This window comes from Herbaspirillum sp. GW103 (assembly GCF_000261365.1).
In the GTDB taxonomy this organism is placed as follows: domain Bacteria; phylum Pseudomonadota; class Gammaproteobacteria; order Burkholderiales; family Burkholderiaceae_D; genus Herbaspirillum.
Map to the genome: position 1 here is coordinate 226,503 of NZ_AJVC01000001.1, position 57,671 is coordinate 284,173.

The window sequence follows — 57,671 nt, forward strand, 5'->3', positions numbered from 1 at the left end:
TCTGCTGGGCAAGAGCGGCGGGCGGGGCAAGGCCGAGCGCATCGATTTCCTCTCCGATGACGAGGCCAAGGTCACCCAGGGTACCTACAGTACCTGCGAGGCCCCCGATCCCGACTGGTATCTGCGCGCCAGCACCATGGACCTCGACAGCGGCCGTGACGTCGGCACCATGCACGGCGGACTGCTGTATTTCAAGGATGTCCCCATCCTGGGTTCGCCCTGGATGTCGTTCCCGCTCTCGGGCGAGCGCAAGTCGGGCGTGCTGCCGCCGACCATCGGCATGACCACCAACGGTGGCGCCGAGATCGCGGTACCGTACTACTTCAACCTGGCGCCCAACTACGATCTGACGCTGGTGCCCAAGCTCATTGCGCGGCGGGGCCTGCAACTGGGCGCCGAGACCCGTTACATGGGCGAAACCTACAGCGGTTCGACCAACGTGGAAGGCATCCAGGACCGCGTCATCGGCACGGGCCGTTATTCGCTGTCCTCGATCCACAACCAGACCCTGGCACCCGGCCTGCAACTGGCCTGGAACCTGAACAAGGCCTCCGACAACGACTATCCCTCGGACTTCTCGCATTCGATCACCGGCAGTACGCAGCGCCTGCTGGCGCGCAACGTCAGCCTCAGCTACAGCAGCACCTACTGGAGCGTGACCGGGCTGGTGTCCAAGTACCAGTTGCTGCAGGACGTCGACGCACCGATCACCAAGCCCTACGATCGCGTGCCGCAGATCACCTTCAACGGCAACCGCTACGATATCGGCGGCTTCGACTTCAGCACCACCGCTGACTTCACCCGCTTCGCCAGTGGCGACCTGGTGGGCGGTGACCGTGCCTACGTCACGCAGACGGTGTCCTATCCCATCATCCGGCCGGGTTACTTCATCACCCCCAAGGTGATCCTGGATGCCACCAGCTACAACCTCACCAACGTCACGGCGGGCCAGCCGACCAGTTTCAGCCGGACCTTGCCGACCCTGTCGCTGGACTCGGGCATGATCTTCGAGCGTGAATCCAACCTGCTCGGTCGCAGCATGACCCAGACGCTGGAGCCGCGCCTGTTCTACGTGCGCACGCCTTATCGCGACCAGTCGCAGTTCCCGGTGTTCGATTCCGGCCTGTCCGATTTCAACTTCGCGCAGATCTTCACCGAGAACCGCTTCGTCGGCCACGACCGCATCAGCGACGCCAACCAGCTCACGGCCGCCGTGACCTCGCGCCTGATCGAGGAAAATGGCCTGGAACGCCTGCGCGCAGCCGTGGGACAACGCTATTACTTTGTCGACCCCAAGGTCGATATCACCGGGACCACCACTACCACGCTGGGCAGCAAGTCCGACCTGCTGCTGTCGCTGGGCGGCCAGATCACGCGCGAGTTCTCCACCGACAACACGGTGCAGTACAGCGAGACGCTGCGCCAGATGGTGCGTTCGACCTTCGGCATCCGCTGGCAGCCGGCGCCCAAGCGCGTGCTGAACCTGCAATACCGGCTGGACCGCACCTACATCAACCCCTACACGGGCGTGCTCGATCCGCTCAAGCAGGTCGATGTGTCCGGACAGTGGCCGATCACCCAGCGTATCTATGCCGTGGGTCGCCTGAACTATTCGATCCCCGACCGCACCGTGGCAGAAGGTCTGGCAGGCTTCGAATACAAGGCCGATTGCTGGGTCTTCCGGGTGGTGGCGCAACGCATCCCGACCTCGTCCACCAAGGCGTCGACGGGCTTCTTCATCCAGCTTGAACTGAACGGCTTCTCCAAGATCGGTTCCAACCCGATGGAGGCCATCAAGAGCAGCGTGCCCGGTTACCAGAACGTGAACCTGCCGGACACCATGACCGGCAACAACTTCTAACCTTTTCCGAACCAACGATTAGTCCATGCGTAATATGCGTACACCACTCCTCGCAACAACCAAAACAGTGACCGTGCTGCTGTGCATGCTGGGCGTGATCAGCAATGCGCATGCGCAGTTCGCCACCACCATCATCCCGGTGACGCCGACCGAAACCACCGGCAGCGCACCGGCAGCACCGGCCAAGAGCGCGCCCAAGGCTGCCGCCAGCAAGCCGGCCACCCCGGTGGCCGCGCCCGCTGCCCCGGCGCCGGCGGCGACCCGGGCACGTGTGGAACCGCGTCCGGTGGATTCCATCCTGGTGGTGGTCAACAACGAAGTCATCACCCGCCAGGAAGTCGCCGAGCGCCTGGCCAGCGTGGAAAAGCGCATGGCTGCGCAGAACGTGCAATTGCCGCCGCGAGCGCAGCTGGTGCGCCAGCTGGTCGAACGCATGATCGTCGAACGCGCCCAGGCGCAGATGGCCAAGGAAAGCGGCATCGTGGTCGACGACGCCATGCTGGACCGCGCCATGCAGCGCATCGCCGAGCAGAACAAGTTGTCCATGCCGGAATTCCGCACCCGCCTGGAAGCCGAGGGCATGAACTACGCCAGCTTCCGTGAAGAGATCCGCCGTGAAATCCTGAGCCAGCGCCTGCGCGAGCGTGAGGTGGACAACAAGGTGGTGGTCACCGAATCCGAGATCGACAACTACCTCGCCGCCGAAGCCAATGCCGGCGGTCAACGCCAGGAACTGGACATCGCCCAGATCCTGATCCGTGTGCCAGAGAACGCCACCCCCGAGCAGTTGTCCGCCCGCCGCGAACGCGCCGAAGACGTGCTGCGCCAGTTGAAGACCGGCGCCGACTTCGCCAAGACCGCGGCCGCCTATTCCGATGCGTCCGATGCCCTTTCCGGTGGTGACCTTGGCTGGCGTCCGGCCGACCGCCTGCCGCAGCTTTTCCTGGATGGCGTGTCCAAGTTGCAGGATGGCCAGGTCAGCGGCCTGCTCAAGAGCGGTAACGGTTTCCACATCCTCAAGCTGGTCGGCCGTCGCGCTGCCGGCGCCACCCAGGCTGCCGCCCCGGCAGTGCAGAAGACCCATGTGCGTCATATCCTCATCAAGGTCAACCAGGTGGTGACGGCTGCCGAAGCCAAGCGCAAGCTGACCGAACTGAAGGAACGTCTGGACCACGGTTCGGCCACCTTCGAAGAACTGGCCAAGCTGTATTCCAACGACCTGTCCGCCTCCAAGGGGGGCGACCTCGGCTGGATCTACCCGGGCGATACCGTCCCCGAGTTCGAGCGCGCCATGGACAAGTTGAAGCCGGGTGAAGTCAGCGAGCCCATCGAAACGCCGTTCGGCTATCACCTGATCCAGGTGGTCGAGCGCAAGACCGACGATGCCTCCAAGGAACGTGCCCGCCAGGCTGCCCGCCAGGCCATCCGCGAGCGCAAGATCGAGGAAGCCACCGAGGACTGGATGCGCCAGATCCGTGACCGCGCCTACGTCGAATATCGCAACGACGACTGATCGTCCATCCGGCAGGGGAGGCCGCAGGTTTCCCCATTGCGCGCAAGAGGCCGGCCATGTCGCCGGCCCTTGCTTTTTGAAGCCCGTTTTTGCCCTCACAGGCCATGAGTGACATCACCATGAACCGCCCCATCCTCGCGCTGACCTGCGGCGAACCGGCCGGCATCGGCCCGGAAATTTCCCTGCGTGCCGCCTGGGAACTGCGCCACCAAGCGCGCTGCATCCTGCTGGGCGATGCCGCCCTGCTGGCGCAGACGGCTTACGAGATCGATCCGCAGATGCGCGTGGCGGCACTCTCCATCCAGGCCTGGCGCAACGGCGGCCTGCCGCATTTCCCGATCGACTGCCTCACCGTCATCGATTGTCCGGTGGCCGAACCGGTGCGTGCCGGCGTGCTGGATGCGCGCAATGGCCGCGCCGTGTTGCAGACTCTGGACCTGGCGGTGCAGGGCGCACTGGATGGCGCCTTTGCCGCCATCGTGACCGCGCCCTTGCAGAAAAGCACCATCAATGATGCCGGTGTGGCCTTCACCGGTCATACCGAATATCTGGCCGAGGTCACCGGAACGCCGCAGGTGGTGATGATGCTGGCCGGTGGCGAGAACCCGCACCTGCGCGTGGCGCTGGCGACCACGCATCTGGCCTTGAAGGATGTCCCCGCCGCGATCACCGCGTCGAGCCTGGCGCGCACGCTGGATATCCTGCAAGCCGACCTGCGCGGCAAGTTCGGTATCGTCCATCCGCGCATCCTGGTCACCGGCCTGAACCCCCACGCCGGTGAAAACGGCTATCTGGGGCGCGAAGAGATCGAGGTCATCACGCCGGCTCTGGAAGCCGCCCGGGCGCGCGGCATCGACGCACGCGGCCCCTTTCCGGCCGATACCCTGTTCCAGCCCAAGTACCTGGAAGAGGCCGACTGCGTCCTGGCCATGTATCACGACCAGGGCCTGCCGGTCCTGAAGTTCGCCAGCTTCGGCCATGGCATCAACATCACCCTCGGGCTGCCCCTGATCCGCACGTCGGTCGACCATGGCACGGCCCTGGATCTGGCCGCCGCCGGCCTTGGCCACGCCGACCATGGCAGCCTGTGCGTAGCCATCCGCGCCGCTGCCGACATGGCACGCCGCCGCTGTACCGCCTGAGATCGCACGAACTTACTGGAATCCCCATGAAACACATCCCGCGCAAACGCTTCGGCCAGAACTTCCTCACCGACGACGTGGTGCTGCACGACATCATCGGCGCCATCGCACCCGCTGCCGACGACGCCATGGTCGAGATCGGTCCGGGCCTGGCCGCGATGACCGCGCTGCTGCTGGAACAATTGCGCCACCTGCACGTGGTCGAGCTGGACCGCGACCTGGTCGGGCGCCTCAAGAAGCGTTTCAGCGCCGAGCGCCTGACCGTGCATTCGGCCGATGCCCTCAAGTTCGACTTTGCCAGCATCCCGGTGCCGCAAGGCCGCAAGCTGCGCGTGGTCGGCAACCTGCCCTACAACATCTCCAGCCCCTTGCTGTTCCACCTGGCCGAGATCGCGCCGAAGGTGCAGGACCAGCACTTCATGCTGCAGAAGGAAGTGGTCGAGCGCATGGTCGCCGAGCCGGGCGGCAAGGCCTATGGCCGCCTGTCGGTGATGCTGCAGTGGCGCTATCACATGGAACTGCTGTTCGTGGTCCCGCCGACCGCCTTCGACCCGCCCCCGCAGGTCGATTCGGCCATCGTGCGCATGATTCCGCTGGCGCAGCCCATGGATTGCCCACAGGCGTTGCTGGAACAGGTGGTCACCAAGGCCTTCTCGCAGCGCCGCAAGGTGATCCGCAACTGCGTGGCGGGCCTCTTCACCGAGGACGAATTGCGTCAGGCGGGCGTCGATCCGCAAGCGCGTCCGGAAGCCGTGCCGGTCGAGCAATTCGTGGCCCTGGCCAACTTGCTGGCGGTGCGCCAGGCCTGACGGCGCGCCGCTGTTGCACTTTATTACAGGCGCGCCGCCACCCGTAAGAACTGTAACGAAGTTTCATATCCCGTGGTTTAAAGCTGAACCTGTCTTATATTGGAATCGTGCCGCGACAGATCGCGGACTACTTTGACAGGAGCCAATCATGGCCAGCAAAAAAATCGCATCGGTATTGATCGCCACCACTCTTCTGGCTTCGGCCGCCGTCGTCAGCACGCCTGCGATGGCGCATGACCGGGGCGGCAACGGCGTGGCGATTGCTGCCGGCATCATCGGCGCGGTCGCCATCGGATCGCTCATCGCCAATTCCGCTCCGGCGCCGGTCTACCAGGCGCCGCCGCAACCGGTCTATTACCAGGCCCCGCAGCCGGTGTACTACCAGCCGCCGCAACAGGTGGTCTATGAGCAGCCGCGCTACTACGCGCCGCCGCCGCGTCCGGTGCGTTACGTGGAGCGCACCGAGGTGCGTACCTACCGCTACGATGACCGACCGGATTACTATTCCTACTACGGCCGCTGAGGGGCGTGGAGGACGGCGGTCCTGGCGGCAGGACATCCCGGCGCAAGCCATCTTGAGGAAAACGGGCAACCCTTGCAGGTTGCCCGTTTTGCTTTGTCGGTGTCCGGGAGCGCAATCCAGCAAGCAAGACGTCAGTAAAACGCGACATAATGACGAAGCGGTCGTCACTTTGTCAGCATAATGCCGAGTGAAGTCTCGTCAGAATGACGCCGCCGCGCACATTGCCACCCAGCAAGGAGACGTATCCTCGATGATGGCCCCCATCGCCGCCGATGACATCAGGACTGCCCTTGACGCTGGCCATCTCTGGCCGGCGCTGCAGCCCTTGGTGCATTTGCGTACCGGGCGCATTGCGGGCTTCGAGATGCTGGCGCGCTGGAGCTGCCCGCAGCGCGGGGTGGTGGCGCCGATCGATTTCATCGACGTCGCCGAACGCGGCGGGGTGCTGGATGGGCTGCTGCTCAAACTGCTCGATACCGTGGCCGCCAGCCTGCGCCACTGGCCGCCCGAGCTGCGGCTGGCGATCAATCTGTCGCCCGGCCAGTTCCTCGACACCAGCCTGCTGGAGCGCCTGGCGGCAGTCATGTCTGCGCACGGGCTGTCGCTGTCGCGCCTGCAGCTGGAGATCACCGAGACCGTGCTGGTACAGGATCACGAACGCACCCTGCAGACCATTCTGGCCGCGCGCCAGGCCGGTGCCAGCCTGTCGCTGGATGATTTCGGCACCGGTTATTCCAGCCTGACCCGGCTGCAGTCCTACCCCTTTGACGAAATCAAGATCGACGCCAGTTTCGTGCGCACCATGGACCAGGATCCGGACAACTTCCGCATCGTGCTGGCAGTGGCCGGGCTGGGGCAGAGCCTGAAGATGCACGTGGTCGCGGAAGGCATCGAGACCGAGCATCACGCCCATCTTTTGAAGCGCATGGGCTGTGAATTCGGTCAGGGTTACCATCTGGGCCGACCGCTGCCGCTGACCGACGCGGCTCGCCTGATCGACGAGCGCGGCGTGTGGCAGCGTCACAGTGCGGGCATCGACACCTCACCCTTCCAGCGCTGGCACCAGCTCGATTCGCTCTATCGCAGCGCCCCGGTGGGGCTGTGCTTCCTCGATCCCTTGCTGCGCGTGGTCAGCGCCAATGCCATGATGATCGACCTGCTCGGTGGCAACGCCGGCAGCGAGCTGGAGGGCTGCCCCGTGATCGACCTGCTGGACCGCAGCGAACACCGCCCGTTGCTGCAGAGGGTGGCCGAGGTGGTCGATGGCGTCTTGCCTGCCCCCATCGAATTCTTCAATTCACGTACCGGTCGCACCTCGTTGCTGGCCTTCCAGGTAGTGCGCAGCGACCTGGGTGAACTGTTGGGCATCTCGGGATCGGCCGTGGATATCACCGCCCGGGTGTCTGCCGAACGGACGGTGCGTGACAGTGAAGAACATTTCCATCGGGCCATCGACCTGAGTCCCAATATCCCCTGGGCCGCCGATGCACAGGGCGTGATCGACTACATCGGGCCGACCTTCGAATGGCTCCCCGAGCTGACCACGGCGCAGCGCCACCAGCAGTGGCTGGCGCGCATGCCGGAGGAAGACCGTGTACGGGTACGTCAGGAATGGCTGGCCAACCTGCCCAGCGGGCGACCCTTCCGTACCGAGTTCCGTGTGCTCTGGCCCGATGGCCAGTGGCGCTGGATGCGCAGCCGCGCCTCACCCCACAGCGATAGCGAGGGACGCATCCAGCGCTGGTATGGACTGATCGTCGACATCAGTACGGAGCGCCGCCTGCAATACCGCATCAGCGCCCTGGAAGAGCAGATCCGGCGCCTGCGCGGCAGCGACCGGGACTGAGTCCGGGGAGCGGACTCGGCGGGAGCTCGCCAAATCAGGGATAATAGCGGCTTGCTTCACGTTAGCCATGAAAAGGAGTCGCCAAGTGAGAATGCTGCATACGATGCTGCGCGTCGGAAATCTGGATCGTTCCATCGAGTTCTATACCCAGGTGCTGGGCATGAAACTGCTGCGCAAGCATGACTATCCCGAGGGCAAGTTCACGCTGGCCTTCGTCGGTTACGGCGAAGAACGCGATCACACCGTGCTCGAACTGACCCACAACTGGGATACCGAATCGTATGATCTGGGCACCGGCTACGGTCACATCGCCATCGAGGTCGATGATGCCTATGCCGCCTGTGACGCAGTCAAGGCCAAGGGCGGGACGGTGACCCGCGAAGCCGGTCCGATGAAACACGGCAAGACCGTGATCGCCTTCGTCGCCGATCCGGATGGTTACAAGATCGAGTTCATCCAGAAGAAGGAACAGTACAGTGCCGCCGATTGAGGCGCCTTGCTGTCAGCCTGCCAGCCCGCTCATGCGGGCTTTTTTCATGGCATGGACGCGCCGCGGGATTGATGCGACACGTGTCCGGTCCATCGTGGATGCCCGTGCATCCGTGCATCAACAGAACAACAACAGGAACGCCAATTGAGCCTCTACCAACTCTCCAAAAGTCATCTGCGCCGCCTGTGGGTCGAATACGGCATCCTCTGGAGCGGCGCCATCATCGTTGGCCTGGTCGCGGTGCTGTATGCCCAGGCCATCGAAATCGGTTTCGGTGTCTTCCGCAGCATCGAGCACAAATCCCCCTGGCTGCCGCTGCTGCTCACGCCGGCAGTCTGCGCCGCCTGCGTCTGGCTCACGCGCCGCTACTTCGAGGGCTCCGAAGGCAGCGGCATTCCGCAGGCCATCGCCACCCTGCATGGCGACACCGCCGAACGCGGCAGCGTGCTGCTGTCCCTGCGCGTGATGGTCGGCAAGATCGTGCTGTCGATCGTGGCCATCGCCGGTGGCATGACCATCGGTCGTGAAGGTCCGACGGTGCAGATCGGCGCGGCCATCATGTACAACCTGCGCCGACTGTATCCGGCCGGATACGAGCACATGGAGCGCCGTCTGATCCTGGCCGGTGCCGCTGCCGGCCTGGCGGCCGCCTTCAACACGCCGCTGGCGGGTATCGTGTTCGCCATCGAGGAACTCTCGCGCAGCTTCGAGCAGAAGGCCAGTGGCGTGGTCATCACCACCATCATCTTCGCCGGCCTGGTGGCCCTGTCACTCAATGGCAACTATACCTATTTCGGCTCCATTTCCTTCCCTGGAGAAACCAGCGGCCGCCTGATCCTGGCCGTGATCGTCACGGCGGTGCTCATGGGCGTGGCCGGTGGATTGTTCTGCTGGTGCATTCTCAATCCGACGCGCTGGATTCCCGCCACGATCGTGACCCTGCGTGCCGAACGTCCCGTCGCCTTCGCTGCGCTGTGCGGTTTCATCGTCGCGGTCATCGGTGTGGCGGCCGGCGGCGCCACTTTCGGCAGCGGCTACGAGCAGGCGCATGGCTTGCTCAATGATGGCCAGGAACTGTCGGTGTTCTATCCCTTCCTCAAGTTCGCCTCCATGGTCGGTTCCTACCTGCCGGGCCTGCCGGGCGGCATCTTCGCGCCCTCGCTGTCCATCGGTGCCGGCTTTGGCAACCTGCTGCACCTGCTCTTCGGCGGCACCTCGCTGCCGATGCTGGTGGCGCTGGCCATGGTGGGTTACCTGGCGGCCGTGACGCAATCGCCCATCACCGCCTTCGTGATCGTGATGGAAATGGTTGACGGCCATGCGCTGGTGATTTCGCTCATGGCCACGGCGCTCATTGCCTCGGCCGTGTCCAAGCTGTTCGCGCCGCCTCTCTACGAAACCCTCGCGGAACGCTACATCAAGCACTGACCCCGGCGTTGCTTCACAGGCTGCGTCAATTTGACGCAGCCGCCAATACCCGCTCTCCACGCACCTGCCCGCCCCCTTCGTCATATTGTCGTGCTGCACGCGACAATATGTCGCAGTCCCTCGTCGTTTTGCTCGCCCATAATCGCGCGCTCTACCTGCCCGCGCAGACGGGCAGTTCGATAACGACAACCTGGGGATTTCCATGCAGCTTACTCCTTGCGCCTGCGCCATCGCGCTGGCCTTCAGCGCTTGCGGCCACGTCCTGGCCGAAACCACTTCAGAATCCGACAGTGCATCCTTGCCCACCGTGACCGTGCGCGGCGACAAGCCTGCCGTGACGACGCCGCTCAAGGCCGACAGCAATGCGCTGCTCGCCGATGAAGCGGCCTATTCCAGTGCGGCGGCCGGTGGTGTCTCGGCACTGCCGGTCTTGAACGGCTTTGCCGCCGACCGCCTCAAGATCCGCCTGGATGGCATGGAGGTCACGGCCGCCTGCGGCAACCAGATGAACGCCCCCATGTCCTATATGCCGCCGGCGCAGGTCGGGATGGTGCGGGTGATGGCCGGTCTCACACCGGTCAGTGTGGGCGGCGACAGTATCGGCGGCACCATCGAACTGGCGTCCCCGGCCCCGCAGTTCGCCGCGCAAGCCGGTGAACTCTTGACCAAGGGCGGCTTCTCGGTGGCTGCACGCAGCGTCAACTCGGAAGTATCGGCCTCGGTCGATGCCACGGTGGCCAGCGACCGTCTCTCGGTCCATTACGTGGCCAGCCAGTCGCGTGCCGAGAGCTACGTCAACGGCCGCGGCGACAAGGTGCTGGGCAGCCAGTTCCAGAGCAACAACCACGCAGTGACGGTGGCCGCGCGCGGCGACGGGCAGCAGCTGGTGTTCAAGGCCGGGCAGCAATACATCCCCTACCAGGGCTTCCCCAATCAGTACATGGACATGACCGGCAACCGCTCCACCTTCGCCAACCTGGGCTATGAGCGCCGCTTCGACTGGGGCAAGCTGATGGGCCGTCTCTACTGGCAGCGTACCGAGCACGAGATGGGCTTCTTCAGTGCCGAGCGCACCGGCACCATGCCCATGCAGACGCGAGGTCGCGACCTGGGCTACAGCTTGCGGGCCGACATCGACCTGGCGCCTGATGGCAGCAGCGTGCTGCGCCTGGGCAACGAGTACCACAGCTTCCATCTGGATGACGACTGGCCCGCCGTGCCGGGTTCGATGATGATGGGCCCGCGCACCTATGTGAACATCAACGACGGAAAACGCGATCGTTACGCTCTTTTCGCCGAATGGGAGGGCAAGTTGAGTGAACGTTGGCGCACAATCGTGGGACTGCGCGATGAGCTGGTCAGGACCGACGCCGGCAACGTGCAGTCCTACGGCACCAACATGATGAACATGGCTGATCTGACGGCCGCCAACGCCTTCAACGCACGCGGCCATGCGAAGACCGACAACAACATCGACCTCACCGCGCTGGCGCGCTTCACGCCCGATGACGGGCAGACCTGGGAATTCGGATACGCTCGCAAGACGCGCTCCCCCAATCTGTACGAGCGTTATACCTGGGGACGAGGCACCATGGCCATGACCATGACCAACTGGTTCGGTGATGGCAACGGTTACGTCGGCAACATCGACCTCAAGCCCGAAGTGGCGCATACGCTCTCGGCCACCGCCGACTGGCATGCGGCAGACAAGCAGGGCAGCGAGCCGCGCTGGTTCTTCAAGCTGACACCGTATTTCAGCTATGTGGAGAACTACATCGATGCCGATGTCATCGGCACCTTCAAGCCTTACAGCGTCAGCACGGCCTCCGGCGCACTGCTGCAATTTGCCAACCACGATGCGCGCCTGTTTGGCATCAATGCGTCGTGGAAGTGGCCACTGTGGCGCTCGGCCGGTCTGGGGGACATCGCCTTCACCGGCAAGGCCGGCCTCACGCGTGGCAAGCGTGTCGATGGCGGCAACCTGTATCACATGATGCCCTTGAACGTACTGGCCGCGCTGGAACAGCAGCAGGGGCCCTGGACCCATCGTGCCGAAGTCAGTTACGTCGCCCGCAAGACGCTGGTGGACAGCAATCGTCTGGAACCGGTCACGGCCAGCTACACGGTGTTCAATCTGCGCAGCAGCTATCAGTTCAATGCGGCCATCAGCGTGAGCGCAGGCATCAGCAACCTGTTCAACCGCAACTATGCGGATGCGTTGGGCGGGGTTTATCTGTCGGGATTGGCCAAGTCCAGAAGCGGTAGCCTGCAAGCTTTGCCGGGCTACGGGCGCTCGCTGGATGTGGGCGTCAACGTGCGGTTCTGAGCCGCAATGGCCGGGACCGGGCCGGTCAGAAGATCGGCAGGGTCTCCGGTGCGCTGTCGCGCAGGGCTTTCTTGGCCGATTCGAATTCGGGGAAGATCGATTGCACCGTCGCCCAGAAACGCGGGCTGTGGTTCATCTCGCGCAGGTGTGCCAGTTCGTGGGCGATCACGTAATCGATCAGTGGCAGGGCGAAGTGTATGAGCCGCCAGTTCAGGCGGATGCGCGCGTCCGAGGTGCAGGAACCCCATTGCGTCGTGGCCGAGGACAGCGCATAGGAGCGATAGCGTACACCCAGTTTTTCTGCATAGATCATCAGGCGCTTGCCGAACAGCTCTTCAGCCCGCGCCTGCATCCACCCTTGCACGCGATCCTTCAGCTGCTGCTCACCGGCATCGGCCGGCAGGCTGATGTTGAGTTCGCGCGTGAGCTCGTCGAGCAACACCGCCTGGCGCTGGCCGGTACGGATGCGCAGCGTGATGTCGGCACCCAGGTAGGGCAGGGTGGCGCCATCGCGCCACTGCATCTGCGGTTGCAGGCGGCGCGCCGAACGCTCGCGGCGCTCGTTGAGTTTGCTCAGTATCCAGCGCTGCTTTTCGCGGATGGCGTTGTCGATCTCGGCTAACGTGACCCACTTGGGCGCGGTCACGCGCAGGCCTTCGTCACTGACCAGGAAACCGATGGTACGGCGCTTGGAGCGCAACAGCGCAAAATCGATGGTGTGTTCGCCCAGCTGGATGCGGCGCTTGCCATCGGCCGGACGGGCCGTGGTCGGTGGGGACAGCAGCGGGCCGGGGGGCGCAGGCGGTTCGGCAATGAGCGGTGGTGGCAGCGGTGCCGCGTGGACCACTGGATGCGGTGTCACGATGAGCGGAGGTTGCACCGTCGGCGATGGCAGCGCCGGACCCGGATCAACTGGCGCGGCGGCCGGAGCAGCGGCGGGCGCGCCAAACAAATCCAGTTGCAGCGAGAGCTGGTCGGGATTGGTCTTGGGTTTGCGGAGCAGTATCAAGGCAGTCGCGGCGTCCTGTGTTGCTGTTGGCTAAGGAGTTGGCCGCGCGGCATTACTGCGATGCAGTCGAGGCGGCCGGCCGGGGCGCGCTGTTTTTGTAGACGTCCGGCGAAATCACGCGCATCTCGGATTCTATCCAATTTTCGACGCGCTCGTTCAACTCCTGGGGATTCAATCCTTCCGGCGAAATCGGCTTGCCGATCGAGACCGTGATGACGCCCGGCTTCTTGACGAAGCTGCCCTTGGGCCAGCACTCGCCCGAGTTCACCGCCACGGGCACCACCAGCGTGTTGGTTTCCACTGCCAGGCGCGAACCGCCGGCCTTGTACTTGCCTTGCGAGCCGACCGGGGTACGCGTACCTTCCGGGAACATGACGATCCACTGGCCATCGCGCAGACGGCGGCGGCCATGTTCCAGCACTTGCGCAAAGGCATCGCGGCCCTTCTTGCGATCGATGGGGATCATGCGCAACAGTCCGATGCCCCAGCCGAAGAAGGGGATGTAGGTCAGTTCCTTCTTGAATACGAACACCAGCGGACGCGGCATGTTGATGACGTAGAAGATGGTCTCCCAGGCTGACTGGTGCTTGGAGAGCAGGATCACCGGCGCATCAGGCAGGTTCTCGGTGCCGCGCATCTCGTAGCGGATGCCGCAGATGACGCGCGCGGTCCAGATCACGAACACGTTCCAGCGTGACGTCCACCAGTAGCGCTGGGCGTAAGGGAAGGGGGCCGACAGCAGGCAGGCGAAGGACCAGATGATGGTGGCCACGGCCATCAGGACCATGAAGACCACCGAACGCAGAATCAGGACAAGGCGCAAAATCGTTTCTCCCATGCCGAAGCATGTTGTTGTAATGAATGGGGTTGGCTGCGCGGTCGCAGTGACGGCACTATACCGAGACCCCGACGGGCGACTTCAGAATGAAATCAACCACCGCCGATAAATCCGGGAAAACCAGCGTGCCCGGCGGCAAGCCGCCCTTGGCCTGGGTCTTCTCGCCCTTGCCGGTCAGTACCAGATAGGGCGCGCAACCGGCCACATAGCCAGCCTGCAGGTCACGCAGCGAATCGCCGACGGTGGCCACGCCACCGCGCAGGCTGATGTTGAAGCGCCTGGCGATCTCGTTGAACATGCCCGGCTTGGGCTTGCGGCAATCACAGTTGTCATCGGCCGAGTGCGGGCAGAAGAACACCGCATCGATATCGGCACCGGCCTGCTGGGCCGCATTGTGCATCTTCTGGTGGATGGCGTTGAGGGTCTGGATGTCGAACAGGCCGCGCGCCACGCCGGACTGGTTGGTGGCCACCACCACGCGATAGCCGGCCTGGTTCAGGCGCGCAATGGCTTCCAGCGAACCCTTGATGGGGATCCACTCGTCGGGCGACTTGATGAAGGCGTCGGAATCATGATTGATGACGCCATCGCGGTCGAGAATGATCAGTTTCATTCCTGCTTTCCTTCATGAACACCGCCGCGCCAGGACAAGCCCGTGCGCGGCGGTTCGGTGTTGCTGGTGCGACAGCCGGTAGCGAGATGGATTATGCCGCCAGCTTGGAAATGTCAGCCACCTGGTTGAGCATGCCATGCAGCGAGGCCAGCAGAGCCTGGCGGTTCTTGCGCAGCTGCTCATCCTCGGCGTTGACCATCACGTCGTTGAAGAAGGCATCGACATTCTGACGCAGCTGGGCCAGGGCCTTGAGCGCACCGGCGAAGTCGCCCGCTGCATAGGCCGCCTGTACCTGCGGACGGGTGGTCTGCATGGCAGCGAACAGCCCTTGCTCGGCAGCTTCCTTGAGCAGGTTTTCCTGCACGGCGCCATGGGCGTCGATGGCTACGCCTTCGATCTTCTTCAAGATGTTGGTGATGCGCTTGTTGGCCGCAGCCAGCGCTTCGGCTTCGGGCAGGGCGGCGAAGGCTTGCACGGCCTGCAGGCGTTCGACCACGTTGTCCAGTACGTCGGGCTGCTGCGCCACCACGGCTTCCACTTCGTTCTGCGCAAAGCCGCGCTCGCGCAGCAGGCCGCGCAGACGGTCGTAGATGAAGGCCTGCACATCGGCACGCGGATCCTTGAAGTTGGCGTTGCCGGCAAACAGCCCCACCGCCGCATCCAGCAAGGCACTCAGCGACAGCGGCAGACGCTTCTCGACCAGCATGCGCAGCACGCCCAGGGCATGGCGGCGCAGGGCGAACGGGTCCTTGTCGCCGGTGGGCTGCAGGCCGATGCCCCAGATGCCGACCAGGGTTTCCAGCTTGTCGGCCAGGGCCACGGCGGTACCGGTGGCGGTGGTCGGCAACGCATCGCCGGCAAAGCGTGGCTGGTAGTGCTCGGAGGCGGCCAGTGCCACCTCGTCGGCTTCGCCATCGTGACGGGCGTAGTAGGTCCCCATGATGCCTTGCAGTTCGGGGAATTCACCGACCATGTCGGTGAGCAGGTCGGCCTTGGCCAGCAGTGCGCCGCGCTCGGCCAGTTTGACGTCGCCGCCCAGCAGGCTGGCGATCTTGCCGGCCAGTGCCTGCACGCGCTCGGTGCGTTGCAGCTGGTTGCCCAGCTTGTTGTGGTAGACCACGTTGGCCAGTTGCGGCACGCGATCGGCCAGGGATTTTTTCTTGTCCTGCTCGAAGAAGAACTTGGCATCCGACAGACGCGGGCGCACCACGCGCTCGTTGCCGCCGATGATGTGTTCGGGGCGATCGGTCTCCAGGTTGGAAACGATCAGGAAGCGCGAACGCAGACGGCCATTGGCGTCGGTCAGCGCAAAATATTTCTGGTTGGTCTGCATGGTCAGGATCAGGCATTCCTGCGGCACGGCCAGGAATTCATCCTCGAACCTGCATTCATAGACTACCGGCCATTCCACCAGGGCGGTCACTTCATCGAGCAGCGCTTCCGGCATCAGCACCTGGTCGGTACCGGCCTTGGCCAGCAGCGCAGTGCGGATCTTTTCGCGGCGCTCGGTGAAGCTGGCGATGACCTTGCCTTGCGTGGCCAGTGCCTCGACATAGGCGTCCGGCGAGGCGATCTGCAGCGCGCCCGAGGACAGGAAGCGATGGCCCAGCGTGGTACGGCCGGCATCCAGACCCAACGTATTGATCGGCACCACGTCGTTGCCCAGCAGTGCCACCAGGTAGTGGGCCGGACGCACGAAGTGCACGGTCTCACCGGCGGCGCGGCCGAACTGGCGCTGGTAGCTCATGACCTTGGGGATGGGCAGCTTGGACAGGCTCTCGTCGAGCGCCGCCTGCAGGCCGATGGCCAGCGCCGAACCCTTGGCGGTGTAGGTGTAGAAGAAGCTCTCGGCCTTGCCATCCTGGGCGCGTTCCAGCTGGTCCGGGGTGATGACGGTGGCCCCGGTGGAGGCGGCCAGTGCGGCCAGCTTCTTGACCAGCGGTGCCGACGGGCGGCCTTCGGCGTCCAGTGCGACGGCCACCGGCAGCACTTTTTCGCGGATCGATTTGTCCGGCGAGGCGGCGCGCACTTGCGTGATGGAGACGGCCAGGCGGCGCGGCGTCGCGTAAGCGGTGGCAGCGGCGCCGGCATCGAGATAGCCGCGGCTTTGCAGGCCATTGAAGATGCCGTTGGCGAAGGCATCGCCCAGCTTGGCCAGCGCCTTGGGCGGGAGTTCTTCGGTGACGAGTTCTACGAGGAGTGTCTGGTTCATGTTGTCTGTCTTGCTGTCTTGCTCGGGACGCCGGTCCGGCGAAAACCGGACCGGCGCCGCATCATGTCATGGCGTTGCGCTTCAGGCCGCAGCCTTGGCCGGGGCTGCGCCCAGCATGGGGAAGCCCAGGCGCTCGCGCGATTCGAAATAGGCCTGCGCCACCGCCCGCGAGAGATTGCGGATGCGACCGATGTAGGCCGCGCGCTCGGTGACCGAAATGGCGCCACGGGCATCGAGCATGTTGAAGGTGTGGGCGGCTTTGAGGACCTGCTCGTAGGCCGGCAGCGCCAGCGGCACTTCCATGAGGCGCTTGGCTTCGGCTTCGTAGTTGGAAAACAGCGAGAACAGGAACTCGGTGTTGGAATACTCGAAGTTGAAGGTGGATTGTTCCACTTCATTCTGGTGGAACACGTCGCCATAGGTCAGGTGCTTCTTGACGCCGTTCTCGGTCCATTCGGTCCAGACCAGGTCATAGACGTTTTCCACGCCCTGCAGGTACATCGCCAGACGCTCGATGCCGTAGGTGATTTCGCCCAGCACCGGCTTGCAGTCGAGCCCGCCGACCTGCTGGAAATAGGTAAATTGCGTCACTTCCATGCCATTGAGCCAGACTTCCCAACCCAGGCCCCAGGCGCCCAGGGTGGGGTTTTCCCAGTCATCCTCGACGAAACGCACGTCATTTTTCTTCAGATCCAGTCCCAGCGCCTCCAGCGAGCCCAGGTACAGGTCCAGGATGTTTTCCGGGGCCGGCTTCAAGACTACCTGGTACTGGTAGTAATGCTGCATGCGGTTGGGGTTCTCGCCATAGCGGCCATCCTTGGGACGGCGCGAGGGCTGGACGTAGGCGGCACGCCAGGGTTCCGGGCCGATGGCGCGCAGGAAGGTCGCGGTGTGCGAGGTCCCCGCGCCGACTTCCATGTCGTAGGGTTGCAGCAGTGCGCAGCCCTGGGCGTCCCAATATTCTTGCAACTTGAGGATGATTTGTTGAAATGTCAGCATCGTGTGTGGTGGCCTGGCGAACCGGCGGAGGAATTGCGAAAACCTTGAATTTTAGCGCCTTTTGGGGCGTTTGACCCGGTTTTGCCGGGGCGCGGCGCCGGCCGGCCCTCGGGGCGGATTTCAGTGACGGATGCGCGCGGCCTTGTTGCGGCCCCAGGCCAGCAGCAGCATCAGCAGGGCCAGTCCGACGACGAGCTTGTTGCCCAGCAGAATGTAGGGCGTCTGGCCGGCATAGCCCTGTACCCGCCCGGAGAGCACCCCACGCGTGTAGGGAGCCAGTTCGCTGGTGGCACCACCCGGCAGGATCACGGCCGTGGCGCCCGTGTTGGTAGCGCGCAGCATCGGACGGCCCGTTTCCAGGGTGCGCATCTGCGAGATCTGCAGGTGCTGGGGCAGGGCAATCGAATTGCCGAACCAGGCGATGTTGGACAGGTTCAGCAACAGGCTGGCCTGCGGCTGGCCGGCGCGATAGGCAGCGCGCAGCTGTTGGGCGATTTCTTCGCCGAACAAGTCTTCGTAGCAGATGTTGGGCAGCACCCACTGGTCCTTCACGCCGAAGGGCGACTGCACCGGCGCTCCGCGCGTCATGTCGCCCAGCGGGATGTGCATCAGGTCGACGAACCAGCGAAAGCCCGTCGGAATGAATTCACCAAAGGGCACCAGGTGATGCTTGTCGTAGCGATACGGCATCAAGGCAGAACCCACGCCCGGACCGAAACCCAGCACCGAATTGGCATAGAGCTGCGGGCCGTCGGACAAGGGGATGCCCAGCGCCAGGTGACTGCCGCTGTTCTGCGCGAAACGGGCCAGTCGCTCCAGGTAATCCGGCGGCAACTGTTGTGGCAGCAGCGGGATGGCGGTTTCGGGGGTGGCGATCAGGTCGGCCGGGGCGGCGCTGATCATCTGTTCATACATGCCCAGGGTAGCGACCAGGGCATCGCTGGAGAATTTCATTTCCTGCGCAATATTTCCCTGCAACAGGCGCACCGTGATCGGCTGGCCTTGCGGCGTGGTCCACTGCACCAGTCGCAGCGCTACGCCGCCGGCGCACAGCAGGGCGGCGACACACAATGGCAGGATGATGCGCTGGCCGGTACCGGCCACGCCCTTGCGCGACAGGCCCATCCACAGCAGTGCCAGGCTGCCCGCGATCAGCGCCGCGATCCAGCCGATGAAATAAACCCCGCCCAGCGGCGCGAAACCGGCCAGCGGACCCACCGTGTGGGCATAGCCCGAGACCAGCCAGGGAAAGCCCGTCAACACCCAGCCGCGCATCCATTCCGACAAGGCCCATAGTGCCGGCAGCATGAACAGCGCCAGCAGCAGCGGAGAAGACGACCAGCGATGGCGCAGCCAGCCCGCCAGTGCCGTGGCCGCACCGGCATACAAGCCCAGGTAGAGTGCCAGCAGACCCACCGCCAGCGCCGCCATCCAGCCCGGCATGCCACCGTAGTCGTGCATGCTGATGTAGAGCCAGTGCACGCCCGCCGCCGCCCAGCCGAATCCGTACAACCAGCCGCGCAGGAATTGCCGGCCGGTGGACGCCTGCGGCTGCGCCAGCACGCCATGGAACAGCCAGGCCAGGGCCAGGATCTGCAGGGGCCACAGTTTGAAGGGGGCAAAGGCGAAGACGTTGACGGCACCTGCCAGTACCGGCAGCAACAGCGCCAGCGCCGTACCGAGGCGACCGCGCGCAGCAGTGGCGCCGCGTGGCAGCGGCAGGTTTTGGGAAGAGGGGGAAGTCACGTTGGCTACGGCAGGCAGGTCAGGCGATCATTCTTGGTCCAGCGGCGCCGCAGGCAGCCTGGACACCAGCAGCACATGCACCTGGCGCGCATCGGCGCGCAGCACTTCGAAGTGCAGGCCATCGATGTCGAATTCATCACCCTTGCGCGGCACGCGGCCCACATGGTTGGCCACCAGGCCACCGATGGTGTCGGCATCGTCATCGGAGAAGCGGCTGCCCACTTCTTCATTGAACTGTTCGATCTCGGTCAGCGCCTTGACGCGCCAGCGCGGGCCGTGCGGGCCATCTTTGAGGGCCAGCACATTGTCTTCGGCTTCGTCGAAATCGTATTCATCCTCGATGTCGCCGACGATCTGTTCCAGCACGTCCTCGATGGTGATCAAGCCGGCCACGCCGCCGTATTCGTCCACCACCACGGCCATGTGATTGCGGTTGGCGCGAAAGTCGCGCAGCAGCACATTGAGACGCTTGGATTCGGGAATGAAGATGGCCGGGCGCAGCATGTCGCGCACGTCGAAGGAGTCCTCGGCGTAGTAGCGCAGCAGGTCCTTGGCCAGCAGGATGCCGATCACCTTGTCGCGCTCGCCATCCACGGCGGGGAAGCGCGAGTGGGACGTGGCCAGCACTTCGGGCATCCAGGTTTCGATCGGCTTGGAAATATCGATGGTGTCCATCTGCGAGCGCGGCACCATGATGTCGCGCACGGCCAGGTCGGAGACCTGGAACACGCCTTCGATCATCGACAGCGCGTCGGCATCGATGAGATTGCGCTCGTGGGCGTCGTGCAACACTTCGAGCAGTTCTGCCCGGTTCTCGGGCTCGGGGGAAATCAGTGCGGTGAGTCGTTCAAACAGGGAACGATGAGGTTTAGCGTCAGATTTGACGCTACTAGGGTGATCTTGCATGGCGTTAGGCGCGAGCCCGACGTAGTTTCGAAGAGCCATAGGATACAACAATTATGTGACAAGTCCACTAAAGGCCCCGCCACAGCGGGCTGCGGCCCTGCTTGCATCTTGGCAATGGTGACGTCTTCATCTCGCTGCAGGCTGCAAAAAAAAAACCGGCATCCGCGATGCCGGCAAATACGTCCTCAGGGAAAAATCGTCAGTGTGGTCTTCAGGCGTAGCCCAGTTCTTGCAGCCCGCGGCCGCTCAGCGCCTGCGCCGGTGCCTGTTCCAGGTGCCGGACCGGAATGGCCGTGGCCTGGGCCGGTGCCAGCTTGAACACGCTCACCAGTTCGGTCAGGGACACGCTCTGCTGCTGCATCGAGGCAGCGGCAGCGGCGGCCTCTTCCACCAGGGCGGCGTTCTGCTGGGTGGTTTCGTCGATCTGGGCCACTGCATTGTTGATCTGTTCCAGGCCGGCGGTCTGCTCGGCGCTGGCGGCGCTGATGTCCTGCACGATGTGGGTCACGCTCTGGATGCTCTTGACGACCTCATCCATGGTCGAGCCTGCTTCGCTGACCTGCTTTTCACCCGCGACGACCTTGGCGACCGACTCATTGATGAGGGCCTCGATTTCCTTGGCGGCCACGGCCGAGCGCTGGGCCAGGGAGCGTACTTCGGAGGCGACCACCGCGAAACCGCGACCCTGCTCGCCGGCACGGGCGGCTTCCACGGCCGCGTTCAGAGCCAGGATGTTGGTCTGGAAGGCGATGCCGTCAATCACGCTGATGATGTCCACGATCTTGTGCGACGAGGTGCTGATGGCGTGCATGGTCTCGACCACACGGCCCACCGCGGCCCCGCCCCGGGTCGCCACATCGGATGCGTTGTCGGCCAGGCGCTTGGCCTCGCGGGCATTGTCGGAAGTCTGCTTGACGGTGGCCGTCAGCTGTTCCATCGCCGAGGCGGTTTCCTGCAGGGAACCGGCTTGCTGCTCGGTACGGTGGGACAGGTCCATGTTGCCGCGCTTGATTTCATCGGAGGCCACGGCGATGGTGTCGGTGCCCTGGCGCACTTCACCGACGATCTGCACCAGACTGTCATTCATGCCCTTCAATGCTGCCATCAACTGACCCATCTCATCCTTGCTGGTGACTTCGATGTGGCTGCCCAGATCACCCGACTGCACGCTCTGCGCCACGCTCACGGCCTGGGCCAGCGGGCGGGAGATCGAGCGGGTCAGCAGCCAGGCGACCAGGCCCCCCAGGGTCAGGGCTGCCAGGCAGGCCACGATCATGGTCCACTTGGCCATGTTGTAGGCGGCTTCGGCCTGTTGCACGTTGTTTTCGGAATTCTTGCGCAGCTCCTTCTTGAACTGTTCCACGTGCGCAATCACGCGGTTGAGAATGGGCATGCAGTCCTTGACCAGAGAGGCGCGTGCCGCCTCCTGTTGCTGCGAGGTCGCCAGATTGACAATGTTGACGGCGATCGGCAGATATTGCGCTTCCAGCTTGCGCAACTGCTCCAGCATCTCGCGCTCTTGCGGTGTGGTTGACGGTTCCTGCAGCAATTTGGTCAATTGGGTCATGCCGGCATCGATATCCTTCTGCGAGCTGCCAACCAGGTTCAGGTCCCCCTTCTGCTCGGCCGTCCCTTGCACCAGCGCAAGATTGCGTGCGGCAATGGCGCGCAGGCCGATGGCGAATTGCACCTTGGAAAGGGCTTCCAGCTTGCCCTCATCGACGGAGGTCAGGAAGACGATGCGATCATTCAGACGCGATACCTGCTGCAGGCCGAAGGCGGCCACCGCCACCAGCAGGACCAGTACGGCGGCAAAACCAAGGCCAAGTCGCTGGCCGATCTTCAAGTTCTTCATGACATCCCCCCGATAGGAATTGGTATGCAAGCATTCTCGTTCAGTCAGAGCATGCTTCCCATCAGGATCTTCCTGAAATGTGGAGTTAAACATCAAGGGAAAATCACGGTTCGATTGTTGCTCTGATATCAAACGAAAAATTCGATGATCGCATCGGGAAAACCGATCACTTTTTTGATGGATAAATCAGCAATAACGTGAGGCAAAGCAACAAAAATGAAAGTCGGCGGAAAGGCCTCCGAAAAAAAACGGCCTGCATCAGCAGACCGTTCGGAGCAGCCAGCCGGCTCTTGCCTCAACGGCAAGAGCGCTGCCGCGTTTAGCGTGACTTGTAGGGATTGTCATAACCCAGGGTCGCCAGGATCTCGGTTTCCAGGGCTTCCATTTCGTTGGCTTCCTCGTCGTCCTCGTGGTCATACCCTTGCGCATGCAGCACGCCATGCACGACCAGATGGGCGGTATGTTCTTCCACGGTCTTCTTCTGCTCGGCCGCTTCCTTCTCCAGCACATCGGTGCAGAAGATGATGTCGGCTTCGGTGACTTCGCTGTCCTCATCCTCGGTATAGGCGAAGGTCAGCACGTTGGTGGCGTAGTCCTTGCCGCGATAGTCGCGGTTGAGGTCGCGGCCTTCTTCCGAACCGACGAAGCGCAGCGTCAGTTCGGCCGGCGCAAACAGGGCCGCCTGCACCCAGCGGCGCAGGAGAGGGCGGGTGATGCTGTCCTTGAGGCGGTCGTCGGCATATTGCACCGACAGCGTGAGTTTATGTTTTGGCATGGCGCGGCTTGGCGGATTTGGTCAGGAGATTGGTGGCAGTGCGGGCAGTGGCGCGCGCGGTATCGGGTTTGGCGTTGCCGGCAGCATCATAGGCATCGACGATGCGCGCCACCAGCGGATGGCGTACCACGTCGGCACTGGTGAAGCGCGAGAAGGCGATGCCGCGCACATCGTGCAGCACCGACAGTGCATCGACCAGGCCGCTCTTCTGGCCGTGATGCAGGTCGACCTGTGTCACGTCACCGGTGATGACGGCCTTGCTGCCGAAGCCGATGCGGGTCAGGAACATCTTCATCTGTTCCGGCGTGGTGTTCTGCGCCTCGTCGAGAATGATGAAGGCGTGGTTCAGCGTGCGGCCGCGCATGTAGGCCAGTGGTGCGATCTCGATGGCCTGCTTTTCGAAGAGCTTCTGCGTACGATCAAAACCGAGCAGGTCATACAGCGCGTCATACAGCGGGCGCAGATAGGGATCGACTTTCTGAGCCAGGTCGCCCGGCAGGAAGCCCAGGCGCTCGCCGGCTTCCACCGCCGGACGGGTGAGCACGATGCGCTGCACGGCGTCGCGCTCCAGCGCATCGACCGCGCAGGCCACGGCCAGGTAGGTCTTGCCGGTGCCGGCCGGGCCGACGCCGAAGGTAATGTCGTGTTCCAGGATGGCGTTCAGATACTGGCTCTGGTGCGGCGTGCGTCCGCGCAGGTCATGCTTGCGGGTTTTCAGGATGGGGCTCTCGGGCAGCGGGTCCTGGCTGTCCTTGTCTTCGGTGGCGGCAGCGGCAGCAGCGGCTGCCCTGCCGCGCCGCGCGGGCAGCGGCGGCAGGCCCGCTTCTTCATCGGCGGCGGCGTTGGCGCGCTGCTCGACCAGGGCCAGCTGGATATCGTCCACCGCCACGGGACGGTCGGCTTTCTCGTAGAAGCGTTCCAGTACTTCCACCGCACGCTCGGCATTGGTGCCGGTGACCACGAAGCGGTCACCACGGCGGAAGATGGTCACGTCCAGCGCGGCCGAAATCTGGCGCAGGTTTTCATCGAGCGCACCGCACAGGTTGGCCAGGCGCCTGTTGTCCAACGGCTGGGGCGTGAAGTGATGGGGCTGGTTGGGGATTTTTTTCAACGCACGATTCCGGTTAGGGGGATTGAATCATCAATGACGGGGCACGATCTCGCCACGCAGCGAGAAAGGGAAGGCTTCGGTAACGCGGACCTCGATGATCTCGCCGATCAGGCGCTGACCGTTCGGGCCACCGTCGAAGTTGACCACGCGATTGCTCTCGGTACGGCCTTGCAGTTCATGCTCGCGGCGCTTGGAAACGCCTTCCACCAGCACCTTTTGCACCGTGCCGACCTGCGCCGCACTGATCTTTGCCGCGTTGTCATTGAGCGCGGCCTGCAGGCGTTGCAGGCGCGCCAGCTTGACTTCCTGCGGGGTGTCGTCGGCCAGGTTGGCGGCCGGCGTACCGGGACGCGGGCTGAAGATGAAGGAGAAGCTGTTGTCGAAGCCCACATCGGCCACCAGTTTCATGAGCGCTTCAAAATCTTCCTCGGTCTCGCCGGGGAAACCGACGATGAAGTCCGACTGCACCGTGATATCCGGGCGCACCTTGCGCATGCGGCGGATCACCGACTTGTATTCCAGCGCAGTGTAGCCGCGCTTCATCGCGGCCAGCGTGCGGTCCGAGCCATGTTGCGCCGGCAGGTAGAGGTGATTGCAGAGCTTGGGCACCTTGGCGTAGGTGTCGATCAGGCGTTGCGAGAATTCCTTGGGATGACTGGTCACGAAGCGGATGCGCTCGATGCCCGGCAGCTCGGCGATGTATTCGATGAGCAGGGCGAAGTCGGCGATCTCGCCATCTTCCATCACGCCGCGATAGGCGTTGACGTTCTGGCCCAGCAGCATGATTTCCTTGACGCCCTGGTCGGCCAGTCCGGCCACTTCGGTGAGCACATCCTCGAAGCGGCGCGAGACTTCCTCGCCGCGCGTGTAGGGCACTACGCAGTAGCTGCAATACTTGCTGCAGCCTTCCATGATGGAGACGTAAGCGGTGGCACCTTCCACTCGCGCTGGCGGCAGGTGGTCGAACTTCTCGATCTCGGGGAAGCTGATGTCCACCTGCGGGCGGCCGCTGTAGCGCCGCTCGGAAATCATCTGCGGCAGGCGATGCAGGGTCTGCGGGCCGAACACCATGTCCACGAAGGGCGCGCGCTTGATGATGGCGTCGCCTTCCTGCGAGGCCACGCAGCCGCCCACGCCGATCAACAGATCAGGATTGTCCTTCTTCAGCGCGCGCAGGCGGCCCAGGTCGGAGAACACCTTCTCCTGCGCCTTCTCGCGAATGGAGCAGGTGTTGAGCAGGATCACGTCGGCCTCTTCCGGACGGTCGGTCTTGACGAGGCCTTCGGCGACATGGAGCACGTCGGCCATCTTGTCCGAGTCGTACTCGTTCATCTGGCAGCCGAAGGTTTTGATGAATACTTTTTTCTGCATAAATCGTTATCAGGGCAAGAGCGCAGGAAGGACGCATGGAACATGCGCGCGCCGGCGAGGAGGAGGGCGGCGGGCCGCTGGAATCGGTTGCTGCAGCGGTGGAGGAGCCCATCCCCGGAGGTTCGCGATTATAGCACCGAGCGTCGCGGCCAGCGCCCGCGAGGGCGCGCCGGGCCTGTCCGCAAGGCAGATATCACAGTTGCGCGCAGCAGTCCTGCAGCCAGGCCAGCACCGCCCGTAGCCGCGGCAGGGCTTTCAGATCGCGATGGAACACCGCCCACAGCTCGCGCTGCAGCTGTGGCGTGGACTCCACAGTCTGCAGTTCCGGGGCCAGCAGATAGCTCGGCAGCAGGGCCATCCCGACCCCGGCGCGCGCCGCCATGCACTGCGCCACCAGGCTGGTGCTGCGAAAACGTACCGGGTTGCCGGCCGCATGGGCGGCGATCCAGTGCGTCTCCGGAATGTCGGGCACGCCATCGTCATAGGCCACGAAGGGCGTCGACCTGGGGGCGCGCCGCCAGTGCGCAATCTTCTCGGCCGTGCCACAGAGGTAGAAGCGCACCGCGCCCAGTGGCCTGGCGATCAGCTCGCCATCCTGCGGCTTGCCGAAACGCAATGCCAGGTCGGCCTCACGCCGGGCCAGGCTCAGGGTCTGGTGCCCCATGGCCAGTTCCACATCCAGCGCCGGCCATTGCTGCAACAGCTGCGGCAGGCGCGGGGCCAGGAACATCGTGCCGATGGCATCGGTGCAGGCCAGGCGCAGCTTGCCTTCCAGGCGCAGGTCCTCCCCTGCCAGAGTGCGCGCCAGCTGGCGCGTCTGTTCCTGCATGGCGCGCGCGGCAGTGAGGACACTCTCGCCCAGGCGCGTCAGTTCCACATCCTCGGCGCGACGCAGGAACAGCGGGGCTTGCAGGGCGTCTTCCAGTTGCTGCAGACGACGGCCGATGGTGGCATGCGTGACGCCCAGCACACGCGCCGCACCGGAGAGGCTGCCGGCCTCGATGAAGGCGGCGAAACTGCGCAGGCTCTCCCAGTCGGCATCCAGGGCTGCATGCACGGTCTGGTGCGCAGGTACGCGCACGTTCTTCGAGGAGGCTGTTAATTTTTTCACAGGTGGGTGGCGATTTCGGTGAATGGCAGTGCGAATTTTATCGGACTAAGATGATCCGTCCCTGTGCATTTCCGAACAGCTGCTGCGTTTTTTTCAATTTTCTCGAACTTTTTTTCACAAGGAACTGCCATGTCCACACCTCAGACCCTGATCCAGATTGCCGGTGGCAGCGCGCGTGCCGCCACCTGGCAAGAGGCCGTCCTGCTCATCATTGACCATCAGACCGAATACACCACCGGGCGTGCGCCCCTGGCCGACATCGATGCTGCCGTCGGCCAGATCGCCGAGCTGTTGCGCCAGGCTCGTGCCGCCGGTGCGCCAGTGATTCACGTCGTCCACCATGGCAAGCCGGGCGGGGCCATGTTCGATCCGCAAGGGCCGCATGTGGCCATCATCGATGGCGTGGGGCCGCAGGGTGACGAGCTGGTCCTGCCCAAGGGCCTGCCCAATGCCTTCGCCGGGACCACCCTGGATGCCGCCCTTGGCAAGACCGGGCGCAAGTCCTTGATCGTGGCCGGATTCGCTACCCACATGTGCGTAAGCGCCACCGTACGTTCGGCGCTGGACCACGGCTATGCCTCGACTGTAGTGGCCGCCGCCTGCGCCACTCGCGACCTGCCGGATCCGCTGGGCGGTGCACCGGTGCAAGCAGCCGAGGTGCAGCGCGTGGCGCTGACCGAGCTGGCCGACCGCTATGCCACCGTCGTGGCCGACGCGGCAGCGCTGGCCACGGCCTGAAAGGGTTCGGCAATCTTCCTTGCGCCGCCCGGCGCATTAAGCAAACAAGCAAGGACGCTCCCCCTCCGGTAGCGTCCTTTTTTCATGTCTCTGACTTACTCATAAGCAGATCGATATTGAAAATATTCGAGGAAAATTTCATCGCCTTGACGACGCGGAACTAGCAATAATTAGAAATTACGTATGAATATTCAGGAGCGCTGAGATTTGAGAGACAGAATCGCTTAGTTTATCGGCTTTCCGAAATTTTCTGATGCTGCCATCCGGCTGGCACGACAGCCGCCAGCAGCCTGGACAACGGGAGAGGCAAGCACGGCAGAAGGCCTTGCTGTTGTGCTGTATTTCAATAAGGAATGCGCCTGGCGCGTACGGACTGCCCTCGGTGCGGTCCTTAGAAAAAGGAATGAGTCGACCATGATTCCGGCAGTCTTCAGCGACCGGCTTGCGGCGCTGCTGGCCCGTGGCCAGCGCACCCTACTCGGCATTGCCGGCCCACCCGGCAGCGGCAAGTCCACCCTGGCCCAGGCGCTGCTGGCGCATGTTCATAACCAGGGCCTGAGGCAGGCCGTGATCTTGCCCATGGATGGCTACCACCTGGCCAATGCCGAGCTGGCACGGCTGGGCCACGCCTCACGCAAGGGCGCGGAAGATACCTTCGACAGTGCGGGCTATGTCCGGCTGCTGTCACGTTTGCGGCAGCAGGGTGCCGATGAAGTCATCTACGCCCCGCAATTCTTGCGCGAGATCGAGGAAGCCATTGCCGGCAGCATCGCCATTGCCCCCGAGACACGGCTCATCATCACCGAAGGCAATTACCTGCTGCTCGACCGCGGTCACTGGGCGCACGTGCGGCCTTTGCTCGATGAGGTGTGGTATGTCGATATTGACCCGGCACTGCGTCGGCAGCGCCTGATCGCCCGCCACGTGCAATTCGGTCGCACTGCCGAGCAGGCCGCGGCCTGGGTCATGAACAGCGACGAAGTCAATGCAGCGCTGATCGAGACCACGCGGACTCGCGCAGACCAGATTTTCCGCCGGGACTGAGCTGCCCGGCGCACATGCAAGCAGCAAGCAGCAAGCAGCAAGAAGAAATGGGGCCGCAACGGGCCCGGCCATCCCCCTCGCACTTCCAACAAGAACGGAGACAAGCATGATCAAGAAAACCCTCGCCATTGCCTGCGCCACTGTCTGGCTGGCTGCCGTCACAATGCCGTCGCTGGCAGCGGACAAGCCCCTGAGATCCGTTGGCGTCACCCTCGGTGACCTCGCCAATCCCTTCTTCGTGGCCATTGCCAAGGGGGCCGAGAGCGGCGCGCACAAGATCAATCCGGCCGCCAAGGTCACCGTGGTCTCCTCCAAGTACGACCTCAACACCCAGGTGGGGCAGATCGAGAACTTCATCGCCAACAAGGTCGACATGATCGTGCTCAACGCGGCCGATTCCAAGGGCATCGGCCCGGCCGTGAAGAAGGCGAAGAAAGCCGGCATCGTCGTGGTGGCGGTGGACGTGGCCGCAGAGGGCGCGGACGTGACCGTCATGTCGGACAACACCATGGCCGGTGCCGAGTCCTGCAAGTTCATCGTCGACAAGCTGCAGGGCAAGGGCAACGTGGTCATCGTCAATGGGCCGCCGGTATCGGCGGTGATGGATCGCGTCACCGGCTGCAAGGCCGAGTTCAAGAAGTCGCCCGGCATCAAGATCCTCTCCGACAACCAGAACGCCGGCGGCAGTCGCGATGGCGGCATGACCACCATGTCCAACCTGCTGGCAGCGCACGGCAAGATCGATGGTGTCTTCGCCATCAACGATCCCACCGCCATCGGTGCCGAACTGGCCATCCGCCAGGCCAAGCGCAGCGACATCAAGCTCATCACCGGCGTGGATGGTGCGCCCGATGCCGAGCGCGCGCTCAAGGACAGCAAGTCGCTCTTTGCTGCCTCGCCAGCGCAGGACCCCTATGGCATGGCCGCCGAGAGCGTGGCCATCGGCTATCAGGTCATGAATGGCCACACCCCGGAGAAGGCCGTCAAGCTGCTGCCGGTCAAGCTGATCACGCGTGACAACGTGGCCGACTACAAGGGCTGGGTCCCGGCCAACTGAGGCCGCCGCTGCACCGGCTTGCCGCGCAGGCGGGCGAGCCGGATCCGCCGTCCCTGCGGCCGGGACACGCCCCTGTTTCGGGACGTGCCTGCCACCAGGCGGCAGCTTTCTTCGAATGCCATGACTTCCACTCCCATTTTGCAGATGACCGGCATCAGCAAGTCCTTCGGGGCCACGCGCGCGCTGTCGGATATGCAGCTCACCATTCGCCCCGGCGAGATCCATGCGCTCATGGGCGAGAACGGCGCCGGCAAGAGCACCCTCATGAAAGTGCTCTCAGGCGTGCATGCACCGGACGGCGGACAGATCCTGCTGGACGGCAAACCGGTGTCGCTGCGCGACCCCGGTGCCAGCCGCGCCGCCGGCATCAACCTGATCTACCAGGAACTGGCGGTGGCGCCCAACATCAGCGTGGCCGCCAATGTCTTCATGGGCAGCGAGCTGCGCAGCCGCTGGGGCCTGATCGACCATGCCGCCATGCGCCAGCGCACCGATGCCGTCCTCAGGCAACTGGGCGCGGCCTTCCGTGCCTCCGACCAGGCCGGACGACTCTCCATCGCCGAACAGCAGCAGGTCGAGATCGCCCGCGCCCTGGTGCATCGCAGCCGCATCGTCATCATGGATGAGCCGACGGCTGCGCTCTCCGAACGCGAGACCGAACATCTCTTCGGCGTGGTACGGCGGCTGCGTGACGAAGGCCTGGCCATCATCTACATCAGCCATCGCATGGCCGAGGTCTACGCCCTGGCCGACCGCGTGACGGTGCTGCGCGACGGCAGTTTCGTGGGCGAACTGGCGCGCGAGCAGATCGATTCCGAGCGCATCGTGCAGATGATGGTGGGACGCTCGCTGGGCGAGTTCTATCAGCACCAGCGCATGCCCCCGGAACGCGCGGCGGCGCTGCCGGTGGTCTTGCAGGTGCAGGACCTGGCCGGTGGCAAGGTCAGGCCCGCCAGCTTCTCGGTGCGCGCCGGCGAGGTGCTGGGCTTTGCCGGACTGGTCGGTGCCGGACGTACCGAGCTGGCGCGCCTGCTCTTCGGTGCCGATGCCCGCAGTGGCGGTCATGTCCTGCTGGAAGGACGGGGGCTGCGGATCGACGGGCCGCGTGCGGCGATGCGGGCCGGTATCGCCTATGTGCCGGAAGACCGCAAGGGCCAGGGCCTGTTTCTGCAGATGGCTGTGGGCGCCAACGCCACCATGAACGTGGCCGCGCGTCACAGCACGATGGGACTGCTGCGCAGCCGTGCGCTGGCGGGCGTGGCGCGCGATGCCATCGCTCGCCTCAATGTCAAGGTCGCGCATCCCGAGGTGACCGTGGGCAAGCTTTCCGGGGGCAACCAGCAGAAGGTCCTGCTGGCGCGCTGGCTGGAGATTGCGCCCAAGGTCCTGATCCTGGACGAACCCACGCGGGGTGTGGATATCTATGCCAAGAGCGAGATCTATCAACTGGTCCACAAGCTGGCCGAACAGGGCGTGGCGGTGGTGGTCATCTCCAGCGAGCTGCCGGAAGTCATCGGCATCTGTGATCGCGTGCTGGTCATGCGTGAGGGCCGCATCAGCGGCGAACTGGCCGGTGCGGCCATCACCCAGGAAGCCATCATGCACCTGGCCACGGATGCCGGTGGCATGCCTGCTGCGCATGGCCAAGGCGAACCGGCTTGCGGCATGCCGCGTGCGGGCTTGCCGTCTTCTTTCTCTTCTCATTCCTCCTAGTCATGGCTCATTCTGCTCCTGTACATAACAACGGCGCTCCCACGCGCGTCTCTTCCACTGTTTCGCAATGGCTGCTGCACCGGCTGGGCATGCTGCCGGTGCTGGTGGTGCTATACCTGTTGTTCTATGCCCTGACGGTTTATCTGAGCGGCGACGGCAGCTCCAACTTCGCCAGCGCGGAAAACACCATGAACATCCTGCGCCAGGTCGCCATCAATCTGGTACTGGCGGCCGGCATGACCTTCGTCATCCTCACGGCCGGCATTGATCTGTCGGTCGGCTCGGTCCTGGCGGTGTCGGCGGTACTGGGCATGCAGGTATCGCTGAGCGCGGCACCGGGCTGGTCGATTCCCATGTTCATCGTCTCGGGTCTGCTGATGGGGATGATCAATGGTGGCATGGTGGCCTTCCTCAACATCAATGCCTTCGTGGTGACGCTGGGCACGATGACGGCCTTTCGCGGTGCGGCCTACCTGCTGGCCGATGGCACCACGGTCCTGAACAATGACATTCCAAGTTTTGAATGGATCGGCAATGGCGACTTCCTGCACGTGCCCTGGCTGATCTGGATGGCCGTGGCAGTGGTGCTGCTGTCCTGGGTGATCCTGCGCAAGACGGTGCTGGGCATGCACATCTACGCCATCGGCGGCAACCTGCAGGCGGCGCGCCTGACAGGTATCCGCGTGGGGCTGGTGCTGCTGTTCGTGTACTCGATCAGCGGCCTGTTCTCCGGACTGGCGGGGGCTATGTCGGCCAGCCGCCTGTATGGCGCCAACGGCAACTGGGGCAGTGGCTATGAACTCGATGCGATTGCCGCCGTGGTGCTGGGCGGCACCAGCCTCATGGGTGGCGTGGGCACGATCTGGGGCACGGTGGTGGGGGCGCTCATCATCGGCGTGATGAACAACGGCCTTACCATTCTCGGTCTGTCCTCGTTCTGGCAATACGTGGCCAAGGGGGCGGTGATCGTACTGGCCGTGATCCTCGACAAATGGCGCCAGAAGGATGCGACCCAATGACACGCTCTTCTCACCCCGGAGTCCCCATGCCTCTTCCCGATGTCGAAAGCCGCGCCTTTCTGCAGGCGCACGTGGCCGATACGCTGGCCTTCTATGATCGTCATGCCATCGATCCCGAGGGCGGATTTTTTCATTACCTGAAGGACGATGGCAGCGTCTACGAGCGCAGTCATCGTCATCTGGTCAGTGCGACGCGCCTGGTCTTCACGCAATCGATGGCCTACCTGCATACGGCGCAGCCGCGCTACCTGGAGCAGGCGCGCCATGCACTGGCGCACCTGGAGCGCTTCCGTCATGTAGCGGGGCCGCTGGCCGGTCTGTATGCGTGGACCTTGCGTGACGGGCAGATCGAAGACGGCACCGTGATGGCTTATGGTCAGGCTTTCGTGCTGCTGGCGATGGCGCATGCGCATCGTATTGGTTTGTGCGATGCGCAGCAGGTAGCGCTGGCGTATGAGCGCATGGAGAGTGCCTTCTTCGAGTCGGCGCATCAGGCGTATGCCGATGAAATCACAGCCGCTGGTGAACTGATCGCCTATCGCGGCCAGAACGCCAACATGCACATGTGCGAAGCTTGCCTGGCTGCCCACGTCGCCACCGGACGAGCTCTCTATCTGGAGCGCGCACAATTGCTGATCGAACGCTTCGTCTTCGGTCTGGCGCGGCAATCGCAGGATCTGGTGTGGGAGCATTACCGACAGGATTGGTCATTGGATCACGACTACAACCGGGGCAACCGCGAGAACATTTTCAAGCCCTGGGGTTTCCAGACCGGGCACCAGACCGAGTGGGCCAAGCTCTTGCTGATCGCCCATGCGCAGGAGCCGCGTCCGGCCTATGTGATGCGCGCTGCGCAATTGCAGGATGCCGCCTGGCGGCATGGTTGGGATGTGCAGCATGGCGGGCTGATCTATGGTTTCGATCCGGACATGCAGCCCTATGACACGGACAAATATTTCTGGGTCCAGGCCGAGTCTTTCGCCAGCGCGTGGCGGCTTTGGCGCGTGACCGGGGAAGACCGTTTCCGCCAGCAGTATCACGCCATCTGGGCGTGGAGCTGGGCGCACATGATCGATCACCATCATGGGGGCTGGTTTCGTATTCTGGCTGCCGATGGGAGCAAGATGGAAGATACCAAGTCGCCGGCTGGGAAGGTGGACTATCACACCATGGGGGCTTGTTGGGATGTGATGGAGGCGGGTGGGTTGGGTGAGTGAGGATGGTGCTCAGGGGCGGCCTTAATTCTCTTACGTCATTCGCTTAGACCAAAAATGTTCCTATGGGCTTCAAGATACTTCTTATGATTTTGCTGGATTGGAAGAGTGATTTCGCGATGAATATTCAATACACGCGCATCGCGCTCGGAGAGGTGTTTGCTGATCAGAATTTTCCCGTCTTGATTAAAACTGATTAAACCCTTATCGAAAAGTCGATCGATATGAACGGCAAAGAGGAAGCCGTTATAAGGATCGAGCTTTTCTTCATCCGAAGAAATAGCCCATGGTTTGGCATGGCTCGCGATCAGCAGATCAGGATTTGTAATGCCGGTGATCGGGCAGCGCTGCCAAAAATTGAGTAAGTCTCTCCGGAAGCGGCCTTGGCCGATACGGGCTTCTCGCAAAGCTTGTTTGGTGGTTGAGGAAGAGACTCTTTTGGGCGTGACCATCGGTGCACTTAGGTTGAGCGAGGTTGTGGCGATGGCTTCTTCCTGATCTCCTGCTAAGCGTAACAAATCGATCCCTGCATCCATTGGGAGCGATGCCATGTATCCCTGGAAGATGCTTCCAGTCTTTGTCACAACACGCGGCGTGCAACGTTCGTTATACCGCTCTTTAAACGAATCGAGAATGTAGCCTTCGATACTGATGGGTGGTTCGAGCTCGAAAAAATCAACATCGACGCGTCGCCCATTCGGATCCCATTCATTGAAGATCCGGGTGGTCGGTGGAGCGGCCTCGTAGGCGTTTAATTTTGCGACAGCGATATACGCAATCTTGCGATCTACATTGCAAAAGATGATGTCCCCAGCGCGCACGGTAGCGACCGAATTCCAGTGGCTAAAGTAAGTCGTGCGTACTCCACCGCTGGCCTTAGGTTTCTCGCTATGCAGCGGCGCCCAGAGAAAATGCCCTTCAATCGCCTCTTTGTGCGATTTACCGATATTGACCCAGAAAAAATTCAATTCTTCCCTCGTGTTTTCTCGTTTTTCTCGAGAATATTCGAGTTTTAGGGCTTTAGGGGGAGAGATTCCTATTTTTGAATAGAACGGTAGGTGAAGAAATGGGTGTTGAAGACAAAACAAAAAACCCGCCCTTCTTTCGAAGAGGCGGGTTTTTCGGACGGCGCCGCATACGCATGATTGCACATGCAGCGACGGGTATCTGGTGGTGATAGGTGGACTTGAACCACCGACCCCAGCATTATGAGTGCTGTGCTCTAACCAGCTGAGCTATATCACCAGGAGGCAAGCCCGAGACTATAGAGGTCTAGCCGCTGTCTGTCAATACCTTTTCCGTATTTCCTGATTATTTTTATCCACAGCCGCAGCGCAGCAGTTCATCCGCCGTGATGTTCCGCCACCGCCTGTTGCACCCGCGCCAGTACCTCGGCCGTGGCCTGTGGCCGGTTGCAGTCGATGCTGATGCGCTCTGGCATGGAACGCAGCCAGGTCAACTGACGCTTGGCCAGTTGGCGCGTGGCCGCAATGCCCTTCTCGCGCAGCTCGGCCGCATCGATGCTGCCATCCAGGTATTCCCACATCTGCCGGTATCCCACGCAACGCATCGAGGGCAGGCCCAGGTGCAGGTCGCCGCGCGCGCGCAGGGCGGCGACTTCCCGCTCCAATGCGCCACCGCGCAGCATCAGGTCAAAGCGCAGTGCAATCCGCTCATGCAGCATCGCACGATCAGCAGGCTCCAACGCCAGCGGCAATAGCGCGAAAGGCAAGGGCTCAGGTGGCTTCTGCGACAGCAACGACGACATCGGCTGCCCCGTCAGCAAGCTGATCTCCAGCGCGCGCTGAATGCGCTGGCTGTCGGTCGGCTTCAGACGCGCGGCCGTCACCGGGTCCAGCGTGGCCAGGCGCGCGTGCATGGCCGGCATGCCGATGCGCGCCGCTTCTTCATCCAGTTGCGCACGCAGCACAGGATCAGCCTGCGGCAGCTCATCCAGACCATCCCGCAATACCTTGAAATACAGCATCGTGCCACCCACCAGCAAGGGCAGCTTGCCGCGCCCGGCAATCTCCTGCGTCAGGCGCAGCGCATCCTGGCGGAACTGCATGGCCGAGTAAGCCTCGGTGGGGTCGAGGATGTCGATGAGGTGGTGCGGCACGGCAGCCAGTTCTTCCGGGCTGGGCTTGGCGGTGCCGATGTCCATCTCGCGATAGACCAGGGCCGAATCGACGGAAATGATTTCGCAGGGCAGGTGCCGGGCAATCTCCAGCGCGGCCGCCGTCTTGCCGGACGCGGTGGGGCCCATGATGGCCACGGCCAGTGGGCGGTGCTGGGTCATCGCACCGTCCTTACTGGCCACGCAGGAAGAGCTTGTCCAGATCCGACAGGCCCATCTGCGTCCAGGTGGGACGGCCATGGTTGCACTGGTCGGAACGCTCGGTGGCCTCCATCTGGCGCAGCAGCGCATTCATCTCCGGCAACGTCAGGCTGCGATTGGCGCGCACCGCCGTGTGGCAGGCCAGGGTGCCGAGCAGTTCGTTGCGACGTTCCAGCAGGACACGCGAGCCGCCATATTCACGGACATCGCGCAGCACATCGCGCGCCAGGGTCTGGGCATCGGCATTCTTCAGCAGCGCCGGGACGGCACGCACGGCCAGTGTCGTCGGTGACATCACTGCGATGTCGAAGCCCAGGGCCGACAGCGTCTCATGGTGTTCTTCCACCGTGCCGACTTCCACCGGGTCCGCATAAAAGGTGACCGGGATCAGCAAGGGCTGCACGAACATCTCGTTGCCATCCAGCGCCGTCTTCAGTTGTTCGTAGAGGATGCGTTCATGCGCCGCGTGCATGTCGACCACCACCAGACCGGCCCGGTTCTGCGCCAGCACGTAGATGCCATGCAGTTGCGCCAGCGCGAAACCGAGCGGGAAGTCGCCCTCGGGCAGCGGTGCAGCGGGCTCTGCAGCGGTCTGGAAAGCGCTGCCGTCGCCGCCCTGGGCAGCAGGCTCGCTGCGGAACATGTTGCCGTAAGCGGCGCGATCCTGGCGCACGCCAAAGCCGCCACTCCCTTGCGCACCGTTGCCGGCAAAGGAGAAGGGGCGCGGCTGTTCGGCGAACTGGGCGGAGAAGCTCTGCTGTTTCTGTTCGCGCATCCAGGGCAGCGGGGCATTCGGTCCGCTCGCGGGCGCGGTGCTGCCGTCGCTACTGTCCGGCTGCTGTTGCGGCAGATTGCCGAAGGAGACTGCCGAGGTCTGCGCCAACGCGCGCGAGACCGCATGAAAGACGAACTGGTGCACCGCGCGGCTGTCGCGAAAGCGCACTTCGATCTTGGAGGGGTGCACGTTCACATCCACCAGCGCCGGGTCCAGCGTGAGCGAGAGTGCATAGGCCGGATAACGGTCGCCATGCAGCACATCCTGATAAGCCGCACGCACGGCGTGGGTGAGCAGCTTGTCACGGACGAAGCGGCCATTGACGTAGAAATACTGACCGTCGGCGCGCGCCTTCGAGGCCGTCGGCAGACCGACGAAACCATGCAGGCGCAAGGGGCCGGCGCTTTCGTCGAGCGGCAGGCGGGCATTGGCGAATTCGTCGCCAAGGATGTGGGCACTACGTTTGGCGAATTCACCGACGTTCCAGTGATCGACTGTCTTGCCGTTGTGCGACAGTGAAAAACTCACATCCGGACGCGCCAGCGCAATGCGCCGCACGACCTCGGCGCAATGGCCGTATTCGGTCTGCTCGGACTTGAGGAATTTGCGTCGCGCCGGGGTGTTGAAATACAGATCCTGCACATCGATGGTGGTGCCCTGTGCGCCTGACGCCGGGGCCACGGTACCAAACTGGGAGCCGGTGATTTCCCACGCATGGGGGGCATCGGCGGTGCGGCTGGTCACGGTCAGTTGGGCGACCGAGGCGATCGAAGCCAGCGCCTCGCCACGGAAGCCGAGCGTGGAGACGTTCTCCAGATCAGTCAGTGAAGCGATCTTGGAGGTTGCGTGGCGCGCCAGTGCCAGCGGTAATTGCTCCGGTGGTATGCCGCGTCCGTTGTCGGTGATGGCGATGCGTTTGACACCGCCTTGCTCCAGGCGCACGGTGATCTGCGTGGAGCCGGCATCGAGCGCGTTCTCCAGCAATTCCTTGACGACCGCAGAGGGACGTTCGATCACCTCGCCGGCGGCAATCTGCGAGATCAACTGATCGGGCAGGGCCTGGATGGGGCGATGGGACGGGGCGGCAGCCGGTTCGGAGGCAGGGGAGGAGTGCGGTACGTTCATGGCGCGATTATACCTGCCGACGCCGCAGGCCGGATGTGACGAAGCCGCCCGGAGGCGGCTTCGAGGGTGGTTGTGCCATGCGTTTTTTCTGCGCGGCAATCAGTCAATCACCACGCTGAAAACGATATAAATGATTTACACGCGGAAGGTGCTCACCGCTGCCGCCAGGCGTTCAGCCTGCTGCTGCAGCGATTGGGCTGCGGCAGCAGCCTGTTCCACCAGGGCCGCGTTCTGCTGGGTGCTCTCATCCATCTGGGCGATGGCGCGGTTGATCTGGTCAATGCCTTCGCTCTGCTCGCGGCTGGCCGTGGTGATCTCGCTGATGACGGTGGAGACGCGTTGCACGCTGGCCACCACGTCGTTCATGGTGTTGCCGGCCTGGGCCACCAGCTGTCCGCCACCGGCCACGGTCTGTACCGAGGCGTCGATCAGTTCCTTGATTTCCTTGGCGGCCGATGCGCTGCGTTGGGCCAGCGTACGCACTTCGGTGGCCACCACGGCGAAGCCGCGGCCCTGTTCACCGGCGCGCGCCGCTTCCACAGCGGCATTCAAGGCCAGGATATTGGTCTGGAAGGCGATGCCATCAATCACGCTGATGATGTCGACGATGCGTTGCGAAGAGCTGTTGATGGCATCCATGGTCTGCACCACCTGGCCGACCACTTCGCCACCGTGGCTGGCCACGTCCGAGGCGGAACCGGCCAGCTCATCAGCCTGAACCGCGTTGGCCGCATTCTGCTTCACGGTCGAGGTCAGCTCTTCCATGGCCGAGGCGGTTTCTTCCAGGGCGCCGGCCTGCTGCTCGGTGCGCGAGGACAGATTGAGGTTGCCGGCGGCGATCTCGCTGGCGGCGGTGTTGATCTCTTCGGTACCGGCGCGCACGCTGGAAACCACTTCCGACAGGCCCATGCTGATGCCGTTGAAGGCGCCCATCAGGCGACCGATCTCGTCGCTGCTGTGCACGTGCAGGCGGGTGGTCAGGTCGCCACCGGCGATGCGATCAGCGGCATCGCACACCGCATCCAGCGGGCGCGTGATCATGCGGTTGATCACCACCGTCAGGATCGCCCCCAGCACCGCCAGGAACAGCAGACCCAGGCCGATATAGAGATTGCGCATGGAGTTGACTTCGTGGGTGATCTCATCGACCGCCGCTTCACCGACGATGACCCAGTTCCACGGCGCATAGTGGGTGAAGACGGCGATCTTCTTGCGGCCATCGCTGCCGGTATAGCGCAGCTGCCCTTCCTTCTGCTGCACCATGGTCTTGATGTAGGTATCGCCGCCGGCATCCTTGGCCTCGATCAGGTTGCCGCCTTCTTCCTTGCCCTCGCGCGGGGCACCGGCAATCATCACGCCCTGATCCTTGCCCTGGCGGCCATTGAGGGCGTAGAAGTTGCCGGTCTCGCCGATCTTGAGGGACTTGATCTGATCCTTCAGGGCCTTCACGTCGGCCGAGATGTCGATGCCCACGTAGAGCACGCCGATGATCTGGCCGGCCTCGTTCTTGATGGGCACGTACTTGGTGATGTACTGCTTGCCGAACAACGTGGCCAGACCGCTGTAGGTCTTGTCGGCCTTCAGCGCCGCATAGCCGGGATGGGCGCGGTCGAGCAGGGTGCCGACGGCGCGGTCGCCGTTTTCCTTCTTCACCGAGGTGGAGATGCGCACGAAGTCGTCACCGGTCTTGGCGAAGATGGTGGCGGTGACGCCGGTGTTGGCGGTGAAGCGGTCGGGGATGGAGAAGTCCAGGTTCAGATCACGACCATCGTTGGACAGCACCGGCGTGGCACGGTCGCCAATCTGTACGGTGCGACTTTCGTCCAGCGTCAGCTTGCCGAATTCCTTGTCGAACATGGTGGAGAAGCGGTCCACCTGGCTGTTCACGGAGCGGTCGAAGATGCCGACCATGTTGGCCACGCCGCGCGCATCGTTGCCCATCTGTTCGATGGAGCGACTTTCCACCATGCGCGAGGCGGAATAGGTGATCAGTATCAGGGCGATCACGAAGACGATGCCCACCAGGGCCACCGTCATGGCAGTCAGTTTTGCACCGACCGAACGGTGGAAAAGGGATGCGCCGCGCGCACCAGACATTGCATTGGCCATGGGTGTTGTTGTTCTTGAAGTCAAAGAATATGGAAAAACAAATACCGAACCAGAAACCATCCGGGGAGCGATGACGACGACTGCCTGCGTGTTCATCTCGCCAGCGTCAGCCCTCCTTGTTTCCGTCGTACGGAACGTCCTGCAGCACTGTGCCTGCGAACCGATGAGAGTCAGGCCAACGGGCTGACTTGCTGTATCGGATTGCCGAAACGGCAATGCCACTGGGTCGAAAACGTCATGAGCCACCTTGGTGGAGGTCCAACGTTCATGCTGAAATCACGGTACTTGCGGGGGAGGCCGTCAGTATATCGTCAGCTTTTTGCGGCAGATCAAAATACTTCGAATGTTTGCGCCCACATGTAACTGTGCTGTTGTTTTTCCAGCGGGAAAGTGCTTTTTTGGCATGAGATTCCCGGTCTCCCTTGCCCTTGCCGCTTTCCCTGGCGCTCAGATTCCCTTCACAGGTGTGCTTCCATGTTCCGTCGGTACCGGGCTGCTGCGGTAGTCGCGCACCCAGTGCTCCAGTTGATCGGCCGACATCGGCCGCGAAAAATAATAGCCCTGCGCCACGTCGCATCCCTGGCTGACCAGCAGGCGGTACTGCTCGGCGTCTTCCACGCCTTCGGCCACCACGATGAGCTTGAGGCTTTCGCCGATGCGGATGACGGCATTGGTCAGGGCGCTGACCGCTTCGTCCTTGGCCATGTCGCGCACGAAGCTCTGGTCCAGCTTGAGTTCGCAGACCGGCAGCTTGCGCAGGTAGCCCAGGCTGGAATAGCCGGTGCCGAAGTCATCCATGGCCAGCGGAATACCCAGCGCATGCACGGCGGCGATGGTCTGGTTGGTGCTGGGGTTGGTATCCATGAGCACGGTTTCGGTGATTTCCAGGGTCAGGTCGGTAGGCGCCAGGCTGTAGCGGCGCAGCAGGCCGGTGAGAAATTGCGGCAGGTCGAGGTCGTGGAAATTGGTGGCCGAGAGGTTTACCGAGACCGACGGCACCTGGATGCCGCGCCGCCGCCAGTCGGAGAGCTGGAAGCAGGCTTCTTCGAGCGCCCACTTGCCCAGTTCGCCGATGAGCCCGCATTCCTCGGCAATCGGGATGAAACGCCCCGGGGAAATCTGCCCCAGTTGCGGATCGTGCCAGCGCGCCAGGGCTTCCACGCCATGCAGGCTCAGGTCGTGCAGCTTGATCTGGGGCTGGAAGTGCAGTTCGAAGCGGCCGCCGCGCAGGGCGTCCCGCAGTGCGCTTTCCAGGGCCAGGCGTTCCTGGGCGAGGCTGTTCATCTCCTCGCTGAAGAAACTGAAGCGCCCCCGGTTGACGGCCTTGGCCTGGTACATGGCGATGTCGGCGCGATGCAGCAGGGTCTCGATGTCGTGGCCGTTGTCGGGGTAGATCGCCACGCCGATGCTGGCCGAAGGATTCAAGGGGGTGCCGTTGATGTGGCAGGGCATGGCCAGGCGTTCCTGGATGCGCTTGACCACTTCGGTGAGGTGGTCGGTGTCGTATTGGGTCAGTACCACCACGAACTCGTCGCCCGAGAGCCGGCCCACGATGTCCGAGCGCCGTGCCTGCGACTGCAGGCGGGTCGCTACCGTGCGCAGCAGTTCGTCGCCGGCCTGGTGGCCCAGTGAATCATTGACCTGCTTGAAGCGGTCCAGATCGATGAACATCACCGCCACCGTGCTGCGGTTGCGTTCGGCTGCCGCAATTGCCTGGCCGGCCTGCACCAGCAGCAGACTGCGATTGGGCAGACTGGTCAGCGAATCGTAGAAAGCCAGTTGATGAATGCGCGCGCGCGAGGCTTCGCGCTCGATGGCCAGCGCGCACAGGTGCAGGCCGGCATCGACCAGCAGGTGATGGAAGGCCGTGGGCTGGCGTGGCTGACGATAGTAGAAGCCGAAGGTGCCGATGACCTTGCCATCGGCCGACTTGATCGGGGTCGACCAGCAGGCATGCAGGCCATGGCCCAGTGCCAGCTCCTTGTAGTCGGCCCAGTGCGCATCGGTGGCGATGTCTTCCGAGACCACGCTCTCACCGGTATAGGCGGCGCTGCCGCAGGACCCCACCAGCGGACCGATCTGGATGCCTTCGATGGCGCGTGTGTAGCCCTCCGGCAGGCTGGGGGCGGCCAGGGTGTGCAGGCGGCCCTGTTCGTCCACGCGCAGCACCGAGGCGATCACCTCGGGCGCGACCCGCTCCACTTCCTCGCACAGCAGGTTCATCTGCTCGGGCAAGGAGCAATCCCGCGCCATGGCGTTGAGCACCCGGTACTGCAGGACTTCGTGGACCTTGGTATTGGTGATGTCGGTCATCACGCAGACGGCATTGATGAGCTTGCCCTCTCCATCCAGGATGGGATTGACCACGGCCGAGATCCATACCGGCTGTTCGTGGAAATCGTGGATCAGTTCCTCGGTGTGGAAGCTGTGTCCCTGCAGCAGTTCGCCGTGACAGCGTTCTATCGACTTGACGAAGGTCGGATGGTCGGCAAACAGCTCGCGCGGCAGCTTGCCGATGGTCTGCTGGCTCTGGAAGCCCAGCATGCGGGTAAAGCCGGTGTTGTGGAAGACGATGCGGTTCTGCTCGTCGGTGATGAGCACCGCGTTGTCGGTCTCGTTGATGCCCAGCGAGAGCAGGTGCAGGTGTTCGCGGTCGCTCTTTTCGCGGGTGACGCGATAGGTCACGTCGTTGCCGATGCAGATCACCCGTTCGAGCTGCCCTTGCGGATCGAGCAGGGGCGAATAGGTGGCTTCCCACCAGATCGTGCGTCCGCTGCGGGTGCGGCGCGGGAAGCGGCCCGAGAAGAAGCGGCCGTTGCTGACATCGTGCCAGAAGGCGGTATATTGCTCGCCGGCGGCGTAATCGGACGGGCAGAGCAGGCTGTGCGGCTGGCCGATGAGATCCTCGGCCAGGTATTCCATGGTCTTGAGATAGTTGCGATTGGCCGCCAGGATCCTGCCTTCGGGGGAGAGCTCGATGACGCCCAGCGAGCGGTTCAGGGCGCTGAGGACGTTGTTGCTGTGGTGCGAGTCATCGATGTGGGAACTGATGTCGGAGGCCGCCGAGATCACCTTCAGCAACTGGCCGCTGCCGTCCAGGATGGGACTGCACAAGGCTTCCAGCCAGACCAGGGTCCCGTCGATGCGGCGGCGTTGCAGGGTGCCGGCAATCACTTCACCCTGGCGCAGGTGCTGCCAGAAATGCTGGTATCCGTCGCTGTCGGCATAGGCGGGATCGCACAGCATGCGGTGCGGCTGGCCGATGACTTCATGACGCTGGTAGCCCAGCATGGACAGGAAATTGTCGTTGGCATCCAGGATGGTGCCATCAGCCGCAAATTCGAGAATGGCCATGGAACGCCACAAGGCGCCCAGCAGCGCTTCGCGTTCATCCTCGCGCAGGCGCTGGTGGTCTCCCAGCGACTGCGACGGCTGCTCGAACTGGCCCACCAATGACCTCTGGCTCCCCATACAGCGCCCCCTCTGGCCGGTAATGACGCCTGGTGCGTCTTGCCTCATGCAGTGCGGAGTTGCATTGTCCCGGTTCCTCCGGCTTTTCGCCTGCCCCCGGCGGGCGCGATGGACCTCGTCCGTCAGCCCCGTCCTGTCTGCCGCGCAGCCGGGAGCCCCGGCTCCGGAACAGGCAAATTATGTCTCCTAGTGCATATAGTGCACACGAAATCTGAAGGAATCTGACTTGATCATATGCCAAATCCTTCCCCTTGTGCGTTCTCGTGCATCCACCGCAGGCGCAGTGCAACAGGCCTGCGATCTTGCGTGAGGATTGGTGCGGGAGAAGTTTCCTTCAAGGATTTTATCGACAGCGCGGCCAGCTTCTTGAGTCTGGCCGGGGCGAGTGCTGTATGATGCCTGCGCAGGCGTGGATGATCGCTTCGCCTGCGCGATAGAGCCCCGGCGGACACTGCTTGCGGGGTATATCCGGCCGCGTGGCGATGGGGAGTCCCGGCCTTGATGAATCACCAACGATTGGGCTTTATGGATTATCTGCAGTGGCTGGACGTGCTGTTGCACGTGGACAAATATCTGGGCGTCCTGATCGAGCAGTACGGCCCGCTCATTTATGCCGTGTTGTTCCTGATCGTGTTCTGTGAGACCGGTTTGGTGGTGCTGCCTTTCCTGCCGGGTGATTCGCTGCTGTTCATCGCCGGCACCTTCTGTGCTCTGGGGGCCATGGATATCTGGCTGCTCATGGGGCTGCTGGTGGCCGCGGCGGTGTCCGGCAATACGCTCAATTACTGGATCGGCGGCTGGGTTGGACAACGCGTCTATACCCATAACTACCGCTGGCTCAATCCCGACGCCCTGCGCAAGACCCACGCCTTCTACGAAAAGCACGGTGGCAAGACCATCGTGATCGCCCGGTTCACCCCCATCGTGCGTACTTTCGCGCCCTTCATCGCCGGCGTGTCGGCCATGCACTTTGGCCGCTTCCAGCTCTTCAACGTACTTGGCGCCTTCCTCTGGGTGGTCAGTCTGGTGGTGCTGGGCTACCTGTTCGGCAATATCCCGCTGGTACAGGAGAACCTCAATACGCTGGTCCTCATCGGCATGGTCGCTGCGATTTTCCCCATCGTGCTGGGGGCGTTGTGGCAGCTCTGGCGCAAGCTGCGCGGCAAGCGCAAGGTCAGCAACGCCTGATGTCCCGAGGGACTGTTACGCCAGTCCGCAGAGCCTGCGACACCCAAAGAAAAACCCGGCCTGCTGGCAGCGCCGGGTTTTTTCATGGCCTGCCGGCAAGGGCCAAGACTCAGGTCATCCGGTTCTTGGCCAGCGGCGGGTTCCTGGCGAAGTAGTTGCGGATACCGGTCAGGATGGCGTCGGCCATCTTGTCCTGGTAGTGCTCGTCGGTGAGCTTGGCTTCTTCTTCCGGATTGGAGATGAAGGCGGTCTCGATCAGGATGCTGGGGATGTCCGGTGCCTTGAGCACGGCAAAGCCGGCCTGTTCCACCATTCCCTTGTGCAGCTTGTTGATGCCGCCGATTTCCTTCAACACCGCATTGCCCACACGCAGGCTGTCGTTGATCTGGGCGGTGGTCGACAGGTCCAGCAGCACGCTGGCCAGCTGGCGGTCGTGGGTCTTGATGTTGACGCCGCCAATGAGGTCGGCGGAGTTTTCCTTGTTGGCCAGCCAGCGCGCCGCCGTGGAGCTGGCGCCCTTTTCCGACAGGGCGAACACCGAGGAGCCGCGCGCGGTCGGTTGCACGAAGGCATCCGCATGGATGGAGACGAACAGGTCAGCCTGTACCTTGCGGGCCTTGACCACGCGCTGACCCAGCGGCACGAAGAAGTCGGCGTCGCGGGTGAGCATGACGCGCATGTTGGGATATTGCTCGATCTTGCGCTTCAAGCGCTTGGCGATGGAGAGCACCACATCCTTCTCGCGGTTGCCGCGCGCACCGGTGGCGCCGGGGTCTTCGCCGCCGTGGCCGGGGTCCAGTGCGATGGTGATCATGCGGGTAAGCTGCATGCGCGGCTCGTCCTGCACCACCTTGGGGTTGCGCTCGTTCTTGTCTTCCGGCGGAGGCTTGAGCTCGGCCAGCGGGGCCGGATCGGGTTTGGCCGGCGTCGCCGGGCCTTGTGCCAGGGGCGCAGTGGCCGGGGTTTCCTTGTTCCAGTCGCCCTTCTGGATCAGGGCGGCAATCGGATCGGGCGGGTTGGCCGGATACAGGTCGATGACGAAACGATATTTGTACTCGCCCACCGGGGCCAGGGTGAAGACCTGCGGCTTGATCTCGTCCTTCAGGTCGAACACCAGCCGCACCACGCTGGGGCGGTTCTGGCCGACGCGTACCTGCCTGATGTAAGGATCGTTGGGCTGGATCTTGGCAACCAGGTCCTTCAGGGTGCTGTTCAAGTCGATGCCCTCGATGTCCACCACCAGGCGTTCCGGGTTCTTGACCACGAAGTGGGTGACCTTGAGATTGCTGTCGTTTTCCAGCGTGACCCGGGTGTAATCCTCGGACGGCCAGACGCGCACGGCCAGGATCTGCGAGGCCAGGGCGGGCAGGGGAGTGACGACGGAGACGAACAGGGCGCCGCCGGCTTTGATGATGGTGCGGCGGGTTTTGGACTTCACAGGTTGGGAGCGAATTTCAGTCGAGCGAGGCATTGATGACCCTTGTCGGACAACGCACGCAATTCTACATCACGACCGTCCCCTGCAAGCGACAGGTTGACGTGTATGTCCGGTGGCGGCAACACCGGATCGCCCTTTTCAGGCCATTCGACGATACAGACGGAGTTTTCGCTGAAATGTTCACGAAAACCGGCATCGAGAAATTCCTCCGGGCTGGCCATGCGGTACAGATCGAAGTGGATGACTGTTACCATGCGGCCTGCGAAGGAAACTTCATAGGGCTCCGCCAGCGTGTAGGTCGGGCTCTTGACGCGTCCCTGATAGCCCGCCGCATGCAGCAGGGCCCGCGTGAGCGCGGTCTTGCCCGCGCCCAGGTCGCCGTGCAGGTAGATGGCCAGGCCCGGCACCAGCACCTGCGCCAGGTCGGCGCCCAGTCGTGCGGTGGCGGTTTCGTCGGGCAGGTGGAGATGGAGTCGCTGCATCGTCATGCTGTTCTGGGTCATCCGGGATGGTTCGTTACAAGTTACAAGATACTGGTTTCAAGGTTCAATGCCGCATGTCGTCCGACTCTACACCCGTCGATCTTGCTGATCCCGCCTTCCTGGCGGCGCTGGCCGCGACCATCAAGCGCTGGGGCCGCGAGCTGGGGTTTGCCGACGTGCGCATTGCCGACGTCGATCTGTCACACCGCGAAGCGGGCTTCCAAGCCTGGCTGGACAAGGGGTATCACGGCGAGATGGATTATATGGCAAGCCACGGCATGAAACGCGCGCGGCCGGCCGAACTGGTGCCCGGTACGGTGCGCGTGGTCAGCGTGCGCATGCCCTATCTGCCGGCCGCCGTCGACCCCGCCCGGTCCGAACCGCCCGACTGGCGCGCCCGCGAAGAGGCGCGCAGTGCCGATCCTGCGGCGGCCCAGGTCTCGATCTATGCGCGCGGACGCGACTACCACAAGGTCCTGCGCGCGCGCCTGCAGCAGTTGGCGACCCGCATCGAGGGGCGCATCGGTGCCTTCGGGTATCGTGTCTTCACCGATTCGGCCCCGGTCATGGAAGTGGCCCTGGCCGAGAAGGCCGGGCTGGGCTGGCGCGGCAAGCACACGCTCTTGCTGCACCGGGAGGCCGGTTCGATGTTCTTCCTGGGCGAGATGCTGACCGACCTGCCGCTGCCGGTGGATGATCCGGTCACGTCGCATTGCGGCCAATGCAGCGCCTGCATCACGGCCTGTCCGACGGGCGCCATCGTCGCCCCTTACGAACTGGATGCGCGACGCTGCATTTCCTACCTCACCATCGAACTCAAGGGCAGCATCCCGGAAGCGCTGCGCCCGCTGATCGGCAATCGCATCTACGGCTGCGACGACTGCCAGCTCTACTGTCCCTGGAACAAGTTCGCCCAGCGCGCCAGTCTGCCAGACTTCGACCCGCGCCACGGACTCGATAGCGCCAGCCTGGTCGACCTGTTCGGCTGGAGCGAAGCAGAATTCCTGAAAAATACCGAAGGCAGCGCCATTCGCCGCATTGGTCACGAACGCTGGCTGCGCAACCTGGCCGTGGGCCTGGGCAATGCCGCCGCGGTCGCTTCGCATCGGGGGGATGCCGCCATCGTGGCGGCCTTGCGTGCCCGCCAGGGGCATCCCTCGGCGCTGGTGGCCGAGCATGTGGCCTGGGCGTTGGCACGCCACGGTATCACCTAGCGCGCGTCGGCCTATCAGTGCACCAGCGCCAGCCAGATCGGGATGGTCAGCGCCGAGAGCATGGTTCCGAGTGAAATGAGGAAGGCCGTGAAGGGACCGTTGCCGCCCATGCGCGCAGCCAGGATGTAGGCGCTGGAGGCGGTGGGCAGGCTGCAGAACAGCACCACGATGCGCCACTGCAACGGCGGCAGGTGCAACAGCATGCCGACCACATAGGCGGTCAACGGCACGGCGAAGAGCTTGATCACGATGAACCAGGCCACCACCGGTTTGCTCTCCTTCAATCCCGACAGGCGCAGCCCGGCTCCGACCATCAGCAGACCCAGGGCGATGGAGGCGGCACCCAGGCGCGAGAGCACCACGCTGGCCGCTTCCGGCAGATGCAGGCCCAGTGCAGAAAACGTCAGGCCGCCAGCGGTCGCCACCAGCAAGGGATTGCGGGCCAGCTCGCGCAGCAGGTTGCTGTTTTTCGCGGCCAGCGCATGCACTGCGGCGATATTGCAAAGGGGCACGCCAAAGCCCAGCAGGATGGCCATCAGGCCCGCACCTTCCTCGCCGGCCATGCGGGTGGCCAGTGCCAGGGCGATATAGGAGTTGAAGCGATAGGCGCACTGCATGCCCGACTCGTAGGTCATGGGCGTGGCACGCAACAGGGGTTTGCCCAGCCAGGTCAGCGCGATGCCCACCAGCAGCGAGCTCACGCCGGTCTGCACCATGCCGCCGGTGACCGAGAGGTCGACCTTCAGGCGCGCCGTGGAATAGAACAGCAGGGCAGGGAAGAGGATGAAGTAGACCAGCTTTTCCATGCCTGCCCAGAATTCGTCGCCCCAGTTGGAGAGACGATAGACCAGTACGCCCAGCACGATGAGGCTGAAGTCGGGCAGCAGGAGGTTGAGGATTTCCACAGCGCTTACTTCAGCAGCCGCGCCAGTTCGACGGCGGTCTTGACGTTCATCTTGTCGAAGATGTGGGCGCGATGGACTTCCACGGTACGCATGCTGATGCCCAGTTCATCGGCAATGACCTTGTTCATCTTGCCGGCCAGGATCAGGTCCAGCACTTCGCGTTCACGCGCCGAAAGCGCCGCCAGGCGGCTCTGCACGGCATCTTCGGCACCACCGGCGCGCGAGCTTTCCAGGGCTTCCAGCACGCGATCCATCAGCTGGTTGTCATTGAAGGGCTTCTCGAAGAAATCGAAGGCGCCGTTCTTGAGCATATCGACCGCCATGGGCACATCGCCATGACCGGTCAGGAAGATCACCGGGCGCCGGTGCAGCAGCCCCTTGGTCTTGAGTTCGTTGAACAGCGCCACGCCGCTGGTGCCGGGCATGCGCACGTCCAGCAGCAGGCATTCGCCCTCGGCATCGATCCCGGTGGCATGGGTCAGCGCGGCCAATACGGCAGTGCCGCTCTCGTAGCCGACGGCAGCGATGTTGCGCGAGCGCGCCAGCCAGGTCAGCGAATCGCGGATGATTTCTTCGTCGTCGACTATGTGCAGCATCGGTATGCGGGCGGGGATTCCAGAGTGGAGAAGGCGTCTCGTTATTGTGGCTGCGTGCGTTGGGCAGGCAGCGAAAACCGGAAGATTGTACCGCCTGCCGGGTTATCGGTGTAAGTGAGCGTGCCGCCGTGGAATTCGATGGTGGTGCGGCAGATGTTCAGACCCATGCCCATGCCCTCGGCCTTGGTCGAGAAGAAGGGCGAGAACAGGCGCGCCGCTACGTCCTCGGCAATCCCGTGCCCCTGGTCGATCACCGACACCGTGACCGATTCTGCACCATCGTCATTGCGGGTCAGCTCGGCGCTCACGCGCAGGATGCGGCGCGCCGACGGCACGGCGGCCATGGCCTGGATGCCGTTGCGGGTCAGGTTCAGGAGCACCTGTTCCAGCAGCACCTGGTCGCCCAGCACGGGCGGCAACGATTTGGGGACCTGCCACTGCAGCACCACGAAGAACTGTTGCGCCTGCAATTCGACCAGCGGCGCCACGTTCTCCACCAGTTGCCGGATCTGCAGTCGCTGGCGCGCCGGTTCGCGCTTCTTGACGAACTGGTGCACGCTGCGGATCACATGGCCGGCCCGCTGGGCCTGGGCATGGATCTTCTCCAGCGCAGGTTGCAGCGCCTTGGGATCGGCCTGGCCCTGCTGCATCATGTTCAGCGCCCCGGTGGTATAGCTGGAGATGGCCGCCAGCGGCTGGTTCAGCTCGTGGGCCAGGGTCGAGGCGATCTCGCCCATGCTGGCCAGGCGGGCGCTGGCCTGCAGCTTTTCTTCCTGGGTGCGGTTGAGGTCTTCGGCGCGCTTGCGTTCGGAGATGTCGAGGATGGAGCCCATCCAGCCGGTCTGCCGGCCATCCTGGTCCACCAGCGGCGACTCGAAGATCAGCACCGGAAAGCGCTCGCCATCGCGGCGCTGGAAGATGGTCTCGAACTGCGGCGTGGCGCGCCCGGCCAGCACGTTGGAGAAGCGCTCCTGGTATTCATCCATGGCCTCCGGAGCCCAATAGGGCATGGGCGGGATCTTGCCTACCAGCTCCTCGGGGGCGAAGCCGACCATCTTGCAGAAGGCCGGATTGACGTAGGTGATGCGGCCCTCCAGGTCGCGTGCGCGCATGCCGGTGACCAGTGAATTTTCCATCGCCGCGCGAAATACGGCTTCATTGAGCAGGGCCTTCTCGGCCTTGGTGCGCCGGTTGATGTCGCGCCACAAGGCCCACAGGCTCCACAGCAGGCCCAGCGAAAGCACCATCACCGAGCCCACCAGCAGATTGGGCAGGAGCTTGGGGGCGCTCTTGGTGCTGTTGGTATGCAGCACCAGGGTCAGGCCCGGCAGCTCCAGTTCGCGCCGGTGGGTATAGACGTTCAGGCCCGGTCCGCCCGAGGTGCGGCGGGCCACGACATTGTCGTCGGTATCGGTGAGCGAGATTTCATTGTCCTGCGCGAACCACCACGGCACCATCTCGTTGAGGATGCGCGCCACTGCGTAGCTGGCCACGAGGCTGCCGATGTAATGGTTGTCGCGAAACAGCGGCACGTGATAATCCATGAGCATCGGCTCGGCGATGCCGGGCGGCACGGCCGGCGGGCTGTAGAGCGGGCGGTGCATCTGCTGCGCGCGGTCGGACGTCATCAGCGAAGGGGGCGAGAGATCGTTGCGACCGATAGGGAAATCGTCGGTGGAGGCCACCGCTCGCCCCTCGGCATTGAACCAGGTGACGCGATAGAACTCGCGGTTGTTGCGCAGCAGGGCATTCAAGCGGCTGCGGAAATGATCCCGGTGCAGGCGGCCATTGATGATCTCGCGGCCGATGATGCGCATGCTCTCGTCATCGCGACTCAACTGGAAGCGGATCGCCTGTTCCACCCACAGCGAATCGGCGATCAACTGTTCCAGCCGTTCGCTGGCTTCCATCTGCTGGGCCTGGCGCGGCAGCCAGATCAGCGTGACCAGAAACAGGCACATCAGCAGGAAGGGGATCAGCCAGCGCATGGTCGTCTTGCGGCCTGAGGCCTGCAACTGCGAGGCGGCATCGGGCTGGTGAGCGATCGGCGGTGGCGGGACGGTTTTCATGACGCCGCCAGTGTAGCCGCCCCCCAGGCCCGGCGCCAGCCTCCTGCGCAGCGGGAAGGTCAGGCAGCGGGACATTGTGGTTTTCCACAGTTGCCCTGCTTTGGTGAGGCCGCGAAAATTCGCGGGCACAATCCGGTTCTCATCAAGACCGGCCATATCCGAGAAGAACGAACAATCATTCAAACCTCACTGGGGAGACAAGCATGAAACTGAAGTCCATCGTCTTTGCGCTGGCTGCGGCCACCGTCGTCAATGTCGGCCTGGCTGCCAGCGCCTTCGCGCAGCAGCCCATCATCATCAAGTTCAGCCACGTGGTGGCCAACGACACGCCCAAGGGCAAGGCTGCCGAGCGTTTCAAGGAACTGGCCGAGAAGGCCACCCATGGCCGCGTGAAGGTCGAGGTCTATCCCAACAGCACCCTGTACAAGGACAAGGAAGAACTGGAAGCCCTGCAACTGGGCGCGGTGCAGATGCTGGCGCCGTCGCTGGCCAAGTTCGGTCCGCTGGGCGTCAAGGAGTTCGAGGTCTTCGACCTGCCCTACATCTTCCCCAGCAAGGACGTGCTTTATCGCGTCACCGAAGGCCCCATCGGCAAGTCCCTCTTCAAGAAGCTGGAGCCCAAGGGCATCACCGGTCTGGCTTACTGGGACAATGGTTTCAAGGTGATGTCGGCCAACAAGCCGCTGCATCATCCGTCCGATTTCCGTGGCCTGAAGATGCGCATCCAGTCCTCCAAGGTACTTGATGCACAGATGCGTGCACTGGGCGCCAACCCGCAGGTGCTGGCCTTCTCCGAGGTCTACCAGGCCCTGCAGACCGGCGTGGTCGACGGTACCGAGAACCCGCCCTCGAACCTGTACACCCAGAAGATGCACGAAGTGCAAAAGGACGTCACCGTCTCCAACCACGGTTACCTGGGCTATGCGGTCATCGTCAACAAGAAGTTCTGGGACGGTCTGCCCTCCGACGTGCGCACCCAGCTCGAAGGCGCCATGAAGGATGCCACCAAGTACGCCAACGCCATCGCCCAGCAGGAAAATGATGCGGCCCTGGCCGCCGTCGAAAAGTCCGGCAAGACCACCGTCTATCGTCTCACCGACGCCGAGAAGGCTGAATGGCGCAAGGCCCTGCTGCCGGTACAGCAGCAGATGGCCGGTCGCATCGGCAAGGACCTGATCGACGCCGTCAACAAGGAAGCGGCAGCTCTGGGTCAGAAGTAAGCATCATCGGCTGCATTGGCCGCCCGCCTGCGTAGCCAGGCGGGCGCCTCCCTGTCAAGACCAATCCGAACAAGCAATGTCATGGGCTGATACCACTACGGTATCGGCCTGCTGGCGCAAGGAGACTTCAATGAAGTTACTCGACCATCTGGAAGAGTGGCTGATCGCGTTCCTCATGGCCGCGGCCACCTTCATCATTTTCGTGGCGGTGGTACACCGCTACGCCTCCGGCCTGGATATTCCCTGGCTGCAGGACCGGCTCATCCAGATCAACATGAGCTGGGCCCAGGAGCTGTGCATCTTCATGTTCGTGTGGATGGCCAAGTTCGGTGCCGCCTATGGCGTGCGCACCGGCATCCACGTCGGCGTCGACGTGCTGATCAACCGCATGAACACGCCGTGGCGCAACAAGTTCGTGCTCTTCGGCCTGTTTGCCGGCGCGCTCTTCACCGGTATCGTCGGCACCTTCGGCGCCGAATTCGTCTACGACATCGCCCAGCACGACAGCACCTCCGAAGTGATGGAGGTGCCGATGTGGATCGTCTATCTGGCCGTTCCGCTGGGTTCCTACCTGATGTGTTTCCGCTTCCTCCAGGTCGCGTGGAATTTCTACCGCACCGGCGACTTGCCCAAGCATGACCATGCCCACGTGGAAGGTCTGGACGAAGAAAGCAGCGGAGGTAAAGCATGAATGCACTGATCATTTTCGTCTTGCTGTTTGCCCTGATGCTGACCGGGATGCCCATCTCGATCTCGCTGGGCCTGACTGTCCTGACCTTCCTCTTCACGATGACCGACGTGCCTATCCAGTCGGTGGCTCTGAAGCTGTTTACCGGGATCGAGAAGTTCGAGATCATGGCGATTCCGTTCTTCATCCTGGCCGGCAACTTCCTCACCCATGGGGGGGTGGCGCGGCGCATGATCAACTTCGCCACGTCCATGGTCGGCCACTGGCATGGCGGCCTGGCCCTGGCCGGCGTGCTGGCCTGCGCGCTGTTCGCGGCGGTCTCGGGTTCCTCGCCGGCGACCGTGGTGGCCATCGGTTCCATCATCCTGCCGGCGATGGTCAATCAGGGCTTCCCCAAACGCTTCGGCGCGGGTGTCATCACCACCTCCGGCGCACTGGGCATCCTGATCCCACCTTCCATCGTGATGGTGATGTATTCGGTCTCCACCAATACCTCGGTGGGCAAGCTGTTCATGGCGGGCGTGGTGCCGGGTCTGCTGCTGGCCTTCCTGCTGGGGCTGACTACCTGGTTCCTGGCGCGCAAGAACAACTACCCGCGCCTGAAGAAGGCGACCTGGGCCGAGCGCGGCGCCGCCTTCCGCAAGAGTGGCTGGGGCCTGTTCCTGGTGGTCATCGTCATGGGCGGCATCTACAGCGGCGTATTCACGCCGACCGAAGCGGCGGCCATGGCGGCGGTGTACGCCTTCTTCATCGCCGTGTTCGTCTACAAGGACATGAGCCTCAAGCAGGTCCCCAAGGTGCTGCTGGATTCGGCCTCGATGTCGGCCATGCTGCTCTACATCATCACCAACGCGGTGCTGTTCTCCTTCCTGGTGACCAGCGAGAACATCCCGCAGACGATGGCTGCCTGGATCACCGATTCCGGCCTGGGACCGATCACCTTCCTGCTGGTGGTCAACGTGCTGCTGCTGCTGGCCGGTAACGTCATGGAGCCTTCGTCCATCGTGCTGATCCTGGCGCCGATCCTGTTCCCGGTGGCGATGAAGCTGGGTATCGACCCGGTGCACTTCGGCATCCTCATCGTGGTCAACATGGAAGTGGGCATGTGCCACCCGCCGGTGGGCCTGAACCTGTACGTGGCCTCGGGCATCACCAAGATGGGCATCACCGAACTGACCGTCGCGGTCATGCCGTGGCTGCTGACCATGCTCGGTTTCCTGGCGCTGGTGACGTACTGGCCGACCCTGTCGCTGTGGCTGCCCAACCTGATCTACAACTGATCGGCGATGCCGTCATGAGACGATGAAATCGGCACCGCGAGGGTGTGCACCAGGTCGGTGCCGATTTCGTCAGATGTCTGTCAAGTTGCTGAAAAGTATGTTGGTTTTGCCCTGAAAAAGTGCTTTGAAACGGCACGAAGTGCTGCTAAAGTGCGGGCTTTGCTGAATCGGCAGATGGTGTTTGCCGTCCCGGCAATCGAGTTTTTGCAAACAAGTTTTTCTAGTGAGTTGTTGATGTACTTGCCTCACCGGTGACCCCTCCGACACATCGGAACGGGCGCAGCGAGGCAGCACCGAATACAAAGCGGGTGGTGCATAACAAACGGTATCGATACCGGGAAACTGAGGAGACGTGCATTCGATTGAAACCGTTCAAACGGTCGGGAATGCATCAGGAGTATTTTGAAGGCGCATCCGCGGATGCGCCTTTTTTCTTGGTGTGGCGTGGTCGTGATGGGTCGTATAAATCGTTTATACGGTTTATATTTTTTGCATCGGGCGACGGCACATCAGTCCAATATGCGCGCTCCCTGTGGCGTGGACACCACAGCACGCAGGCTGGCGTGCTTTGCTTGCTTCAAGACGATACGTGCATCGGCCAGTCCGATGCTCTGCCAGGCCACCTGCAATTGCTGCGCGGCGGGATGTTCCAGGACCAGTTGCTGCAAGCGGCATCCGCACTCGGGCAGGGCGCTGGCCGGGTGCGCTGCGCTGAGCCACTGGATCAGGGAGGGCATCACGCCCGCACAGGCCGGGGCACCATCGGCAGCAATGGTGATGAGCCAGTCCAGTGTGCCCCGCTGCATGGGTTCGATGACACCGGGTGCGATGGGGCTGGCAGCTACCGCGGCGGCAATATCGCTGGTGCGCGCCACCCAGTGCGCCAGACGCGGTGCGGCATCGGCGGGCAAGTCATCCATGCCGAACCAGCGTGGGCGGTCCGGGGTTTGCGCTTGCGGATCGATGGCGATCACTTCCAGATAGAACCCTTCGCCCAGCGACAGCAGGGCATTGTGCGTACCCAGCCGCACATGCTGTCCGCCGATGCGCGGCGCCATGGAAACCCCCAGGCGCTGCTCCACCCAGGCCATGCCGGCCTCCAGCGTGGATGCGGTCACGACCAGGTGGTCGGGGGCGGTATGCAAGGGGGTAGCGGTCATGCGGTCTCCAGGAAGTTTTGCCCGATGGTATCAAGCCCGTGCCTGAATTGCTTACAATAGGCGCCCCAGGCCCTTGCCGCGATTGCCCGGTTTTCCGATGACCCCTGCCGACTCCCCGTTGACCGCTCTGTTCTCTGCCGTGGTGCACACGCCCTTCGGCGGCATGGGCATCCGCACCCGGGCGGGAGCACTGGTGGAGATGGTGTATCTGCCGCCGCACTACGCCGAGCAGGACGCCAGCGATGCCGTGGCCGCGCAGGCGGTGCAGCAGATCACGCATTATCTGGCCGATCCTGGCTATCGTTTCGCATTGCCGCTGCAGACCGTCGGCAGTGCGTTCCAGCAGCGTGTCTGGCAAGCCATTGCCGAGATCCCCTGCGGTCAGGTACTGACCTATGGGCAGCTTGCCAGGCGTATCCAGTCCGCACCGCGCGCGGTAGGGCAGGCCTGTGGCGCCAACTGGTATCCGCTGGTGATTCCCTGTCATCGCGTGACGGCCGCAGGTGGCCTGGGCGGTTTCTCGCATCATGACGACGAAGATGGCTTCCACCTGGAGGTCAAGCGCTGGCTGCTGCGCCACGAAGGCGTGACCGGATACTGACGCACGGGCATGGGACGCACCACACCAAAGATCGAAGCCCCGTCCGTGAGCCGCGAGGCCATCGACGAATTCTGCGACACCCTGTGGCTGGAAGATGGCCTGTCCAAGAACACGCTGGAAGCCTACCGCCGCGACATGACCCTGTACGCCCACTGGCTCTATCAGGAGCGTGCCAAGGCGCTCTACGACACGCAGGCCGAAGACCTCAACGCCTACTTCGCCGTGCGCCATGATGCCACCAAGCCCAGCTCGTCCAATCGCCGCCTCGCCGTCCTGAAGCGCTTTTTCCAGCTGGCCTTGCGGCAGCACCATGTGGCCGCCGATCCTTGCCTGAAGCTGCGCTCGGCACGCCAGCCGCAGCGCCTGCCCAAGACCATGTCCGAAGCTCAGGTGGAGGCGCTGCTGGCAGCGCCCGATGTCTCCACGCCGCTGGGTCTGCGCGATCGCGCCATGATCGAACTGATGTATGCCAGCGGTTTGCGGGTGTCGGAACTGGTGAGCTTGAAGAGCATCGAGGTCGGCATGAATGAGGGCGTCTTGCGCGTGACCGGCAAGGGCAGCAAGACGCGCCTGGTGCCGTTCGGTGAGGAAGCGGGAGCGTGGATGGCGCGTTATCTGGCCGAGGCGCGCAGCCAGATCCTGCAGGGGCAGATCGATGATGCGCTCTTCGTCACCGCCCGCGGCGGGCCGATGACGCGCCAGATGTTCTGGACGCTCATCAAGAAATACGCGCTCCAGGCCGGCATCACCGTCCGTCTGTCGCCGCACACCTTGCGCCATGCCTTTGCCACGCACCTGCTCAACCATGGCGCCGACCTGCGCGTGGTGCAGCTGCTGCTGGGCCATGCCGACATCTCGACCACCCAGATCTACACGCATGTAGCGCGCGAACGCTTGAAGCAACTGCATGCCGCACATCACCCCCGCGGCTGATCTTGCGGCATAATGTGCGCCCATGACGGCCCGACCGGCCTGTGCGCCGGTCAGCCTGCCGTCAGGAAGACACCGATGAGCGCCAAGAAAGAACACATCTCCGAAACCCCCGCCACGCAATTCCTGCGCAAGCAGGGCGTGGTCTTCACCGAGCATCCCTACGATTACGAGGAGCACGGCGGCACCTCGGTGTCTTCGCGCGAACTGGGCGTGGACGAGCATGCGGTCATCAAGACCCTGGTGATGCAGGACGAGGCCGCCAAGCCGCTGCTGGTGCTCATGCACGGCGACTGCAAGGTCTCCACCAAGAACCTGGCGCGCCAGATTGGCTGCAAGTCGGTCGAGCCGTGCAAGCCGGAAGTGGCCAACCGCCACTCGGGTTTCCTGATCGGCGGCACCTCGCCCTTCGGCACGCGCAAGACCATGCCGGTTTATGTGGAGTCGACCATCCTCGAACTCGACAGGATCTACATCAACGGCGGACGCCGGGGATTTCTGGTCGGCATCGATCCGGCCGTGATTCTGAAGGTGCTGCCGGCCAAGGCGGTGCAGTGTGCACTGGCCGACGCAGCCTGAGCCTGTGCGACCTGCCCGCCACCCCCGAATGACAGAGACAACAGAAAGCCCCTCCTCATGTACAACATCCTCTTTGCCCTCGCGGCCTACCTGATCGGTTCGCTGTCCTTTGCGGTGCTGGTCTCCAAGCTGTTTGGCCTGTCCGACCCGCGCACCTATGGTTCGAAGAATCCGGGCGCGACCAATGTTCTGCGCAGCGGCAACAAGAAGGCGGCTGCGCTGACCCTGCTGGGT

The 57,671-nt window shown here is 63.3% G+C and carries 47 protein-coding genes and 1 tRNA gene (2 of these 48 cut by a window edge); 24 read left to right on the forward strand and 24 right to left on the reverse strand.

Translation table 11 applies throughout. The annotated features are described in order from the left end of the window. The 9 genes from GWL_RS01005 to GWL_RS01045 form a co-directional block, all read left to right on the forward strand. On the forward strand, positions 1-1,861 hold the 3' portion of the coding sequence (locus tag GWL_RS01005; protein ID WP_008325667.1) for an LPS-assembly protein LptD. Its footprint begins 416 nt before the window's first position; 1,861 of the gene's 2,277 nt are visible here — the last part of the coding sequence; the start codon falls outside the window, past its left edge; the stop codon is at positions 1,859-1,861. 25 nt (positions 1,862-1,886) lie between these two features. Continuing rightward, positions 1,887-3,374, forward strand: coding sequence for a peptidylprolyl isomerase (locus GWL_RS01010; protein WP_034349674.1), 1,488 nt, complete (start codon positions 1,887-1,889; stop codon positions 3,372-3,374). Between the two features lie 119 nt (positions 3,375-3,493). After that, on the forward strand, positions 3,494-4,516 hold the full coding sequence (pdxA, locus tag GWL_RS01015) for a 4-hydroxythreonine-4-phosphate dehydrogenase PdxA (RefSeq protein ID WP_008325675.1): 1,023 nt from the start codon (positions 3,494-3,496) through the stop codon (positions 4,514-4,516). Between the two features lie 26 nt (positions 4,517-4,542). Further along, on the forward strand, positions 4,543-5,325 hold the full coding sequence (gene rsmA, locus GWL_RS01020) for a 16S rRNA (adenine(1518)-N(6)/adenine(1519)-N(6))-dimethyltransferase RsmA (protein WP_008325676.1): 783 nt from the start codon (positions 4,543-4,545) through the stop codon (positions 5,323-5,325). A gap of 148 nt (positions 5,326-5,473) precedes the next feature. Next, positions 5,474-5,848: a hypothetical protein gene (locus GWL_RS01025; RefSeq protein ID WP_008325678.1), complete on the forward strand. Its 375-nt coding sequence runs from the start codon at positions 5,474-5,476 to the stop codon at positions 5,846-5,848. Positions 5,849-6,035: 187 nt separating this feature from the next. Then, the gene (locus tag GWL_RS01030) at positions 6,036-7,694 is read left to right on the forward strand and encodes an EAL domain-containing protein (RefSeq protein ID WP_237713499.1); all 1,659 of its coding nucleotides are present in this window, start codon (positions 6,036-6,038) and stop codon (positions 7,692-7,694) included. An 85-nt stretch (positions 7,695-7,779) separates the two neighbouring features. Beyond that, on the forward strand, positions 7,780-8,184 hold the full coding sequence (gene gloA, locus GWL_RS01035; RefSeq protein ID WP_034349675.1) for a lactoylglutathione lyase: 405 nt from the start codon (positions 7,780-7,782) through the stop codon (positions 8,182-8,184). A gap of 144 nt (positions 8,185-8,328) precedes the next feature. Then, positions 8,329-9,612 (forward strand): chloride channel protein, encoded by a 1,284-nt coding sequence (locus GWL_RS01040; protein ID WP_008325685.1) that lies wholly within the window; start codon positions 8,329-8,331, stop codon positions 9,610-9,612. A gap of 202 nt (positions 9,613-9,814) precedes the next feature. Next, a complete protein-coding gene (locus tag GWL_RS01045; RefSeq protein ID WP_008325688.1) occupies positions 9,815-11,938 on the forward strand; it encodes a TonB-dependent receptor in 2,124 nt (707 codons plus the stop codon). A gap of 25 nt (positions 11,939-11,963) precedes the next feature. Here the strand turns inward: GWL_RS01045 and GWL_RS01050 are convergent, their stop codons facing one another. From GWL_RS01050 to GWL_RS01105, 12 genes are all read right to left on the reverse strand, one after another. Beyond that, positions 11,964-12,947, reverse strand: coding sequence for a M48 family metallopeptidase (locus tag GWL_RS01050; RefSeq protein WP_008325689.1), 984 nt, complete (start codon positions 12,945-12,947; stop codon positions 11,964-11,966). A 52-nt stretch (positions 12,948-12,999) separates the two neighbouring features. Continuing rightward, the gene (locus tag GWL_RS01055) at positions 13,000-13,785 is read right to left on the reverse strand and encodes a 1-acyl-sn-glycerol-3-phosphate acyltransferase (RefSeq protein WP_008325691.1); all 786 of its coding nucleotides are present in this window, start codon (positions 13,783-13,785) and stop codon (positions 13,000-13,002) included. A 55-nt stretch (positions 13,786-13,840) separates the two neighbouring features. After that, positions 13,841-14,398 carry a D-glycero-beta-D-manno-heptose 1,7-bisphosphate 7-phosphatase gene (gene gmhB / locus GWL_RS01060; protein ID WP_008325692.1) on the reverse strand — a complete coding sequence of 186 codons (558 nt, stop codon included), beginning with the start codon at positions 14,396-14,398 and terminating at the stop codon, positions 13,841-13,843. Between the two features lie 91 nt (positions 14,399-14,489). After that, positions 14,490-16,610, reverse strand: a complete 2,121-nt coding sequence (gene glyS, locus GWL_RS01065; RefSeq protein ID WP_008325693.1) for a glycine--tRNA ligase subunit beta — start codon at positions 16,608-16,610, stop codon at positions 14,490-14,492. Positions 16,611-16,691: 81 nt separating this feature from the next. Further along, positions 16,692-17,609 carry a glycine--tRNA ligase subunit alpha gene (glyQ, locus tag GWL_RS01070; RefSeq protein ID WP_008325694.1) on the reverse strand — a complete coding sequence of 306 codons (918 nt, stop codon included), beginning with the start codon at positions 17,607-17,609 and terminating at the stop codon, positions 16,692-16,694. A 120-nt stretch (positions 17,610-17,729) separates the two neighbouring features. Then, a complete protein-coding gene (gene lnt / locus GWL_RS01075; protein ID WP_008325700.1) occupies positions 17,730-19,355 on the reverse strand; it encodes an apolipoprotein N-acyltransferase in 1,626 nt (541 codons plus the stop codon). Positions 19,356-19,382: 27 nt separating this feature from the next. Beyond that, the gene (locus tag GWL_RS01080) at positions 19,383-20,261 is read right to left on the reverse strand and encodes an HlyC/CorC family transporter (RefSeq protein ID WP_034349678.1); all 879 of its coding nucleotides are present in this window, start codon (positions 20,259-20,261) and stop codon (positions 19,383-19,385) included. A gap of 211 nt (positions 20,262-20,472) precedes the next feature. Beyond that, positions 20,473-22,116, reverse strand: a complete 1,644-nt coding sequence (locus tag GWL_RS01085) for a methyl-accepting chemotaxis protein (protein WP_034349679.1) — start codon at positions 22,114-22,116, stop codon at positions 20,473-20,475. 319 nt (positions 22,117-22,435) lie between these two features. Further along, positions 22,436-22,891: an rRNA maturation RNase YbeY gene (ybeY, locus tag GWL_RS01090; protein WP_008325707.1), complete on the reverse strand. Its 456-nt coding sequence runs from the start codon at positions 22,889-22,891 to the stop codon at positions 22,436-22,438. Beyond that, positions 22,878-24,002, reverse strand: a complete 1,125-nt coding sequence (locus GWL_RS01095; RefSeq protein ID WP_008325708.1) for a PhoH family protein — start codon at positions 24,000-24,002, stop codon at positions 22,878-22,880. Before GWL_RS01095 ends, ybeY begins: the two co-directional genes overlap by 14 nt. Before the next feature lie 30 nt (positions 24,003-24,032). Continuing rightward, complete coding sequence (gene miaB / locus GWL_RS01100) at positions 24,033-25,373, reverse strand: tRNA (N6-isopentenyl adenosine(37)-C2)-methylthiotransferase MiaB (RefSeq protein ID WP_008325709.1); 1,341 nt, start codon at positions 25,371-25,373, stop codon at positions 24,033-24,035. A 193-nt stretch (positions 25,374-25,566) separates the two neighbouring features. Continuing rightward, positions 25,567-26,418: a LysR family transcriptional regulator gene (locus GWL_RS01105; protein WP_157174179.1), complete on the reverse strand. Its 852-nt coding sequence runs from the start codon at positions 26,416-26,418 to the stop codon at positions 25,567-25,569. A 195-nt stretch (positions 26,419-26,613) separates the two neighbouring features. Between GWL_RS01105 and GWL_RS01110 the strand changes: the two genes are divergently transcribed. From GWL_RS01110 to GWL_RS01135, 6 genes are all read left to right on the forward strand, one after another. Further along, positions 26,614-27,222 carry a cysteine hydrolase family protein gene (locus tag GWL_RS01110; protein WP_008325711.1) on the forward strand — a complete coding sequence of 203 codons (609 nt, stop codon included), beginning with the start codon at positions 26,614-26,616 and terminating at the stop codon, positions 27,220-27,222. 414 nt (positions 27,223-27,636) lie between these two features. Continuing rightward, on the forward strand, positions 27,637-28,266 hold the full coding sequence (locus GWL_RS01115; RefSeq protein ID WP_008325714.1) for a nucleoside/nucleotide kinase family protein: 630 nt from the start codon (positions 27,637-27,639) through the stop codon (positions 28,264-28,266). Positions 28,267-28,372: 106 nt separating this feature from the next. Beyond that, positions 28,373-29,323: an ABC transporter substrate-binding protein gene (locus tag GWL_RS01120; RefSeq protein WP_008325716.1), complete on the forward strand. Its 951-nt coding sequence runs from the start codon at positions 28,373-28,375 to the stop codon at positions 29,321-29,323. A gap of 120 nt (positions 29,324-29,443) precedes the next feature. Further along, positions 29,444-31,036, forward strand: coding sequence for a sugar ABC transporter ATP-binding protein (locus GWL_RS01125; protein ID WP_008325719.1), 1,593 nt, complete (start codon positions 29,444-29,446; stop codon positions 31,034-31,036). A gap of 2 nt (positions 31,037-31,038) precedes the next feature. Continuing rightward, positions 31,039-32,055, forward strand: coding sequence for a ribose ABC transporter permease (locus GWL_RS01130; RefSeq protein ID WP_034349684.1), 1,017 nt, complete (start codon positions 31,039-31,041; stop codon positions 32,053-32,055). Between the two features lie 26 nt (positions 32,056-32,081). Then, positions 32,082-33,272, forward strand: a complete 1,191-nt coding sequence (locus tag GWL_RS01135; RefSeq protein WP_008325724.1) for an AGE family epimerase/isomerase — start codon at positions 32,082-32,084, stop codon at positions 33,270-33,272. Positions 33,273-33,307: 35 nt separating this feature from the next. Here the strand turns inward: GWL_RS01135 and GWL_RS22675 are convergent, their stop codons facing one another. The 6 genes from GWL_RS22675 to GWL_RS01165 all read right to left on the reverse strand — a co-directional run bounded on the left by GWL_RS22675 (position 33,308) and on the right by GWL_RS01165 (position 43,087). Further along, positions 33,308-34,237, reverse strand: a complete 930-nt coding sequence (locus GWL_RS22675) for an HNH endonuclease (protein ID WP_050978054.1) — start codon at positions 34,235-34,237, stop codon at positions 33,308-33,310. A gap of 200 nt (positions 34,238-34,437) precedes the next feature. Next, a tRNA-Met gene (locus GWL_RS01145) sits at positions 34,438-34,514 on the reverse strand. A 97-nt stretch (positions 34,515-34,611) separates the two neighbouring features. Further along, complete coding sequence (miaA, locus tag GWL_RS01150; RefSeq protein WP_008325728.1) at positions 34,612-35,568, reverse strand: tRNA (adenosine(37)-N6)-dimethylallyltransferase MiaA; 957 nt, start codon at positions 35,566-35,568, stop codon at positions 34,612-34,614. 10 nt (positions 35,569-35,578) lie between these two features. After that, on the reverse strand, positions 35,579-37,507 hold the full coding sequence (gene mutL / locus GWL_RS01155; protein WP_008325729.1) for a DNA mismatch repair endonuclease MutL: 1,929 nt from the start codon (positions 37,505-37,507) through the stop codon (positions 35,579-35,581). Between the two features lie 135 nt (positions 37,508-37,642). Beyond that, positions 37,643-39,616: a methyl-accepting chemotaxis protein gene (locus GWL_RS01160; protein WP_008325730.1), complete on the reverse strand. Its 1,974-nt coding sequence runs from the start codon at positions 39,614-39,616 to the stop codon at positions 37,643-37,645. 447 nt (positions 39,617-40,063) lie between these two features. Then, entirely contained in the window at positions 40,064-43,087 is a 3,024-nt protein-coding gene (locus GWL_RS01165; protein ID WP_034349686.1) for an EAL domain-containing protein, read from the reverse strand. 525 nt (positions 43,088-43,612) lie between these two features. Here GWL_RS01165 and GWL_RS01170 point away from each other — a divergent pair. After that, the gene (locus GWL_RS01170) at positions 43,613-44,275 is read left to right on the forward strand and encodes a VTT domain-containing protein (RefSeq protein WP_008325737.1); all 663 of its coding nucleotides are present in this window, start codon (positions 43,613-43,615) and stop codon (positions 44,273-44,275) included. A gap of 109 nt (positions 44,276-44,384) precedes the next feature. Here GWL_RS01170 and GWL_RS01175 read toward each other — a convergent pair whose 3' ends face one another. Both GWL_RS01175 and tsaE read right to left on the reverse strand, forming a co-directional pair. Beyond that, complete coding sequence (locus GWL_RS01175; protein WP_034349690.1) at positions 44,385-45,746, reverse strand: N-acetylmuramoyl-L-alanine amidase; 1,362 nt, start codon at positions 45,744-45,746, stop codon at positions 44,385-44,387. After that, entirely contained in the window at positions 45,710-46,195 is a 486-nt protein-coding gene (gene tsaE, locus GWL_RS01180; protein ID WP_034349755.1) for a tRNA (adenosine(37)-N6)-threonylcarbamoyltransferase complex ATPase subunit type 1 TsaE, read from the reverse strand. The genes GWL_RS01175 and tsaE overlap by 37 nt, the downstream gene beginning before the upstream one ends. A 74-nt stretch (positions 46,196-46,269) precedes the next feature. Between tsaE and queG the strand changes: the two genes are divergently transcribed. Next, entirely contained in the window at positions 46,270-47,409 is a 1,140-nt protein-coding gene (gene queG, locus GWL_RS01185) for a tRNA epoxyqueuosine(34) reductase QueG (RefSeq protein ID WP_008325745.1), read from the forward strand. A 14-nt stretch (positions 47,410-47,423) separates the two neighbouring features. On the opposite strand, the gene GWL_RS01190 is transcribed toward queG, so the two are convergent. The 3 genes from GWL_RS01190 to GWL_RS01200 are packed head-to-tail and all read right to left on the reverse strand — an operon-like array spanning position 47,424 to position 50,979. Next, on the reverse strand, positions 47,424-48,314 hold the full coding sequence (locus tag GWL_RS01190; RefSeq protein WP_008325746.1) for an AEC family transporter: 891 nt from the start codon (positions 48,312-48,314) through the stop codon (positions 47,424-47,426). A 5-nt stretch (positions 48,315-48,319) separates the two neighbouring features. Further along, entirely contained in the window at positions 48,320-48,910 is a 591-nt protein-coding gene (locus tag GWL_RS01195) for a response regulator transcription factor (protein WP_008325747.1), read from the reverse strand. Between the two features lie 41 nt (positions 48,911-48,951). Then, positions 48,952-50,979 carry a nitrogen regulation protein NR(II) gene (locus GWL_RS01200; RefSeq protein ID WP_034349758.1) on the reverse strand — a complete coding sequence of 676 codons (2,028 nt, stop codon included), beginning with the start codon at positions 50,977-50,979 and terminating at the stop codon, positions 48,952-48,954. Positions 50,980-51,182: 203 nt separating this feature from the next. On the opposite strand from GWL_RS01200, the gene GWL_RS01205 reads away from it, so the two are divergent. The 3 genes from GWL_RS01205 (at position 51,183) to GWL_RS01215 (ending at position 54,167) form a co-directional block, all read left to right on the forward strand. After that, complete coding sequence (locus tag GWL_RS01205) at positions 51,183-52,199, forward strand: TRAP transporter substrate-binding protein (protein ID WP_008325752.1); 1,017 nt, start codon at positions 51,183-51,185, stop codon at positions 52,197-52,199. Between the two features lie 130 nt (positions 52,200-52,329). Then, entirely contained in the window at positions 52,330-52,890 is a 561-nt protein-coding gene (locus GWL_RS01210; RefSeq protein WP_008325756.1) for a TRAP transporter small permease, read from the forward strand. Then, complete coding sequence (locus GWL_RS01215; protein ID WP_008325761.1) at positions 52,887-54,167, forward strand: TRAP transporter large permease; 1,281 nt, start codon at positions 52,887-52,889, stop codon at positions 54,165-54,167. Before GWL_RS01210 ends, GWL_RS01215 begins: the two co-directional genes overlap by 4 nt. A 509-nt stretch (positions 54,168-54,676) precedes the next feature. Here the strand turns inward: GWL_RS01215 and GWL_RS01220 are convergent. Then, a complete protein-coding gene (locus tag GWL_RS01220; RefSeq protein ID WP_008325764.1) occupies positions 54,677-55,327 on the reverse strand; it encodes a VOC family protein in 651 nt (216 codons plus the stop codon). Positions 55,328-55,424: 97 nt separating this feature from the next. Here GWL_RS01220 and GWL_RS01225 point away from each other — a divergent pair, with 97 nt between their 5' ends. The 4 genes from GWL_RS01225 to plsY form a co-directional block, all read left to right on the forward strand. Further along, positions 55,425-55,928, forward strand: coding sequence for a methylated-DNA--[protein]-cysteine S-methyltransferase (locus GWL_RS01225; protein WP_034349693.1), 504 nt, complete (start codon positions 55,425-55,427; stop codon positions 55,926-55,928). A 9-nt stretch (positions 55,929-55,937) separates the two neighbouring features. Further along, positions 55,938-56,861 (forward strand): site-specific tyrosine recombinase XerD, encoded by a 924-nt coding sequence (gene xerD / locus GWL_RS01230; RefSeq protein WP_008325767.1) that lies wholly within the window; start codon positions 55,938-55,940, stop codon positions 56,859-56,861. A 75-nt stretch (positions 56,862-56,936) separates the two neighbouring features. Beyond that, positions 56,937-57,437, forward strand: a complete 501-nt coding sequence (locus tag GWL_RS01235; protein WP_008325769.1) for an aminoacyl-tRNA deacylase — start codon at positions 56,937-56,939, stop codon at positions 57,435-57,437. Between the two features lie 57 nt (positions 57,438-57,494). Next, positions 57,495-57,671: the beginning of a glycerol-3-phosphate 1-O-acyltransferase PlsY gene (gene plsY / locus GWL_RS01240; protein ID WP_008325770.1), read on the forward strand. 441 nt of this gene lie beyond the right edge of the window; 177 of the gene's 618 nt are visible here — the first part of the coding sequence; its start codon is at positions 57,495-57,497; its stop codon lies off the right edge, out of view.

Bases quoted from the DNA above. Each gene is read 5' to 3' on its own strand.
- GWL_RS01220 (WP_008325764.1), bottom strand. From the start codon at position 55,327: ATGACCGCTACCCCCTTGCATACCGCCCCCGACCACCTGGTCGTGACC.
- GWL_RS01175 (WP_034349690.1), bottom strand. From the start codon at position 45,746: ATGCCTCGCTCGACTGAAATTCGCTCCCAACCTGTGAAGTCCAAAACC.
- GWL_RS01165 (WP_034349686.1), bottom strand. From the start codon at position 43,087: ATGGGGAGCCAGAGGTCATTGGTGGGCCAGTTCGAGCAGCCGTCGCAG.
- xerD (WP_008325767.1), top strand. From the start codon at position 55,938: ATGGGACGCACCACACCAAAGATCGAAGCCCCGTCCGTGAGCCGCGAG.
- glyS (WP_008325693.1), bottom strand. From the start codon at position 16,610: ATGAACCAGACACTCCTCGTAGAACTCGTCACCGAAGAACTCCCGCCC.
- rsmA (WP_008325676.1), top strand. From the start codon at position 4,543: ATGAAACACATCCCGCGCAAACGCTTCGGCCAGAACTTCCTCACCGAC.
- GWL_RS01025 (WP_008325678.1), top strand. From the start codon at position 5,474: ATGGCCAGCAAAAAAATCGCATCGGTATTGATCGCCACCACTCTTCTG.
- GWL_RS01130 (WP_034349684.1), top strand. From the start codon at position 31,039: ATGGCTCATTCTGCTCCTGTACATAACAACGGCGCTCCCACGCGCGTC.
- GWL_RS01125 (WP_008325719.1), top strand. From the start codon at position 29,444: ATGACTTCCACTCCCATTTTGCAGATGACCGGCATCAGCAAGTCCTTC.
- GWL_RS01055 (WP_008325691.1), bottom strand. From the start codon at position 13,785: ATGGGAGAAACGATTTTGCGCCTTGTCCTGATTCTGCGTTCGGTGGTC.
- queG (WP_008325745.1), top strand. From the start codon at position 46,270: ATGTCGTCCGACTCTACACCCGTCGATCTTGCTGATCCCGCCTTCCTG.
- miaA (WP_008325728.1), bottom strand. From the start codon at position 35,568: ATGACCCAGCACCGCCCACTGGCCGTGGCCATCATGGGCCCCACCGCG.
- GWL_RS01215 (WP_008325761.1), top strand. From the start codon at position 52,887: ATGAATGCACTGATCATTTTCGTCTTGCTGTTTGCCCTGATGCTGACC.
- GWL_RS01110 (WP_008325711.1), top strand. From the start codon at position 26,614: ATGTCCACACCTCAGACCCTGATCCAGATTGCCGGTGGCAGCGCGCGT.
- GWL_RS01115 (WP_008325714.1), top strand. From the start codon at position 27,637: ATGATTCCGGCAGTCTTCAGCGACCGGCTTGCGGCGCTGCTGGCCCGT.
- GWL_RS01235 (WP_008325769.1), top strand. From the start codon at position 56,937: ATGAGCGCCAAGAAAGAACACATCTCCGAAACCCCCGCCACGCAATTC.
- miaB (WP_008325709.1), bottom strand. From the start codon at position 25,373: ATGCAGAAAAAAGTATTCATCAAAACCTTCGGCTGCCAGATGAACGAG.
- GWL_RS01135 (WP_008325724.1), top strand. From the start codon at position 32,082: ATGCCTCTTCCCGATGTCGAAAGCCGCGCCTTTCTGCAGGCGCACGTG.
- GWL_RS01210 (WP_008325756.1), top strand. From the start codon at position 52,330: ATGAAGTTACTCGACCATCTGGAAGAGTGGCTGATCGCGTTCCTCATG.
- GWL_RS01170 (WP_008325737.1), top strand. From the start codon at position 43,613: ATGGATTATCTGCAGTGGCTGGACGTGCTGTTGCACGTGGACAAATAT.
- mutL (WP_008325729.1), bottom strand. From the start codon at position 37,507: ATGAACGTACCGCACTCCTCCCCTGCCTCCGAACCGGCTGCCGCCCCG.
- GWL_RS01045 (WP_008325688.1), top strand. From the start codon at position 9,815: ATGCAGCTTACTCCTTGCGCCTGCGCCATCGCGCTGGCCTTCAGCGCT.
- GWL_RS01200 (WP_034349758.1), bottom strand. From the start codon at position 50,979: ATGAAAACCGTCCCGCCACCGCCGATCGCTCACCAGCCCGATGCCGCC.
- GWL_RS01085 (WP_034349679.1), bottom strand. From the start codon at position 22,116: ATGAAGAACTTGAAGATCGGCCAGCGACTTGGCCTTGGTTTTGCCGCC.
- GWL_RS01010 (WP_034349674.1), top strand. From the start codon at position 1,887: ATGCGTAATATGCGTACACCACTCCTCGCAACAACCAAAACAGTGACC.
- GWL_RS01195 (WP_008325747.1), bottom strand. From the start codon at position 48,910: ATGCTGCACATAGTCGACGACGAAGAAATCATCCGCGATTCGCTGACC.
- tsaE (WP_034349755.1), bottom strand. From the start codon at position 46,195: ATGCAGCGACTCCATCTCCACCTGCCCGACGAAACCGCCACCGCACGA.
- GWL_RS01225 (WP_034349693.1), top strand. From the start codon at position 55,425: ATGACCCCTGCCGACTCCCCGTTGACCGCTCTGTTCTCTGCCGTGGTG.
- GWL_RS01080 (WP_034349678.1), bottom strand. From the start codon at position 20,261: ATGCAAGATCACCCTAGTAGCGTCAAATCTGACGCTAAACCTCATCGT.
- GWL_RS01160 (WP_008325730.1), bottom strand. From the start codon at position 39,616: ATGGCCAATGCAATGTCTGGTGCGCGCGGCGCATCCCTTTTCCACCGT.
- GWL_RS01120 (WP_008325716.1), top strand. From the start codon at position 28,373: ATGATCAAGAAAACCCTCGCCATTGCCTGCGCCACTGTCTGGCTGGCT.
- gmhB (WP_008325692.1), bottom strand. From the start codon at position 14,398: ATGAAACTGATCATTCTCGACCGCGATGGCGTCATCAATCATGATTCC.
- pdxA (WP_008325675.1), top strand. From the start codon at position 3,494: ATGAACCGCCCCATCCTCGCGCTGACCTGCGGCGAACCGGCCGGCATC.
- ybeY (WP_008325707.1), bottom strand. From the start codon at position 22,891: ATGCCAAAACATAAACTCACGCTGTCGGTGCAATATGCCGACGACCGC.
- glyQ (WP_008325694.1), bottom strand. From the start codon at position 17,609: ATGCTGACATTTCAACAAATCATCCTCAAGTTGCAAGAATATTGGGAC.
- GWL_RS01205 (WP_008325752.1), top strand. From the start codon at position 51,183: ATGAAACTGAAGTCCATCGTCTTTGCGCTGGCTGCGGCCACCGTCGTC.